Source organism: Plantibacter sp. Leaf1, assembly GCF_001421315.1.
Lineage (GTDB): Bacteria > Actinomycetota > Actinomycetes > Actinomycetales > Microbacteriaceae > Plantibacter.
On record NZ_LMJX01000002.1, the window covers coordinates 1,377,549 to 1,434,360 of the forward strand.

Sequence of the window (56,812 nt, forward strand, 5' to 3'; positions counted from 1 at the left end):
TGCGCCGCGGTCGGCCATGAACGGCTGGGCGTCGATCGCGTTGCCGTTGATGCGGACCTCGAAGTGCAGGTGGCAGCCGGTGGAGGCGCCGGTCGTGCCGACGTAGGCGATGACCTGCCCCGCGGAGACCTGGTAGCCGACACCGACCTGGATGCCGCCGTCCACGATGTGCGCGTAGCCGGTCGAGACACCCGATCCGTGGTCGATGAGGATGAAGTTGCCGTAGGTGCCGTACCACCCGGCATAGGTCACCGTGCCGGAGGTCGCCGCGTAGATCGGGATCCCGCACCCGCCCGCGATGTCCGTACCCCGGTGGAAACTGCCCGAGCTGCCACCGCCGGTGGAGATCGGGTCGCGATAGCCGTAGGTGCCGGAGATGCTGCCGGACGCCGGGATGGCCCAGCCCTGGCTGCTGAGCTGACCGCCATCGGCGCTCTGCCCTCGGGCCGCAGCCTCGGCTGCGGCCTTCGCCTTCGCCGCGGCCACGCCGGCCTCGTAGTCCTGGACCGTCTTGGCCGTGGTGTCCTGCAACGCCGTCAACTGCGCGTTGAGCGTGACGATCAGCTCCTGGTTCTGCTCCAGCTTCGCCGCCGCCGCGGACGCCGCCTCCTGCGCGGCCTGCATGGCGGCCTGCGCGGCCTGCCGCAGCGACTCGCGTTCGTCGCGGGCGACGCCTGCCTGCTCACCGAGCGCCGCTGCGGTGTTCCGCGCGGCGACGGCCTGCTCGTAGACACCGTTGCTGTGCTCGGCGACCTGGTTCATGTTGCCGAGCTTCGACAGGAGGTCGGTCGCGCCCTTGCTCTCCCCGTCGAGGAAGAGGCTCAGGCTGAGGTCGGCACCACCGGAGCGGTACAGCTGGGAGGCGACCCGACCGGCCTGCTTGGTGGCCGTGTCGGCTTCGGTGGTCTTCGCGTCGGCCTGGGCCTGGATCGCGGTCGCACGGGCGTCGGCCTCGAAGAACGCCTCTTCGGCCGCCTGGAACTCGGTTCCGCGCTTCTCGGCCTCGTCCTGGGCCACCTGCAGTTCGTCCTGCAACTGGACGATGAAGTTCTTGATGTTCGTGACCTCGGCGGCCTTCGCAGCCTCGTTGCCCTTCGCCGCCTGGACGTCGTCCCACGAGGGGTAGTCGGCTGCCGAGGCGGGTCCCGCGATGCCGAAGGATCCGACGATCGCGAGGGACATCACGACCGCGGCGGCGAGGCGTCCGCGCCAACGGGCGGAGGACACCGTCCCGGCGGTCGTCGTCCGGCCTCGGCGCGAGGCACCGGGAAGTCTCTTGCTCATGAAGTACGGCCCATCTCGGTTCGCTGCAGTCACATCGGTCACATCTGTACCACTGTCCACGGTACCCCCGGAGGGGTGGGGACAGCCCTCGGACACCCCGCGCGGCGCGGCCGGCCGGGCATGGTGCCACGCCCGAGGCTAACCCCGGCGATGTACGGCTCAGCGGTCATTCGGCGCCTGTCGCGAGATCCGCCGTCGAGCCACGCGCAGGGCCGCGGGAACCCGATTTTGGATTCCGGGGTTTCATCCGTATGCTTGTCGCTCGGTAGTCATGAAGCTTCAGGGCTTCGCGGCCCTATCGTTTAGCGGCCTAGGACACCGCCCTTTCACGGCGGCAGCACGGGTTCGAATCCCGTTGGGGTCACCACCGACTACTGGAAAAGCAGCCGCTCAGATTCAGGTATAGTGAGTCTGCGCGACTGCGAGAAGCACCGAGCAACACCAGCATCACCGCAGTTCGTATCATCACCAATTCAACATGTATGGCCCTGTAGCGCAGTTGGTTAGCGTGCCGCCCTGTCACGGCGGAGGTCGCGGGTTCAAGTCCCGTCAGGGTCGCAAAAGGTCGGAAGCCCTCTCGCAAGGGAGGGCTTCTGCTTTTGAGACATCGTCGCCGTTCGTGCAGCTGATGTACTCGGCTCTGTAGCTCAGTTGGTAGAGCGCACGACTGAAAATCGTGAGGTCACGGGATCGACGCCCGTCGGAGCCACGGAACCCCCACCTAGCTTCTACATGGTGGGGGTTCTTTTTTTGCCCGGCCGGCTGCCCGGCCCGCCGAGGCCCGACACGATTTGCCACGCCCGTCCACGGTGACCAGACTCGCAGCGTGGAATCGAGACCGTCACGCCGAGCAACCAGCCGCACGCGGCGACCGACCGTCCGCCGAGCACACCGGGTGGCCGTCTCCGTCCTCGGCGTGCTGCTGAGCGCCTCGCTCGTCTCCTGCTCCGATACGCAGTACGGACTGCCTGCCGAAGAAGCCGTCGGCACGTGGCGCAGCGGAGACACCCGGCTCGAGCTGGCCGACGACGGAACCTTCGACGCCACCGCCTGGCCCTCGGAGGTGCAGTGCAGCTTCGACGAAGACCCACGCGACAACGACGTGATCGACTTCTCCGGGACATGGGTCGTGGACAACGAGGGAACCAACCGGGACCTCGTTCTGCGGCCCGACGACGGCGCTTGCGAAACGTCATCGATCACCTCCAGCGTGCGGAGCGACGACGATCTCGCTCGCCTGTGCATCCACACCCGCGGGTCCCTGTCCGGCCCGGCCGAGAACTTCTTCACCCTCTATCAGGGTGATCCGCCGGAGATCGAGGATCCGGATCGCTGCCTGAACTACTAGCCGGCACGGGCTCAGTGGACCTGCGGGCAGACCTGTCTCGCTTCCCCGCTCCCTGAGCCTGCCGAAGGGACCTCCGAAGAACATCCACCACCGGTGCCACTCAGCATCTGGAATGTCAGTGGTCCATGGTGGACTTGATCCATGACCGAGAGCACCACTTCCGCAGTTCGAGCTGGCGACGAGTACGCCATGCAGCTCGCGGAGTTCTCGGACGCTTTCGCAGACATCCACCGCCGGCGCGCGGCCCTGGACGCCGAGGAGGCCCGCCTCCTGGCCCGCTCGGCGGCGTATGCCGATGCCCTCGCCGACTCCGTGGTCCCGGCCGTGTACCCGCCCGCGGAACGGCAGGCCCTCTCACGTCGCTCGACCTGTGCTGCCCTTGCGATGGCGGCGCGGACACCTGAGCAGACGGTCCAGCGGGCGACCAACGACGCGGAGCGCCTCGTGAACGAGGCACCTGCCGTGCTCGCTTCGCTCGAGGCCGGACGCATCTCCGCCCGACACGCGCAGACGATCACGGACCAACTCTGCGACGTGCCGACAGCGGGCCGGGCGGCGTTCCTGGAGGCGGTGTTGCCGGTCGCGGAGCAGTTGACCAACGCCAGCCTCCGCAAGCGCGCCCGTGTCCTCCGCGAACGACTCCACCCTGAGTCGATCACCGCCCGCACCATCCGCTCGGAGGCCGACCGCCGGGTGGAGTTCGAGCCCGCCGCGGACGGTATGGCGTGGGTGCACTTGTTCACGACCGCGCCGATCGCGCAGGGCATCGTCGAGCGCGTTGAAGCAGCGGCCGCGGAGTCACGCGCCGCCGGCGACACCCGCACCTGCGGACAACTGCAGGCCGACGCCCTCGCGGCACTGGCCCTCACCGGCGTGACCCCGCAAGATGTCATGTCGAGCCCGGTGCTCCCGCACCCGATCGAGGTCCAGGAGCACATCACGCCCACCGTGCAGATCACCGTCCCCGCGCTCAGCCTGGCCGGCGTCTCTGATGCGCCAGCGACCCTCGACGGATACGGCCCGATCGACCCGGAGACGGCCGCCCGGCTCGCGGTGAACGCGCCCAGCCTGACCCGGATCCTGGTCCAGCCGGAAACCGGCGCCGTCCTCTCAGTTGGGCGGAAGCAGTACCGCGTGCCGGCCGATCTCCAACGGGCGGTGCGCCTCCGGGACGGCACCTGTCGCGCACCCGGCTGCGGCAGGCGCGCGCGGGCCTGCGACTTGGATCACTCGCTCGCGTGGGAAGACGGCGGGGCGACGGACGTCGGGAATCTCGCGTGCTTGTGCCGACATCACCACCGGATGAAGCACCTTCCCGGATGGAACCTCGACCACGGGCCCGGTGGTGTCCTGGACTGGACGACACCCGACGGGAAACATCATCGGACGGAACCCGATCCCGCACCGTTCTGACCACCTCCGGTCCCCGAGCGTGTCGGAGGGTTCTTCGTGGGCACTTCGACAAGCTCAGTGATCGGAGGAGATTCACGGGGCGCGCTTCGGTCCCTGAGCTTGTCGAAGGGTTTCTCGTGCGCACTTCGACAAGCTCAGTGACCGGGGACGCACTCAGCGACCGGCAGCGGTTCACCGGACACACTCCGGTCCCTGAGCCTGTCGAAGGGCAGTCGGGGTGCGCCCGCTCGGTGCGCGCAAGGACCGTGCCCGGCTGACATCGTGCACCTCCATTCGCAAGCCCCAGACATCCAGCTTCGATCGAGACAGACTGGTGGCATGAGTTCTGCAGACGACCGCACCACCGACGGACCCGACGACGCCCACCAGATCCCGGACGGCGTCGACGACGCGACTGTGGAAGCGGTCGGCAAGGTGACCGAGGCGCTCGAGGTGGTGGAGCAGGCACGCGGCATGCTCTACGGCTTCCACCGTCTCACCGGCAAGGCGGACCTCGCGCTGGGCGAAGCAGCCGATGCCCTCCGCGACGCCGGGCACACCGAGCTCGCCGATCGCATCGATCGTGAGCTCGTCGGGCGGAACGTCATCGACGGACGCTGGACGTTCCAGATCGTCGAGGACTACGACGGCAACTACTGGGAGCCGTTCCGCACGCTCGAGGCACACGTGCGCGATGAACTCGCCGGCGGGCGCCGCCACCTCGCGGAAGCCGCCATGAAGGAGGACCGCCGCACCCACGGCGCTCCACACCACGAGGCGACGCCACCCACCGTCTGACGCCAGCCCGGAGGCGCCGGCGGCCGTCCCAGCACAGCCCCGGCAAGCGGTTAGGCTCGATCCGATGACCGACACACCTGTCTCCCGGACGAAGTTCTCCCGCCAGCTGGTGATCGTCGGAGCCGCCGAGTTCGCCGACGCGTACGGAGCCGACGCACTCACGCTCGCCGCCCTGGCCCGACACCTGGGCACCTCGGCGCCCGCGCTCCTCAAGCACGTGCGGAGCACCGAGGACCTGCGAGCCGCCGTCGCGTCCCTCGCACTGGCCCACCTCGCCAGCAGCATCGACATCGCGACGAGTGGCCTCGGCGGGACGCCGGCGCTCACCGCGCTGGCCGAGACCTACCGTCGCTTCGCCCTCGCCTACCCCGGCCGGTACACGCTCGCCTTCTCGACGACCGACGTCCGGACCGCCACCGGTGACCCCGCCGATCGGGAACTCGTCCTCCTCGTCGAACGGACCCTCGCCGGACGCGGGCTCGACAGCGTCGCGATGACCGACGCCGGGAGGATCGTCCGCGCGGCTCTCCACGGCTTCGTGTCCCTCGAGCTCGTCGGCGGCTTCACCCGCGGTGCCGAGCCCGGCGCGAGCTACGCTGTCCTCGTCGAGCTGCTCGACCGTTCGTCCGCGCTCGGATCACGCCACCTCCAGGAGACGCCATGACCATCGACCCGACCACCCCGACGACTCCGACTGTCCTCTTCGTCTGCGTGCACAACGCCGGACGCTCCCAGATGGCGGCCGGCTTCCTGGGCGCGCTCGCCGGCGACCGGGTCGAGGTGCTCTCGGCGGGCAGCGAACCCAAGGACCGCATCAACCAGGTCGCCGTCGAAGCGATGGCGGAGCACGGTATCGACATCACGGCCGCCGTCCCACACATCCTCACCACGGAAGCGGTGCGGGCGTCGGACGCGGTGATCACCATGGGCTGCGGCGACGCCTGCCCGATCTTCCCCGGCAAACGCTACGAGGACTGGGAACTCGAGGATCCGGCGGGGCAGGGCATCGACGCCGTCCGGCGCATCCGCGACGACATCGAGGAACGCATCGCGGCCCTGTTCGTCGAGCTGGTCCCCACCGAGACGTCCGAGTTCCCGACCTCGATCGGGTCGGTCGCAGGCAGGGCGCTGTCCGCTCACGGGTTCACCCGGTTCGAGCAACTCACCAGGGTCTCCGCCGCGGCGCTCGCCCGCATCCACGGCGTGGGTCCGACGGCCATCGACGTCCTGACCGCAGCACTCGAAGCCCGCTCGCTCGCCTTCGCCTCCTGAGCGCGATCGTCGGCAGCCGCCCGGCGTCGGCCCGCAACCCCATTGCTCAGCGCGACACCCGTCGTATCGTGGTCGTATGAGCAGGCACGCAGCGAACGACGACCGCATCCCCGAGGACACCGAGACCACCGAGGACTCCATCGAGCAGGAGGTCGACGGTGAGGACACGTTCCTCCCCGTCGCCGAGCCGACCTCAGGCCCCGCCCCCGCACCGTAACCCGAGGCACCGTCACCTGAGCCGCCGGTGGAACGTGCGGCTCAGGGGCGGACGAGCGCTCGGAGGTCTTCCAGGGAGCCGTCGAAGACGTTCACATCGATGAACTCCTCCTTGCCGACGTAACCGTCCAGGCGTTCCCGGCTGGTGTACTGCCACAGGTCCCACGCCCGCCCGTCCGACAGGACCGGTGGTGTGACGACCGAGCGGATCCAGAGCGGGTTCCGCTCGTACGCACCCGCGAGGAACGCGTCGGAGTACCGCATGGTCGCGTAGATGATCGGCGGTTGCCCGTAGTGCTCCTCGAGTGCCGCGAGGAGCGGGTCGAGGACGGCCGCGACCCGCTCAGCACTGGGAGGCGTCCGGCAGTAGTCGGCGTAGCACTCGAGATCGATGGTGATCGGCAGCGCCCCTGCGGTGACGGGGACGGTGTCGAAGATGTTCTGCGCCTGCGTCTCGGCCGGGCTGTCGAAGCTCAGGAAGTGGTACGCCCCGACGAGCAGGCCGGTCTTCTCGGCCCCCCGCTGCGCGCCCGCCCAGTTCGCGGCGAACCGTTCGTCCTGATCGCCTGATCCCTCGGTCGCCTTCATGATCGCGAACTCGATGCGCTGAGCCGCGAGGACATCCCAGTCGATCTCGCCCTGATACGAGGAGACGTCGACCCCTCGCACCGCGTACGAGGCGGCCAGGATGGCGTTCGGCCGCACGAGCCCCATGGCGATGAGCGCCACGCAGACCACGCCGATCGCGAGCGTGCCGGCCGCCCCGACGACGAGCGGCCACCAGCGTCTCCAGAATCGGTTCATCGACTCACTGTGTCACGTCTCGGCCGGTCACCTCGACGTCGTGCCCCGGCGCGTGATGGGTCACCGCGGATACAGGACGGCGGCCTGCGGGTCGACGACGAGGTCCACGGGATCACCGGTGGACCACCCGGCCGAGGCGAGCGCCGGCACCGTGACGTCGGCCGCGAGGAGTTCCGTGCGGATTCGGACGACGTCACCGCGCGGTTCGAGGTCGGTGATGACCGCCCGGACGGCGCCGCCACCGGGAGCCTCGTCGGCGTCGAACACCTCCACCCGCGACGGCCGGAACGCGCAGGCGACGGCGGCCCCGAGCGGCATGGGCTCCCCCTCGATGACCGGGCCGACCGCGACCTCCGTCCCGTCGACCAGCCGGAGCCCGCTCCGCGTCCGCACGCCCGTCAGGAGGTTCAGGCCGGCGAGGTCGGCGGTGAACGCACTCCGCGGCCGCTCCAACACCTCCGAGGTCGGCCCCTGCTCGACGATGTGCCCGGCGTCGAGCACGACGACCCGATCGGCGAGGGTGTACGCGTCCAGCACCTCGTGGGTCACGAGCAGGGTCGTGCGTCCGCGCAACTGTTCGCGGAGCATGCGACGCAGCTGCGGGGCGACCGAGGCGTCGAGCGCGGCCATCGGTTCGTCGAGGAGGAGCAGCGCGGGATCCGGCGCGAGCGCCCGGGCGAGCGCCACGCGTTGCGCCTGACCGCCGGACAGCTCGGCGGGTCGGCGGTCCTCGAGGTGGGACGCCTCCACCGAGGCCAACCGCCTCCGGGCGATGTCGCGCGCCTCGCCGCGCGACATCCCGGCGACGAGCGGCCCGTAGGCGACGTTGTCGAGCACGGTCCGGTGCGGGAAGAGCAGCGCCTCCTGGGCGAGCAGTGAGACACCTCGCCGGTGGGGCGGGAGCCAGCGCTCACGCCCGGCCTCACCCACCCGGAACAGTTCACGACCGCCGAGCGTCGCCAGCCCGGTGTCCGGCCGCAGGAGACCCGCGAGGACGGCGAGCAACGTGGACTTACCGGCGCCGTTCGGTCCGAGCACGGCGACGGTCTCACCGGGGGCGAGCTCGACGGCGACGTCCCAATCGCGGGCGCGCACGGTCGCCCGCAGGCTGAGCAGTGAACCGCCACGCTCCGCCGGGATCATCGATCGGCTCCGACGACGGGTCGCGGAGACGGGCGCCGCCCATGAACCGGACGTCGCGTCACCGCTCCACGGGCACCGGCGACCCCGACGACGAGGACGGCCACCACGACGAGGACGAGCGACAGGGCGACCGCGGCGTCCGGATCGGTCTCGCGCTGCAGGTAGATCTCGAGCGGGAGCGTGCGGGTCACGCCCTGCAGACTCCCCGCGAAGGTGAGCGTGGCGCCGAATTCGCCGAGCGCCCGCGCGAACGAGAGGATGGCGCCCGAGACGATGGCGGGCGCCAGGAGCGGCAGCGTGACCGTCCGGAAGACCGTGGTCGGCCGCGCACCGAGCGTCGCCGCGACCGCCTCGTAGCGGGCGCCGCTCGTGCGGATCGCACCCTCGAGACTCAGCACGAGGAACGGGAGCGCGACGAAGGTCTGGGCGAGGACCACGGCGGTCGTCGAGAACGCGATGCTGAGCCCGGCGTCGGCGAGCGCTGGGCCGAGCAGGCCGAGCCGGCCGAAGGTGTAAAGCAGGGCGATGCCGCCGACGACCGGGGGAAGCACGAGCGGGAGGAGGACGAGCGACCGCAGGAGCCGCTGGCCCGGGAACCGTGTGCGGGCGAGGACGAGCGCGAGCGGCACGCCGAACAGGACGCAGAGTGCCGTCGCGATGAGCGAGGTCCGCAGACTCAGGCCGAGCGCCGCGACCGAGGACTCCGAGGTCACGAGGGCGCCGAAGTCCGCCCAGTCGACCCGCAGCACGATCGCGACGAGCGGGAGCAGCACGAACGCCGCTCCGACCGCCGCGATGACGACAACCCAGCGGGGCACCCCCGAGCCCTGGTTCCTCATGCGGTCACGGCGCGCCGAAGCCGGCGTCGGCGAGCACACGCTGCCCGTCGGCGCTCACGACGAAGGCGGCGAAGGCTGCGGCGAGCGCGGGGTTCGCGCTGCCGGCGAGCGGCGCGATCGGATAGGTGTTGACGGCCTTCGAGGACTCGTCGAAGGCGATGCCGCGCACCGCGTCGCCGGCCGCGATGACGTCGGTCACGTAGACCAACCCGGCGTCGGCCTCCCCCGAGGTCACCTTGCCGAGGACGTCGGTGACCGACGACTCCTCACTGACCGGGCTCAGCGCGACACCCGTGGCCTCCTCGACGGCTACGGTGGCCGCGCCGCACGGCACCTGCGGCGCGCACACGACCGTCTTGACGCCGGGGCGGGCGAGGTCGGCGAAGGTCTGCACGTCGGCGGGGTTCGTCGGCGGGACGGCGATCTGCAGGACGTTGGTGGCGAAGTCGACCGGGTCGCCCTCGACGAGGTCGGCGTCGACCAGCTTCGACATGTTCTTCTCGTCCGCCGAGGCGAACACGTCGCCGGGGGCACCGTTCGTGAGTTGCGTGACGAGGTCGGACGATCCGGCGAAGGTGAGCTCGACGCTCGTGCCGGGGTGCGCCTGCTCGAAGTCCGCCGCGAGCGTCGTGAAGGTCGTCTTGAGGGACGCCGCGGCGTACACCGTGATGGAGCCGCTGAGCTCGTCCGCCGTAGCTGAGCCGCTCGGTGTCGGCGCCGTCGCTGGCGCAGCGCAGGCGGATGCGGTGAGCAGGATCCCGATGCCGAGGGCCACGGCGCTGAGCAGTCGGGTGGAGCGACGGGGTGCGGTGCGGTTCATGCCTGCGCCTTCGGGGTCTCGATGAGGACCGTCGTGGCTTTCACGACGGCGATGGCTGTGGAGCCGAGTTCGAGGCCGAGTTCGCGCACGGCCTCACTGCTCATGAGCGACACGACGCGGTGCGGTCCGCACTGCAGTTCCACCTGCGCCATGACCGTGTCCATCGTGATGTCCGTGACGATGCCGACGAAGCGGTTCCGTGCGGAGCGTCCGATCTCCGAGGGGTCGACGGGGAGGACGGCGTTCTGTCGGGCCAGCCGCGCGAGCGACAGCCCATCGACGACCGCGCGGCCGGCGTCGTCCTTCGCGCTCACGAGCGCGCCCTGGTCGATCCAGCGGCGGACGGTGTCGTCACTGACCCCGAGGAACAGGGCGGCGTCTCGGATACGGATCTGCGGCATGGAGTCAGGCTAGTGCACGCATCCACGCCTGATCGCCGTAGTCTCGTCCGCATCCGCGTTCCCGGCCGCCCGTCGCGTACCGATGCGGCGACCCTCCGCGACGACGACCGCTCCGAAGCACCCGCATGAGATCACGACTGCTCGCCGCCGCCGCGGTGCTCGCCCTGGCCGCCGGGCTCACCGGATGCGCCCAGTCCGACGACGACGGCCCGGTCGTCGCCTTCTATGGAGACTCCTACACGCTCGGCACCGGCGCGAGCGACCCGGCGAACCGGTGGTCGACGGTGATCAGCGAAGAACGAGGATGGCGAGAGTTCAACCCGAGCGTGAACGGCCTCGGCTTCATCAACCACCGCGACCGCTTCGGTGACGACAGCGGCGATCTGCCCTCGCTCATCATCGCCGAACGCCCCGAGATCGTCTTCGTGACGATGGGGCTCAACGACGCGTTCAGCTTCGACCAGTCGGCCGATCGGATCCACGAGCAGATCGACGCCGACCTGCACCGCTTGCGCGACGCCCTGCCGGACGCGCGCTTCATCGTCGTCGAGCCCTTCTGGTACACGGACGAGCGCCCGGCGGCGATCGAGACGATCATCGACTGGGTGGCCGAGGCCGCCGACGAGATCGACGCGGACACCGTTCCCGGAGCGTCGCACTGGATCGAGGGACACCCGGAGTGGATGGCCGCAGACGGACTGCACCCGAACGACGACGGTTACGCCGAGATGGCGCGCCGCATGGACGCGGAACTCGATCGCCTCGGCCTCTGAGGCGTCGCCCCGAGTGGTCTCGCCACTCAGCCCAGGCGGATGCCCCGGTCCGCCATGAACGGCACCGCGTCGACGCGGGAGCCGCCGATCCTGACCTCGAAGTGGACGTGGCAGCCGCTGGAGGCACCCGTCGATCCGACCAGGGAGATGTTCTGACCTGCGGACACCGACTGGCCTTCGCCGACGAGGATGCTGCTGTTGTGCGCGTAGCCGGTCATGACCCCGCCGCCGTGGTCGATGAGGACCCAGTTGCCGTAGGTCCCGAGCCACCCCGCGTAGACCACCTGGCCGGCGTTCGCGGCGTAGACCGCGCGACCGCACCCGGCTCCGATGTCGGTCCCGGAGTGGAACGCGTTGACGCCCGGCACGGGTCGCCCCGGTCGTGGTCCGTAGTTGTCGGTGATCCTGCCGGAGATCGGCAGCGCCCAGCCCTGACCGCCGACCGTACCTGAACTGGCACCGCCACCGCCGCCACCACCACCGCCGCCACCACCACCGGCGTTCGCTGCGGCGTTCGCGGCGGCTTCGGCAGCAACCCTCGCCGCTTCGGCTGCCGCGGCGGCCGCAGCTGCAGCAGCCGCTGCCGCCGCGCGCACCTCCTCGCCCTTGCGGTAGTCGGCTTCCGTGGCCGCGCGGTTCTCCTTGAGGACGATGAGCTGGGCCTCGAGCGTGGCGAGGTACTCCTGCTGATCCGCCACGGCGGTCTCGGCGTCCGCTCGGGCCGCGACCGCGTCACCGAGGGCGGTCTCGGCCGCCGCCGCGAGGTCGCCGAGCGCGGCTTCGGCGATGGTCGCCTGCTCGGTGAGGAGGGAGGCCGTGTTCGCGTCCGTCTTCGCGCGGTCGTAGGTCCCGTCGGTCGACTCGCTGAGCTTCGAGATCGTGCTCAGCCGGCCGAGGAGCGCCTCGGGTTCGTCGCCGTCCAGGAAGGCCGCGGTCGAGAGGTCCACGTTCCCGGACCGCAACCACGCGGCGACGAGCGCCCCTGCCTGCCGCTTGGACGTCTCGGCCACGGTCGTCGCGGCGACGGCCTGCTCACGGAGCGATACGGCACGGTAGCTGGCTTCGTCGACGGCGAGCTGCGCCGCCTCGTACTCGTCCGCGCGCAGCACCGCTTCCGCCTCGGCGAGCACTGCGGCGTTCTTGAGCTCCTGGACGAGGCCTTCGATCTGGACGATGGTCGACTGCTTCGACGTCTCGCTCGACCGGGCCGCCTCGACGTCCTCCCAGCTGGGGTACTCCGCAGCAGCGGCCGGTTGCGCGAGTCCCAGTGAGAGGACGATGACTCCGGCCAGGGTCGCGGCGATGGATGCGCGACGGCGCGCGGGACGGAGGCGTGGCATGGTGCCCATCGTGCCAGCGGTGAGCCCTGTTCGGGGGGAGGCTCGCCCAGCGGGCACGGCGGGTTCAGCGGCGGGCGAGCACGAGGTCGAGCACGCGGTCGGCGACGGCGCGCTTCGAGCCGGCCGCCTCACCGACGAGCTCGCCCTCCCGGTCGATCACGAGGACCTCGTTGTCGGGTGTGCCGAAGCCGTCGGTCCAACCGACGCGGTTGAGGACGAGGAGGTCGGCGCCCTTGCGGGCGATCTTGGCTCGACCGAGGGCCAGGAGCTCGTCGCGATCGGATGCGGTCTCGGCCGCGAAGCCGACGATGAGGCGGCCCGGCACGGCTGCCTCGGCGAGCCCCGCCAGGACGTCGGGGTTGCGCACGAGTCGCAGGGTCAGTTCGTCGCCGGTGTCGTCCTTCTTGATCTTGCGCTCGGCGATCTCGGCGGCCCGGTAGTCGGCGACGGCCGCCGCCATCACCACGACGCTCGCCTCCTTCGCCGCTGCGTCCATCGCGGTGGCGAGTTCCGCCGCGGTCCCGACGGGGACGACCCTGAGGCCGACGACACCGGCCGCCTCGGCCGCGACGTCCGCCTCGAGGTGCGCTGCGACGAGCACGACCTCGGCGCCGCGGGCGACGGCCGCCTGCGCGACCGCCAATCCCTGCCGGCCGCTCGAGCGGTTGCCGAGGAAGCGCACCGGGTCGAGCGGTTCGCGCGTGCCACCCGCGGAGACGACGACGCGATCGCCACGCAGGTCGCCGGCCGAGTCGCGGCCCTGCAGGAGCGCGAGTCCCGCCGCAACGATGTCCTCCGGCTCGCTCATCCGCCCCGGTCCCTCGTCGCCGCCGGTGAGTGCGCCGGTCTCCGGTCCGATGCAGGCGACGCCGCGCGAGCGCAGGAGGGCGACGTTCGCCGTCGTGGCCGGGTGCTGCCACATCTCGGTGTGCATCGCCGGGGCGAGAAGCACGGGTGCACGACTGGCGAGGATGGTGGTGCCGAGGAGGTCGTCGGACAACCCGGCCGCGAGCTTCGCCAGGGTGTTGGCCGTCGTGGGAGCGACGACGATGAGGTCCGCCCGCTGCCCGAGGGCGACGTGCCTGACCTCGGCGACGCCGTCGTACAGCGAGGTGGTGACGGGGTTCCGGCTGATCGCCTCGAGGGTGGGTAGCCCGACGAACCGCAGGGCGCTCTCGGTCGGGACCACGTGGACGTCGTGCCCGGCACGTACGAAGCCGCGCACCACGCCGACCGCCTTGTAGGCCGCGATCCCACCCGTGATGCCGACGACGACGGTGCGACGGTGCGCCCCGAGTGCTGCGTCCTGCGTGGTCATCTCGTCTCCTCGCCACCGGCGCTCCGGCGCGCGGTCCTCGTCTAGTCTGTCCTAGTCCGGCCGGCCGAGGAGGAACCCCCGTGTGCACCGTCATCATCGACTTCGAGCCGGGGCGCCCGTGGCCGATCGCTGTGCTCGGGCTCCGCGACGAGCAGCCGGGACGCGCCTGGGATCCACCCGGCTCCTGGTGGCCGGCGCTCGGTGACGGGGTCCGCGGCATCCACGACCGGGAGGCGGGTGGTGCCTGGTTGGCGACGAACCTCGACGCCGACGGCGGGCCGCGGGCGGCGGTCGTGCTGAACCGACGCGAGGACCTCCCGATGCCGGCGAGCGGGTGGGTCTCGCGCGGGGTACTCCCCCTGCAGGCCGTGACGACGGGGGTCGACGGCTCCGACGGCCGGATGGCCCGCTCGTGGAACCTCGTCGAGCTCCGCCCCGACCGCGTCGAGGTGACGAGCTGGGACGGCGCGTCGCTCCGCTCGGTCGAGGTGCCACCCGGTCTGCACGTCGTGACCCACGAGGGACCCGACCACCTCGACGTCCCCCGGGTGCGCCGGTGGCGGCCCGACTTCGTCGAGGCCCCGGCGCCGACCGGCCCGCTCGACGGCGCCACGGCCGCATCCTGGGAGCCCTGGTTGCAGACGCTGCGATCGACGACGCGCCTGCCGGCCGACGCGGACGAGGCCGTCGTGCGCATCGACGACCACGACGGCCTGCGACTCGCCTCGCTCTCCGTGACCGCCCTGTCCCTCGGCCCGCAGGGAGCGGTGCTGCGGAACGCCAGGCTCACCGAGCCGGGCCGACTCCCCGACACCTTCGTCTGGGAGTGACGCGGGGTCCTCGGACGAGCCACGGGCCCCCGATCGGACTGGCGGCCGTGTGGAGGGCGCCCAGGCCCGCTCGATACTGTTGCACCATGGCCCTGAACCCCGTGCGACTGCGACTGCTCGAGGCCTTCGACCGCCTCGGCACGATCCGTGCAGTCGGCCGCGAGCTCGACCTGAGCCCCTCGACGGTCTCCCAGCAGCTCTCCGTCCTCGAGTCGGAGACCGGCGCCGCCCTGCTGGAACGACGCGGCCGGACCCTCGCGCTGACACCGACCGGAGCACTGCTCGTGGAACGCGCCAGGGCGCTCCTCGCGCAGATGGACGCCATCGAGGTGGAACTGGCCGAGGTCGAGTCCGAGCCGTCCGGCCGCTTCCGCATCGCCGGCTTCGCGAGCGTCATCGCCCCGGTCCTCATCCCGGCCGCCCGCGCGCTCGCCCAGCAGTACCCGCGACTCGAGGTCGAACTCATCGAAGTCGAACCGCACGAGAGCACCACGGCCGTCCAACGCGGCACCTGCGACGTCGTCATCACGGTCGACCAGGAGGACGGCTTCCTCCTCGACCCCTCGGTGCACAGCGTTCCGCTCACCACGGACCCGCTCCTGCTCATCGCACCGCTCGACCACCCGCTCGCCGGGCGTGACATGGTGTCGTTCGCCGAGCTGCAGGCGGAGTCGTGGGCGCTCGACGCCCCGGGCACCTACCTCGGCGAACTCGTCCCGCTGCTGTGCCGACGCTCGGGCTTCGAACCCCGGGTGGTCGGACGGTTCACGAGCTACGAGGTCGTCATCGACCACGTCGCAGCAGGGCTGTCCGTCGCCGTCCTCCCCGACATCGCGATCGGCTCGCGCGCCGACGTCGTCCGCAAACCGATCTCGGGGATGAGCGAGCGGAAGATCATCGCGACGGCACGGAAGGGCTCACTGCAGCGTTCCGCCGTCGCCGCAGCGCTCGCAGCCATCCAGCGCGCGACGGACGAGGCCGTCGCGCGCTGAGCTCGACAGGCGAGCGGTCAGCCGTGGTAGCCCGACTTGGCCATCGCGACGAGCGCGCCGACCATGCCGATGCCGCCGAGGACGGTGATGAGGGCGATCACGCCGATGAGGATGTCGTTCACGGTCATGCACCCATCGTACTGAACCTCGCGGGAGCCACGACTAGGGTTGGTCCGTCCCCCGAACAGCACCCGGAGCACCCCCATGATCACCTCGTCGAGCGAATCGCAGGCCGCCGCCTTCCGTGAGGGACGGACGCCACCGACGGAACAGCTCGACGCGGACACGGTCGTCATCGCCGTTCCGACCACCGACCCCGGGAACCCCTTCACCCTCTGCTCGGTGCTCTTCGGCACGGACGGCCGCGCGATCGTCATCGACCCGGGAACCGACACCCCGGAGGGTCGGGAGCATCTCCTGCGTGAGCTCCGCGACGTCGGCGTCACCACCCTCACCGGCATCGTGGTGACCCACCTCCACCCCGACCACCTCGGCCTGGCCGGGGTCCTGCGGGAGGAACTGGCCGCGCCAGTCCTGATGCACCGGCTCGAAGACGAGGCGGCCGGTTCGACGCCGCCCGGCCCGGCCGAGCTGGCCGCGGCCCTGGACGCCTGGGGCGTCCCGGCCGACGACACGACCGTGCGCCCCTGGAGTGAGGGCGCCGCCGCGCCGGCAGGCCACCTCGGCGACACCCGTGCCGATCGGACGCTCGAGGACGGCGAGCTGCTGGCCCTCCCCGGTCGCACGGTCCGCGTCATCCACACGCCCGGGCACACCACGGGGCACCTCACGCTGCGCGACGAGGACCGCGGCTACCTGTTCACCGGCGACCACGTCCTCCCCACGATCTTCTCGGGCCTCGGGCTCGGTGCACGGACCGCCGAGAACCCCGTGACGGCCTATCTGTCCTCGCTCGACCGCGTCCGTGAGCACGACGGCGACCAGGTGATCCCGGGACACGGCTTCCGCTTCACCGGCCTCGCCGAGCGGTGCGACGAGTTGGCGGCCCATCACCTTCGTCGTGCGGACGAGGTGCGGTCGGTCCTTGCCGACGACCCCGATGCGGACGTCTGGACCATCGCCTCGCGCATCGGCTGGTCCGCCGGGTGGGACGCGCTGACGGGACTCCTGCGGGTGTCCGCGCTGACCCAGACCGACTGGCATCGGGCCCGCCTCCTGCAGCTCGCCGGCTGACGGCCACCCTCACCCGCCGGCGACACCTCGACGAGCCAGGGCACGCTCGAAGGCGTACAGGCCCCCGCCCGCTGCGCCGCCCGCGGCGAGGACGGCGAACGCGACGACCCCGATCGTCGAGCCGAGTCCGATGGGCGCCGCGATGAGGCCGCCGACGACCGAGACGAGCACGGCCGAACCCCCGCCGGCGATCCAGGCTCGACGGAGCGGAGCGCGTTCGCCCCAGTGGTCCAGCACGCCCAACGCGAGGAGCGCACCCACCGCCCCGACGGCGGCCAGCATGCCGCCGACGAGCCCACCGACGAGGACGGCGATGCCGCCGAGGTCGGCCGGGTGCGCGGAGACGGTCCCGACCGCCCCGAACAGTTGCGCGCCGGCGGCGATGACCGCGCCGACGACCGCACCACCACTCACGGCGAGTCCGAACAGTGGGACGACGCGCAGGAGGGACCACCCCGGGTCGACCGCTTCACCGAATGCGTCCATGGCCACGACCGCCTCCTGCACCCGAGCCTCGTCGTCGAGGCGTCCTGGCGCTCAGCGTGGCACGGGGTCGGCCCGCCACCCAGCCATTGCACGGCGGGTGGGACGGGTGTAGGAGCAGACGAGGCTGGCGTCCGAGGAGGAGGTGCTACCAGCCCATGGTGCCGGGGGCGCCCTTGAACGGTCCGATGATCCCCGGCGTGATCCACCCACCGTAGAAGTCGCCATCCTGGGCGTGCACCCGGACGCCGTCGACCTCGCAGGCCTCCATGCGCCCCGGGTAGACGGCGATCATGCCGAACAGGGGCGCGTAGCCCGAGCGCGGGTCCGGGTAGGTCCAGGCGGCCGCGGGCGCGACCTCGTCGCCCACCCGGACGTCGAGGTAATGGGCCTCACCCTTGAACTCGCACATGGTCGTGCCGTCGACCGGCACGAGGACGCCCGGCGTGAAGTCGGCGGCCGGCACGTAGTACACGGGCGGGTGACTCGTCTCGAGGACGCGGACCGCCGACGTCGACTCCGCGATGACGGTGCCGCCGAACCGGATGACCACGCGTTCGTCGCGGGGCTCGACCCGGGGCGGGCGCGGGTACTCCCAGACGGATTCCTCACCGGGTCCGGGCTGGACGGGGACGGGTCGGCGGGAGCGAGAGGAGTCGGGCATCGTCCCACTCTGCCCGGTCCACCTGAGCGCCGACCGCGAATCCGACGGCGCCGCTCAGCCCTGCGGTGCCGGTCGGCGCAGCACCGACCACAACAGCCACCCACCCGCCACGGCATACGACACCAGCAGGAGCACCACGGCCGTCCCACCGAGGTCGAGGACGACCGGGATCACCGGTGAGCCGCCGAGCCCGGCGTCGGTCGTACTCCAGTTCGCCGTCAGCAGGGCCAGCACGATGAGCACGACCCCGGTGGCGAGGAGCGGGCCGGCGGTCGCCCACACCTTCTGGCGCGTGGTCCAGGCGCGTGCGCGCCAGAGCATGACCATGCCGGCCACCCAGCCGACGAACGGGACGACGAGCCCGCCGAGCATGACGACGAGCGCGGTCGCGACGGCGAATCCTCGGCGTTCGAGCAGCTGCTCGGCGAACGGACGGTCGTCGGATGCGCTCATCGGTCCCCCTGCTCGTCGGGCGGCCCCTGTGGACCGTCGGCCTCAGCCTGCCATGTCCGGACGCTCCGTGCGCCGGACGCCGGCCGGCCGCGTCAGCGGGCCTCGGTCGACCTCGCCCGGACGTGCATGCGTTCGCCCTGCTTGCCGAACAGGCTGAGGAACTCGACCGCTCCGGCCTCCGCCCGCCCGAACCAGTGCGGCACTCGGGTGTCGAACTCGACGACCTCGCCCGCGGTGAGGACGAGGTCCTGATCGCCGAGCAACAGGCGGAGCCGGCCGTTCAAGACGTAGAGCCACTCGTACCCCTCGTGCACCTGCTGCGTCCCGGGGGTCTGCGGACCAGGTCCGCCGTGGATGATGCTCTTGAACGCGTGCAAGCCTCCCGGCCGGCGGGTGAGCGGCACGATCGTCTGGCCGTGGCGCTGGACGGGTTTCAGATGCACGCGGGGGTCACCGGTCTGCGGGGCGCCGACGAGGTCGTCCAGCGGGACCTGGTGCGCCTTCGCGAGCGGCAGGAGCAGTTCGAGGTTCGGTCGGCGCTGTCCGGACTCGAGCCGGGACAGGGTGGAGACCGAGATGCCGGTCTCGGCGGAGAGCGCCGCGAGGGTGGTGCCGCGGTGCTGCCGGATCGCGCGGAGACGCGGCCCGACCGCGTCCAGCACCCCGTCGATCGACCGCTGCTCCTCGTGTCCATGCGCCATGGCTCGATTCTCCGGGGCCGTTGCCGTTCCAGCAAGGTTTCTTGCCACTTCGGCACACTGCGACGCACGCTGGACCCCGCACCGCCCCTCGACCGAACGGAACGATCATGACCACGCCCGCCCACATCCCGTCCGCCGCCGCACCGGCCCCGACCGAGCTCGTCGACGCGATCATCGTCGGCGGCGGTGCGGCCGGACTCAGCGCCGCCCTCATGCTGGGCCGCTCGCGTCGCTCCGTCATCGTCGTGGACGGTGGCCAGCCCCGGAACGCCCCGGCCGACGGCGTCCACGGCTTCCTGTCGCGTGACGGCATCCCCCCTCGGGAGCTCGTCCGTCTCGGGCGCGCGGAGGTCGCCGCCTACGGGGTCCTGGTCGTCGACGCCCAGGTCGGCACGGCCGTCCGCGACGACGAGGGGTTCGTGCTGACGACGACGGACGGGGCGTCCCTCCGCGGTCGACGACTGCTCATCGCCACCGGCACGGCCGACGAACTCCCGGACATCCCCGGACTCCGCGAACGCTACGGGCGCGACGCCCTCCACTGCCCGTACTGCCACGGCTGGGAGGTGCAGGACCGGGTGATCGGCATCCTCGGGACGGACGCCCAGGCGGCGGCGCACCAGGCCCAGCTGTTCCGACAGCTGAGCGAACGGGTCATCGTGCTGCGCAACACCGCCGAGGCGTTCGGTGCCGAGCACCGGGCCGCGTTCGCCGCCCGCGGCATCGAGGTCGTCGACGGCCTCGTTGAGCGGCTCGAGGTCGAGGACGACCGACTCGTGGGCGTCCGCCTCGCCGACGGCCGGACCGTCCGCGTCGACGCGCTCGCGGTGGCACCGGTCGCCCGGGTGCACGCGGCGGCCTTCGCCGAGCTCGGTGTGCAGACGCAACCGCACCCGGCTGGTGCGCACTACGGCGATGCGATCGGGGTCGACGCGATGGGTGCCACCTCGGTCCCCGGCGTGTGGGCGGCCGGGGACGTCACCAGCCTGCGGCCGCAGGTCGTGCAGGCGGCGGCCGCCGGGGCGATGGCCGGCGCGGCGATGAACGCCGACCTCGTGCAGGACGACGTGCGTCGCGCCCTCGCGGAGCGGTAGAACCACCACTGTCGCACCGGCGGCGGACATGGGACGATGACGGCACGGGACGAGTGGTCCCGTGCCGTCCGAAACCTGGGGAGGACGCACATGCCTGGTACACCGAGCACCATCGACGACTACCTGGCCGCGCTGCCGACCGACCCCGCCGACGCCATCGAGGAGATCCGTCTCCGCGTGCACCGGATCGTCCCGGGGATCACCGAGGCGATCCGCTACGGCATGCCGACCTTCATGCTCGACGACCGCTACCTGCTCTACCTCGGCGCGTGGAAGCACCACATCGCGCTCTACTCGATCCCGCCGTTCGACGAACCCCTCCAGTCGGCCGTCGCCGACTACCGCGCGGCGAAGGACACGCTCCAGTTCCCGTTCAGCCGGCCGATCCCCTTCGAGCTCATCGATCAGATCGTCACCGAGCTGCTGGCCCGCCGCCGCGCCGCCGACGCCCGCCACGAGCACTGAGGACCCGGCCTCGGTCGAGCGCGTTCAGCCCTGCGCCACCCACAGCCCGACCGTCGCGAGGGCGACCGTCAGCGGCGCCACCACGAACCCGAGCGCGATGAAACGGCCCCAGCCGAACTCGACGTCCGCCGCCTGCAACCGGCTGTGCCAGAGCAGGGTCGCGAGGGCCGCCCACGGCGTGATCAGCGCCCCCGCGTTCACGCCGATGAGCAGCGCGGCGAACCGCACCGGGTCGCCGGCCACCGGCTCGAGCGCGAGGTAGGCCGGCAGGTTGTCGACGAGGTTCGCGCTGGCCATGCCGACTCCGGCCAGCTGCAGGAGCGCCGGAAGGGAGTCACCCGTGCCGGCGATCGATGCGAGCAGACGCGCCAGCCCCATCGCGTGGGCAGCCTCGACGACGAGGAAGAGCCCGGACGCGAGGAGGAGGAGCTGCCAGGGGACGAGTGCCGGGCGGAGCGCGCGCGGACGTCTGACGAGGAACACGACCACCAGCACCACGGCCGCTCCGAGCGCCGACATCCACACCGGGATCCCGGACACCAGCAGCGGCAGCAGCACGAGCACGACGAGCCCGGAGACCCACAGCAGCACGCGATCGTCGTCGCTCGGCTCGACGTCCACCGTGTACCGCCCGGCGAGCTGTCGCCGGTAGACGATCGCGAGGACGACGCACGGGACGACGACCGCGATGATCGCCGGCACGAGCAGGAGCGCGGCGAATCCTCCCGGCCCCAGCGGGCCGCCACCAGATGCCGCCGAGGCCTCGTCGATCGCGTGCTCGGCGAGGAGGTTCGTGAGGTTCGAGACCGGCAGCAGCAGTGACGCCGTGCACGCCAGCCACACGGTGGTGAGGGCGAAGGGCACCGGCGAGAGTCCCGCGTGCCGGGCGAGCGTGATCACGACCGGCGTCAACAGGACGGCCGTGGTGTCGAGCGAGAGGAACACGGTGCTGAGCGTCGCCAGCGCGACGACGAGCACCCACAGCAACCAGGTGCTCCCCCGGCCCCAGCGCACGAGCCGCGAGGCGACGAGGGTGAACAGTCCGGCGTCCGCAGCGAGTTCGGCCACGACGGTGATCGCCACGACGAACAGGAGGATCGGCCACACGCGATCCGCGATGCCGAGCGCCTCGCTCCCCGGGAGGATGCCGGTGAGGATCGCGATCGCGCCGATGACGAGCAGGACGACGCCGAGCACGGCACTGCGCACGGGCGCCTCCTTCAGGACGGGTGGGTCGGCGCGCTGTCGCTCGCTCGGCAGTCGATCATACGTCGGCGGATCCGGCGCACACCGAGGGCCGCGACACACCGCGCTCCGAGCCGCTCGGTGCTCACCGTCCGGCACCGCTCAGGCGCGCACCCATCGACCGATCAGCTCGAGGAGCGCGGCCTCGGCGTCGGCCGCGGCCTCGACACTCGCGAAGGTCACGACACCGCGATCGGGTGCCGCCCAGACGACGAGGCCGGACGGGTCCTCGAACCGGAACCCGTCGGCGTCGGCCCGACGCTGCACGCCCCGGTGCAGCACGATGCGGATCCGGTTCGCCGGGTGCAGCGCGAAGGTCACGCGGTCCTCGCCCGCGTAGACGAAGCTCGGTGCCTTCCACTTCAGGTGCTCCGAGAAGCCCTCGTCGGAGGCCATGATGGCCTCGCGCAGACGGACCACCGCCGGCTTCAGCTGGTGCGAGAGGGAGTCGAGATAGGCGTCGACCTCGGCGGAGGTCATGGGATCAACCCGTCGGGCGACCGACGTACGCTGCGACGTCGCCGGAGCCCCAGATCGAGCCGACGCGCGTGCCGGCCCGCTCGTTGGCCGCCTCGACAATCTGCCCGTTCCCGAGGTAGATCGCGACGTGGTAGTAGTCGGAGCCGCCCCACCAGAAGATGAGGTCGCCGCGCTGCTTCTGGCTGTAGGGCACGAGGCGTCCCTGCGACTGCATCGTGTAGTACTGGTTCGTCGCCGAGTGGGTACCGATGCCACTGCCGTATGCGGCCCGGGTGAGGCCCGAGCAGTCCCAGACGTCGGGGCCGGAGCCGCCGAGCTGGTAGCCCTTGCCGACCTGCGCGAGGGCGAAGGCGATCGCCGACTCGACGCCGGCGGAGTTCGGCGGTGCGACGGGGCTGCCGCCTCCACCACCGCTGGAGGCACCGCCACCGCCACCGCCGCCACTGCTCGAGCCGCCGCCGCCCGACGAACCGCCGTTCGACGCCGGGGGCGTGTTCGCCGCCGCGGCTGCCGCAGCTGCTGCGGCCTCCGCAGCCTGGCGAGCGGACTCGCCCGCGGCGTAACCGCGCTCGGTCTCGGCCGTGGTGTTCTTCAAGGAGGCGAGCTGCGCGTACAGCTGATCGGCCTGCTGCTCCTGCACGGCGACCGCGGCCGACGCGGCAGCCGAAGCGCTCTCCGCCTCGTCGTACTTCGTCTGCGCCTCGCCCTCGAGTCGCTCGCGCTCGGTCTTCGCGACCTCCGCTTGGTCGGTCAGCCCGGACGCCGCATTCCGGTCGGTGACCGCCTCGGCGTAGCTCGCGGCGTTGCGCTCGCCGAGCTTGTCCATGACGGACAGTCGCGAGAGGAGGTCGTCGGACTCGCCGGCGCCGAGGACGAGGTCGAGTGAGACGTCGCCGCCGCCCCCACGGGAGAGCTGCGCGATGAGTGCACCGGCGCGCTGCTTCGACACCTTCGCGGCGGCCGCAGCGGCGTCGGCCTGCGCCTGCAGGGCGGACTCGCGGGCGGTCGCCTCGGTCACCGCGTCCTGCGCCTGCCGGTAGGACTCCGCGGCGATCTGCGCCGTGCGGAACGCGGCGTCCGACTGCTCCTGGAGGGAGGTGATGAGCGCGGTGATGTTCGTGATCTCGGCGGCCTTCGCGGACTCGCTCGACTTCGCCGCCTCGACGTCCGCCCAGCTCGGGTAGTCGTCCGCGTGGGCCGGCAGCGCGCCGACGGTGAGCGACGCGGTGACGACGCCGACGGAGAGGGCCATCGCCAGCCAGGGACGGCGACGGCCGTACGGTGCTCCGGGCGTGCGTGCGGGGGTCATCATTCTCCAGTCCGACGACACGATCGCTCCGACATCGGCGGGTCGCGGTCGACATCGTGTCACAACAGTCACAATAGAAACTTTGATCACACTAGCCACTCTCGTCCCGCAGCACCAGCTCGAATACCCCCGGACTGGGGGCGCGGGTGTGCTGGCGCGCACGTCGACAGCGCTTGACGCCATCGCGTCACGAAGCTTCCTCGGGGCACTTCGACAAGCTCAGTGACCGGGGGAAGGAAGCTCAGTGACCGGGGAAGGAAGCTCAGTGACCAGAGCAGGCACGCCGGGCGAACCGATCAGGCGGGTTCGACGTCCTCGGGCGACCACCGGGAGGACTCGCCGGAGCGGATGATGGCCAGCAGCTGCGAGCGCAGCGCGGACTCGTCGGGGAGCTCGGGGAAGACGTCGGCTTCGAGTCGGTGGGCAGCCAGCCATGCCTCGTCACCCGCCGCGGTCCGGCTCACCACATGCCGTCGGCGGTCGTCTGCGGCCGCGATGCGCTCGATGAGCCCGGCGCGCTCCAGTCGGTCGAGCGTCCGCGACATCGTCTGGTTCTGCACGCGGGCCCGTCGGGCGAGGTCCTTCTGACTCGCCGGACCACTGTCCAGCAGGTGCAGCACGATGAGGCCGGCATGGGTGACACCGATGCCGTCCAGAGCCTGCTGCCAGGTGTGCTCGATGAGTCGCGAGGCGGTCGACAACAGGCGCCCGGTCGGCCAATCCGCCATCGGATCACGAGCGGCGTCGGCGACCACGCCATCGGTCGCGCGCGCTCCATCCATGGCACCAATGTAGCGCCCGAGCCTCGGAGGGGACTTCCACCGCTCCCTGCAGCGACCCGGCACACGGCTGCTGTCCCCCAATCCACCGCGTCGGCGTCGAGCGACGAAGTCCGTCGCCGAGCGACCGATCAACGACGGAATCGCGCGTGGCACCCGTGCCTCACCCCCAGAATTGGGGGCCGTCGACCCCCTGGAGTGGGGGATCCGCCGATGACCCCCGCTTCCTACAGTTGAGGGATATCCAAGGGGGACGGTCATCCCGATCGACATCGTCGATCGGTCGTGGGGACACGAACGACGTCGCGTTCTCCGCGGGCGGCCCGAACCGCCCGTGCGCACCGCGCACCCGAACCACACCCGAACCCACAAGTGGATAGCAGCCCCCATGACGACGTACCCGAACCGCCGTCGGTCCTTCCGACAGACCCGCCCGCGCGCACAGCGACGGAACCACGCATGAGCGCCGAACTCTCCGAGAGCCCGTTCCCGATGACCGGCCCGATCGCGACGCCGGTCACGCTGGGCCGACGCCGTGCGTCCGCGATCCGCGCCGGGTCCTCGCCCGCCGCCGTCACCTCGCTGACCCAGCGGGAGTGGTCCAAGCGCTACCGGCGCTGGCTCGTCCTCACCGACAGCGCCATCGCCCTCTTCGCCGTCTCCGCGGCCTTCGTCGTGCGGTTCGGCGACGAGCCCGTCGGCCCGGAGGCCCACCAACTCTACGTCCTGCTGTCCGGACTCATCGTGGTCGTCTGGCTCGCCTTCCTCGGGTTCACGAGGACCCGCGACAGCCGCATCATCGGCTCCGGCGTCATCGAGTACAAGCGCGTGGTCAACGCCAGCGCGTTCGCCTTCGGCATCCTCGCGATCGCGTTCCTCATCGCGAAGGTCGACATCGCGCGCGGCTACTTCATCCTCGCCCTCCCAGCTGGAACCCTCGCCCTCCTCGCCTCCCGATGGATGTGGCGTCGGTGGCTGCTCAGCCGTCGCCGCGTCGGCGAGTACACGGCACGGACGGTCGTCGTCGGGCGGCGTGACGACGTCGACTACGTCCTCCAGCAGGTCGCCAAGCAGCACAGCATGAGCTACACCGTCGTCGGCGCGGCCATCACCGACGAGGAGACCGCAGAACCGTTCTCGAGCCGAGGCCGGTCCGTCCCCGTCATCGCCCACGTCGACGGCGTCGCCCAGGCCGCAGCGAACCTCACCGCCGACGCCGTCATCATCGCCGGGCCGGTCGACGGCGGCAGCGACTACATCCGCCGCCTCGGTTGGGACCTCGAGGGCACCGCGACCGAGCTCGTCCTCGCCGCGCGCCTCACCGACGTCGCCGGCCCCCGCATCCACTTCCGTCCCGTCGAGGAGCTGCCGCTCATCCACGTGGAGATCCCGCAGTTCGAGGGCGGCCACCACATCATGAAGCGCGCCCTCGACGTCGGCCTCACGAGCCTCGGCCTGCTGCTCATCTCCCCCGTGCTGGCCCTCCTCGCGCTCGCGATCAAGCTCGACAGCCCGGGCCCGGTCCTCTTCCGTCAGGAGCGCGTGGGGCGCAACGGTGAGCGGTTCACGATGTTCAAGTTCCGGTCGATGATCACCGACGCCGAAGCCGCGCTGCCCGCCCTGATGGCGCAGAGCGAGGGCAACGGTGTGCTGTTCAAGATGAAGAACGACCCGCGGGTGACGCGGGTGGGTCGCATCCTGCGCAAGTACTCGCTCGACGAGTTCCCGCAGCTCTGGAACATCCTCACGGGTGACATGAGCCTCGTGGGCCCGCGCCCGCCGCTCGCGAGCGAGGTGGCCGAGTACGAGAAGGACGTCCACCGTCGCCTCCACATCAAGCCAGGGCTCACCGGCATGTGGCAGGTCTCCGGACGCTCCGACCTGAGCTGGGACGAGAGCGTCCGACTGGACCTCTACTACGTCGAGAACTGGTCGATCACCGGCGACCTCATGATCATGTGGCAGACCGTCAAGGTGGTCCTGAAACCGGTCGGCGCGTACTGATGCGAGGACTTCTGTCGGTGATGCCCCCAAAGCGAGGGGTGTCCCGCAAAAAGAGGACAAAACTCCTATCGGAGGGGACAACACTTCGCTACAGTCGTCACCACTACCGCGAACCGGTGAGCCGCTCGGCACCCGAAACACCCGAACCCGTCGAGACGATTCACCAGGTCAATGACGCCGCTCGCGCGCACGAACCCGATCGTGCTTCGAGATCCGTGACGCTTACCCGAGCGACGCGAGCTTCGACGCCGTCCGCCCCCGAAGGCGGACGAATCCGGGTCAGGTGCGCGAGCCGCGACATCGTCGTCGTGCACCGGTACCCGACCGAGCACCCGATACCCGAACACCGGCGTCCGAGACGCCGGACAGCAGCAGCGGCGCACACCCGAACCCCGTGGGCCGGCAGCGACATCATGAGAGACCCGAACTCAGCCATGAACACCACCCTGCAGTCCGCCGCGCGATCCGCCGCGGCGACCACCCGATGAGGGCCCCGAAGCGCAGGAGCGTCGCCCACGGTCGCCAGGCCGACGGCACGCTCCGGATCGCGATGGTGGGCACCCGTGGCGTCCCCGCCGCCTACGGCGGGTTCGAGACGGCCGTCGAGGAGATCGGCAGCCGGCTCGCCGCCCGCGGCCACGACGTCACCGTCTTCTGCCGTCGCACCGCCGCTGACCAGCCGGACGAGCACCTGGGGATGCGCCTCGTGCACCTGCCCGCCGTCCGCAAGAAGGTCCTGGAGACCCTCAGCCACACGGCGCTGTCGGTGCTGAACATGGCCGTCACGAAGCGCCACGACGTCGCCTTCGTCTTCAACGCCGCGAACGCCCCCTTCGTCCCCGTCATCCGCGCCAAGGGCGTCCCGACCGCCGTGCACGTGGACGGGCTCGAATGGAAGCGCGCGAAGTGGAGCGGTTCCGGCAAGCGGTACTACCGCTGGGCCGAGGAGCGTTCCGTCCGCACCGCCGACGCGCTCATCGCCGACGCTGCGGGGATCGCCGACTACTACGAGCAGCAGTTCGGCGTCCCGACCGAACTCCTCACCTACGGCGCGAAGATCCTCGAGCAGCCCCGCACCGACCTGCTCGGTTCAGGAGCCGGCGTCGAGGCCGGCGCCTTCCACCTCGTGGTCGCCCGGTTCGAACCGGAGAACCACGTCGACCTGATCGTCGAGGGCTACCTCGCGAGCAGCGCCCGCCACCCCCTCGTCGTCGTGGGCTCGGCACCGTACGGCGCCGAGCACAGCGAACGCATCGCCACGCTCGCGGCGAGCGACCCGCGCGTGCACCTGCTCGGTGGCGTCTGGGACCAGGAACTCCTCGACCAGCTCTACGCCGGTGCCCTCACCTACGTCCACGGCCACTCCGTCGGCGGGACGAACCCGTCGCTGCTGCGCGCCATGGGGGCCGGCACGGCCGTGATCGGTTTCGACTCCGTGTTCAACCACGAGGTCGTCGGCGGCTCCGGCACCTTCTTCGCGACGACCGACGAGGTCGCGCGATGCATCGAACGTGCCGAACAGGACGAGGCCGCCACCGCGGCCGTCGGAGCAGCCCTCCAGGCGCGAGCCGCCGAGGTCTACCGCTGGGACGACATCGCCGACGGTTACGAGGCGCTCGCCATGCGGCTCGCCGACGGCGCGACGATCCACGGCACCGGACGCTTCGCCCGCCTCCCCATCGACTGGAACCCGAAACCGGTCGTACACACCACACCGACACGCATCACCGAGACCACCGGAGGCTTGGCATGACCCGAATCACTGCCGACACCCGTTCGATCCCCGAGTCCTACGCCGACATCGTCGCCCGCCTCGCCGGCGCCCAGAAGAAGCGTGCGGCGGGAGCTCCCGCCTACTCGATCTACGTGAACCGCAAGGCCGGCCGCTACCTCGCCGCCGGTGCCTACAAGGTGGGGCTCACCCCGAACCTCGTCACGGCCATCAGCGCCGTGTTCACCTTCTCCGGCATCGCGATGCTGTTGCTCCTCCCCCTGGAGTGGTGGTCCGGTGTCGCCGTGTGGCTCGCGCTCGCGATCGGCTACGCCTTCGACTCCGCGGACGGCCAGGTCGCCAGGCTGCGCGGCGGCGGCTCGGCCAGCGGGGAGTGGCTCGACCACGTCGTCGACGCTACGAAGATCTCCACCCTGCACCTCGCCGTGCTCATCACCGCCTACCGCGGCTTCGACCTGCCGAGCCCCGAGCTCCTGCTCATCCCGATCGGCTACTGCATCGTCGGCGCCGTGTCGTTCTTCGCGATGATCCTCAACGACCAGCTCAAGCAGGCCTACGGGTACCCGACCTCGACCGCCGAGGGCAAGAGCACGCCCCTGCGCTCGCTCCTCGTCATCCCGACCGACTACGGCTTCCTCTGCATGATCTTCCTGCTGCTGGGTGCGCCGTACCTCTTCTTCGCCGCCTACACCCTCATGTTCGTCGCGAACGCCGGGCACCTGCTCCTCGCGTCGATCAAGTGGTTCCGCGACATGACGCGACTGGACGCCGCCCGCGTCGACGCGTGACCAGCCCCCGAACAGGCGGCACCCGAAGGTGGACTCTCGCTGGAGACCACCCGTCCCTAGGCTCACAACAGGCTCATCGTGGCGCCGCACATCGCCGTCCGATCGAGGAGAGGAACACCCGACATGCATGAACGAGGCACTGGACGTGTCGGCTACGCCGCCGGAGCATTCGACCTGTTCCACGTCGGCCACCTGAACATCCTCCGGCACGCGAAGAGCGCCTGCGACTACCTCATCGCCGGGGTCGTCTCGGACGAGCTGCTCCGCACTAGGAAGCGCATCGAGCCCATCGTGCCGCTGACGGAGCGACTCGAGATCGTCCGCCACATCGGCTTCGTCGACGAGGCGGTCGAGGAGACCTGGGACGACAAGTTGCAGGCGTGGGACGCGCTGCGCTTCGACATCTTCTTCAAGGGCGACGACTGGCGCGGCACCGCCGAGGGCCTCCGGCTCGAAGCGGAGTTCGCGAAGGTGGGTGTCGAGGTCGTCTACTTCCCGTACACGATGAGCACCTCGAGCACCGCACTCCGACGCGCACTCGCCCAGCTCGACGAGCAGCGCGAGCTCGACGCGACGCTCGTCCAGGCCTGATTCCTCCGGCACGACCGCCGGTTCCCGCCCCGCAGCCCCACGCTCCCCATCCGCAGCGCATCGAGGTACTGTTGGACGGATCGACACACGGGGCGGTGGACACATGACGAAGGCTCGGCAGGCACTGCTGGCACGCCTCACCGGCTCACTGCCCGTCCACGGTTCCATCGTCGGCGTCGCCACCGAGGAGCGCACGGTCGTCATGACCTACGGCGACGGCCCGAGCCCCGACGGCACGCCTGGCGTGTTGGACGCCCTCGCAGCGGCCGGCGCCACCGCGACCTTCTTCGTCCTCGTCGGACGGGCCAGGAAGCACCCCGAACTGCTCCACCGCATCGTGGCCGAGGGGCATGAACTCGCCCTCCACGGTGACGACCACGTCCGCCTCACCGACTTCCCCGAGGAGGTCGCCTACCGGCGGACCCTCGCCGCGAAGCAGGAGCTGGAGCAGCTGAGCGGGCAGCGGATCGAATGGTTCCGCCCGCCGTACGGCGCGCAGAGCATCGAGACCTGGCAGGCGGTCAAGCGGGCCGGCCTCCAGACGGTGCTGTGGACCGCGACCGCGTGGGACGTCAAGGACGTCGGCGAACACGAGCGCGTCGCCCACGCCGTCCGGCACTGCCACCAGGGGTCGATCCTGCTCGCGCACGACGGCTTCGCCGGCCCTGCCGACGGCGTCGACGACGGCCCGGAGCCAGACGTCGACCGCGGTGCGCTCGCCGAGGAGCTCCTCAGCGGATTCGCCCGCGAGGGGCTCGTGGGACGCTCGCTCGGTGAGGCCCTCCGCGGCGGCAAGGCCGTGCGCCGCGCCCGCTTCACGGAATAGCGGCACACTGGCCCCGACCCCGGTCCCTGAGCCGGTCGAAGGGCGGCCCTGGTCCGGCTAGCCGCCCCCGGTTCCCTGAGCTTGTCGAAGGGCTTCGCCGGGAGCCGCTCAGTCCTTCGCGAAGCGGTCGGTCGCGTCGATGAGCGCCGAGAGGATGCCCGGCTCGTCGAACGCGTGTCCGGCGTCGGGGACGATCGTGAACTCGGCCTCGGGCCAGGCCCGGTGCAGGTCCCAGGCGGTGAAGACCGGGGTGCACATGTCGTAGCGGCCCTGGACGATCACGCCGGGAACACCGGCGAGCTTGTCGGCGTCGCGGATGAGCTGGCCCGGTTCGAACCAGCCGCGGTTGGTGAAGAAGTGGTTCTCGATGCGCGCGAACGCGACGGCGAACCGCGGGTCCGTGAAGCGGGCGACGGTCTCGGCCTGCGGGAGCAGCGTGATCGTCGAGGACTCCCAGCGCGACCAGGCGACCGCCGCCGGACCGTGCACGGCCGGGTCCTCGTCGAACAGGCGCCGGTGGTAGGCCTCGATGAGCCGACGGCGCTCCTCCACGGGGATCGGTTCGAGGTAGCCCTCCCACAGGTCGGGGAAGACGGCTGCCGCACCGCCCTCGTAGAACCAGTCGAGTTCCTCGTCGCGCAGGGTGAAGATGCCGCGGAGGACGAGCTCCGTCACGCGCTTCGTGTGCTTCTGGGCGTACGCCAGCGCGAGCGTCGAGCCCCAGGACCCGCCGAACACCATCCAGCGCTTGATCTTCAGCGCCTTCCGCAGCGTCTCGAGGTCGGCGACGAGGTGCCAGGTGGTGTTGGTCGACAGGTCGGCTGCGGGGTCGCTCGCGTGCGGGGTGCTGCGGCCGCAGCCGCGCTGGTCGACGAGGACGATCCGGTACCGCTTCGGGTCGAAGAGGCGCCGGTGGACGGGACTCGTGCCGCCGCCGGGGCCGCCGTGGAGGAACACGACGGGTTTGCCGTCGGGGTTGCCGGAGGTCTCCCAGTACAGCGATTGTCCGTCGCCGACGTCGAGCATGCCGGTCTCGTACGGCTCGATCTCGGGATACGGCTCGCCCATGGTCCTGTCCTTCCTCGGTGCGCGCTCGACGCGTCGCACTGGTCGTTCTAGCATGGCGTGGATCGTCCGGCTGGCGGTGCCACCACACCGTTCCCCCAGGTGTGTCAGAGCTGGTCGGCCGACACCGAGAACGTGTCGCAGGCGGCCGGACCACCGTTGTACCCGGTCATGAACCAGCGCTGGCGTTGCTCGGCCGAACCGTGCGTCCACGCCTCGGGGTTCACCTGGCCGGTCGCCGCCTCCTGGATGCGATCGTCGCCCACCGCTGCCGCGGCGCTCAGCGCGTCGTCGATCTCCTGCTGCGTCACGGGCTTCAGGAAGGCGACGCCCTTCGCGTCCTCGGTGTCGGACGCCGCCGCCACCCAGGCACCGGCGAAGCAGTCGGCCTGGACCTCGATGCGCACGGAGTCGGACGCCGGCCCCGTGCCGCTGCGGTCGGCGCGGTCCATGACGCCGGTGAGCGCCTGGATGTGGTGGCCCCACTCGTGGGCGACGACGTACATCTCCGCGAGCGGGCCACCCGAGGCGCCGAAGCGGTCGCGCAGCTCGCCGTAGAAGCTCGTGTCGATGTAGATGGTCTGGTCCGGCGGGCAGTAGAACGGGCCGGTGGCACTCGAGGCCGCACCGCATCCGGTGTTCGTCTGCTGGTCGAAGATGATGAAGTCCGCCGGCGAGGTGTAGTCGACGCCGAGCGCGGGGAGCTCCTCAGACCAGTAGTCGTCGAGCGAGGAGTAGGCGCCGCCCATCCGGCAGTCGACGTTCGCGTTCGCGTCGGCACCGGTCTGGCACTCCTCGGAGAGGAGGGTCTCCTCCTGTGATCCGCCGCCGACTCCCCCACCGCCGAGGAGGCCCGAGACGTCGACGCCGAGGAACTGGGAGATGAGTGCGATGACGATGACCCCCACTGCGCCGCCACCGACGGCGATGCCGGTGGTCTTGCCCCGGCGCTTGACCTTGTTCCCGCTGATGTCGGCGTTGTCGTTGAACGTCATGTCCGCACCCTACAACGCGGCGCGTCGTGGCAGCCACGGCTTGCGCAGCCGCCGCCGGGGGTCAGTCGGGGTGACGCCCCCCGCTTGTTGTCCCCCCTGATCTGGGGCTACAAGGCGCTTGCCCCGGCCCATACGCTGAACATGTTCAACAGCCGCTGTCCCGCCCACCCGACCCGAATCCGGTGGGCGCGACAGGGCGGAACCACCACCCGACGCCGATCTGACGGCCTGATCTCCGGAACGAGCGGACGCAGTGAACACCAAGCCCTCACCGGACGCCGTCACCCTCGTGACGGTCGTCTTCGAGCCGGAGTTCGACCTGCTGCGCCTCCAGGCCCGATCCCTCGCACGCTACGTCGACCAGGCGCTCGTCGCGCGGATCCTCGTCATCGACAACTCCGCCGCCGGCCTCCGCGCCGGAGCCCGCCGCCGACTGGCCACGGCCTACGGCCCCCTCGCCTCGAAGCTCGAGATCGTCCGCCCGGACGACCTCCTCACGGGGCCGACTGCGACGAACGGCTGGCGGGCGCAGCAGGCCCTGAAGCTCCTCATCGCAGACCGCGTCGAGACCGACTGGTACCTCGTCCTCGACGCCAAGACCGTGTTCATCCGCCCCACGACCACCGGTGACCTCTTCGCCTCGGACGGCCGGCCCAACGGCGGCGTGCACTCCTACGCGCAGCACCCGCTGCAGCCGCAGCTACGCACCGTCCTCGCCTACAGCGGACTCGACGCCGAGACCCTCGTCGCCGGCTTCACCTCGACCGCCACTCCCTTCCTCCTGTCGACCTCGGCCGTCAGGACCCTCGTCGCCGATCTCGGCTCACGCCACCCGCAGGGCTTCTCCGCCGAGTTCGAACGCGCCGGACTCACGGAGTTCTTCATGTACACCGCAGCTCGGCTCACCGATGGCGAGACCCTGCACGACATCACCTCCGGCGAACCGCTCGAGAGCCCGACCGTCTGGCCGCGGCACCGCTCCGGCGCACAGGTCCGCGCGGTCCTCGACGACGCGATGGCGTCCTCCACGACCACGGTCGCCGTCCACCGCACCGCCCTCGCCCGCATGGACCGCGACGGCGTCCTCGCCGTCGCCCGGTTCTGGGTCGCCCGTGGACTCTTCCCGAGCACGGCCGCGGCGCTACGGTTCATCGCGGTCTACCGCGCCCGGTACTACCCGGCGATGGTCCTCCGCCGGCTCCGCGCCCGCCGAGGACGGGCATCGTGACCGCGTCAGCGCGGCGTGAGCGCCGTGAGCACCCCGATGTCGCGCACCAGGACGGCCGTGAGCTCGTCGACGGCCTGCAGCACGTCACCGTGCCGGGCTCCCCGATCGGTGTGCGCGTCGAGGACGTCGAGACCGTCGGTCACCCGACGCGTCGACCGGCTGAACTTCGGCCCGTCGCCGAGCAGGCCACGGCGGCCGTTCAACACGGCGGCGACCGCGGCGACCGGGTCCGAGGTGGCGGCGAGGACGTCGAGTTCCGCGACGGAGGGCTCGAGCGAGAGCAGTCCGACCGCTTCGACGAGGGTGAACGTCTTCGCGCGGGCGGACGGCGTGATGGCGCCGACGGAACCGCGCGCAGCCGTGGTCATCGTCAGGATCAGTCCCGCGTCATCGATGCGCTGCGCATCCAGTTGCGCCGCGACGTGCTTCGCGGCGAACGCGGCTCCGTCCGCGGGCATGAGCCGGCGGTACACCTCGGCGCAGATCTTCGCCCCGGACACCGTCTCGGTGCCGGCACTGTCCACGCGCAGACCTTCGACGCCGAACGCGGCCGGGAGTTCGTGCTGCAGACGGAACTCGGCCAGCGGCGACCGGCACACGTTCGCACGGCAGACGGCGAGAACGCCGGTTGAGACAATCGACAATCCAGCCTCCTGAGAACCGCACCGAGTATACCAATGCGGCGGTCGGAGCCCATCGACACGACCATTCATCCTTGACCACGGGGGACCCGAAATGACCTTGCACGAGTACGTCCAGACCCTTCGCAAGTACTGGGTCCTCATCGCCGTCCTGGTGGTCGTCGGGTGCGCGACGGGCTACGTCGTCGCGAAGACCCAGGTGCCGATGTTCCGATCGACGAGCAGCGTGCTGCTCTCGGCCGAGCGCGGCGAGAGCACCTCGGAGCTCGCCCAGGGCTCGAACTACGTGCAGAGCCTCGTCCAGACCTACGCACTGCTCGCCGAGTCGAACCTCGTCCTGCAGCCCGTCGTCGACGAGCTCGACCTGGACACCACCGTCGCACGGCTCAGCAAGTCCGTCTCGGCCGACTCACCACTGAACACCGCGATCATCGAGATCTCCGTCGTCGACTCCGACCCGAGCCGCGCCAAGCAGATCAACGACTCCGTCGTCGCGTCGCTGTCGAGCGCGGTCGCGGACGTCTCCCCCCAGGACGACCAGGACCAGCCGACGGTACGCCTCACGAGCATCAACTCCGCGACGCTCCCCAACGCGCAGTTCTCGCCGAGCTCGACCCTGTACGCCGCCGTCGGCGGGGCCATCGCCCTGCTCCTCGGGATCGTGTTCGCGTTCGTCCGACGCGCGCTGTCCACCCGCATCACCGACGGAGCGGACGTCGCCCACGACACCGCGGCGCCCATCCTCGGCGAGATCTCCGAAGCACGCCGAGGAGCACCGGTCCTGGTGTCGCTGCGCACGAACCCGCAGGGGCTCGTCGCGGAGTCGTTCCGCACCTTGTCCGCCAACCTCCGGTTCGCGAGCATCGACCGTCCCATCCGGTCCGTCGTCGTGACCTCAGCGCAGCCCGACGAGGGCAAGAGCTCGGTCGCGATCGGCCTCGCCCAGCAGCACGCCGAGTCCGGCCAGCGGGTGCTGCTCATCGACGCCGACCTCCGCCACCCCACCGTCGCGACGTACACGCAGCTCGACGGCACGGTCGGTCTGACGTCCGTCCTCCTCGGCCAGCACGATCTGCAGGACGCCGTGCAGTCGTGGGGCTCCGACACCCTCGACGTCCTCACCGCCGGCACGACGCCCCCGAACCCGAGCCAGCTGCTCAGCTCGTCGAGCATGCGCCTGCTGCTCGAGCAGGCGTCCTCCGACTACGACCTCGTCGTCATCGACTCGGCGCCCATCATCACCGTGACCGACTCGCTGTGGCTCGGCAACATGGCCGACGGCATGCTCATCGTCGTGCGCGAACGGTTCACCCGGCACCGCCACCTCGCGAAGGCCGTGTCCGCGGTGGAGGGCGCACGGGCCGAGCTCGTCGGCGTCGTGCTCAACCGCGTCAAGCGCGGGGACCGCAACAGCAAGTACTACACCTCGGAGGTCGAGTCGGTCTCGAACATCCGTCACGCCGTCGCCGAGCGCCTCGGTCGCTGAGCCGTGACGACCATCCCAGCGGCGCTGCGCGGCGGACCCGGGCCGGGGCTCACGCCCCGCCGGGCCGACCCCGACCGTGGCCGCCGGGCGCTCGAGTTCGCGGTCGCCGCCGCCCTGTGCGTCGCGATCGGCATGCGATACCCGCGCTACGACGACATCCTCTTCGCCGCCGCCGCGAGCGCGATCATCGCCCCGCTCTGGCTGAGCACCCTCCGCCGGTACCAGGGCGCCGCGACCATGCTGCTCCTCGGGCTCCTGGCGATCGTGTCCGGTCTGCTCATCACCGGGTTCGCCGCCGGCGACCACGTCGTCTCGAGCTACCTCGCCACCATGAACTCCGCGCGCATCGCCGGCGTCCTTCTGTCCGTCGGCGCGCTGCTCTGGGCTCGGAGCATCATCGGAACGCCTCGCATGGCCTCGCTGTACGGGCTGGGAATGGTGTTCGGCCTGCCGTTCGGTGCGTCGTTCGAGACGAACCCATGGAAGTTCGGGCTGTCCGTCCCGATCGCGATCCTGCTCCTCGGCCTGTCCTGGTGGGCCGGTCGCCGGTGGCTGGACATCGTGCTCCTGATCGCCCTCAGCCTCATCAGCGCCGCCAACGACTCGCGGTCGGCGGCGGCGATGTTCCTCATGGCGGCGGCGATCATCACCATGCAGCGCATCCCGGTCGCCCGTGGCCGTGCGCACGCCTGGTGGGCGCTCGGCCGGATGGCGATCGTCGGCTACCTCGTGTTCCTCCTCGCGCAGGCCGCGATCCTCGAGGGCTACCTCGGGACGAGTACGGAACAGCGCTCGGAGGCCCAGATCGAGGCCTCCGGCTCGCTCATCCTCGGAGGTCGACCGGAACTCGGCGCGACGGTGTCGCTCCTCTTCCACCAACCGGGCGGCTACGGCTCCGGTAGCTCACCGTCGATGACGGACGTGCTGGTCGCGAAGTCGGGCATGAGCTCCCTCGGCTACGACCCGAACAACGGGTATGTCGAGCGGTACATGTTCTCCCCGGGCTTCGAGGTGCACTCGATCGTCGGCGACGTCTGGATCCTGTTCGGCGTCGTCGGACTGGTGTGGCTCCTCGTCACCGTCGGCTTCGCCCTGTTCGGCGTCTCCTCCCGACTGACCGACCGCCGGATCAGCGGCCTCGAACTCTTCCTCGGCATCCGCACCGTCTGGGACCTCTTCTTCAGTCCGTTGCCGAGCTCCCTGGTGACGATGACCCTCTTCTTCGCCGTCGTCCTGGTGAACCGCGCCAGGACGACGCCGCCCGCATCCCGCCCGGCCGGTGACCGGCCTGCCGGCCCACCGCTCCCCCACACCCCGCTTGGATCCCCGTCGTGAACACCGTCAAATCGGTCGGCGCAAAAGCCGTCACCATGCTCATCGCGCTCATCTGCGGCCTCACGACGACCCGGCTCATCATCGCCGACGCCGGCGTCCACGAATACGCGCTCTACACCCTCGTCGTCGCCCTCCCCGGCCTGGTGTCGTTCGCCGACCTCGGCTCAGGCGCCGTGCTCGTGAACCGCATCGCCACGACCGACCACCCGCGCGACGACCCGACCCTCACGGCGCAGGTGACGACGGTCGGGCGGATCATGCTCACCTTCGCCGCGGTGCTGATGGCGGTGAACACCGTTTTCCTCCTCGCCGGTGTGTGGCCGGCGTTCCTCGGTGACGCCGGCGACATCCCCGGCTCCTCGCTCGCGGCGTTCCTGGCGATCACCGTCTTCTGCTGCAGCATCCCGCTGGGCATCTGGACGCGCATCCTCCTCGGCCTGCAGCGGAACCACATCATCATCATGATCCAGGGCGTGCAGTCCCCCCTGACGCTCCTCCTCATCTGGCTCGCGCTCACGGTCGGCCCCGAGACCCTGCATCCGTACCTGGCGCTCGGGTCACTCCTGGCCGCCGGCGGCGTCGCCCTCACCGGCTTCCTCCTCGCGCGTCGGTTCACGAGCCCGCTCATCGGCACCGCCGCCCGGCGTATCCCCTTCGTCAAGCGGCACCCGGGCGTCCGCGTCATGGACATGGGCTGGCCCATGCTCGCCCAGCTCCTCGCCACGCCCCTCTCGATGCAGTCCCAGCGCTTCGTGCTCGCGCAGTTCGTGTCCGCCGCCGCGCTCGCGCAGTACGCGATGGCCGGCCAGTTCTTCTTCGCCCTGCAGGGACTCGTCAGCGCCGCCGGCCTGACCCTCTGGCCGCGCTACGCGAAGGCACGGGCGAGCGGCAACCCGACGACCGGACCGTTCCTCCTGGCCGCGTGCTTCGCGGGCGGCGTGCTCCTCTTCACGGGTGCCATGGTCATCGCCGGCCCGTGGGTGTTCGGCTTCATCTCCGGCGGCAAGGTGGAGGTCCCGGTCGAGATCGTGCTCGCCTTCGGCGTGATGGTCGCCGCCCAGGCGGCGCTCTACCCGCTCGGCATGTTCATGATGGACACCGCCGGCGTCCGGTTCCAGGTCGCACCGACCCTGCTCATGGCCGCCGTGTCGGTGGCCCTCGCCTTCGCGCTGACCCCGACCCTCGGCGCCGTCGGCCCGATGCTCGGCAACGCGCTGGCCGTGACGCTCGGGCAGATCCTGCCCTACGCGCTGCGGATCAGGCGCCTCGGACGCGCGACGGAAGCTCCGCCAGCGCCTCGGTGACCCGGCGCCAGTAGGCGGCGGTCGTGTACTGACGCTCCTGGAACGCGGCGGCGAGGCGCTCGGACCGACGTCGGCGTTCCTCGGGGTCGTCGAGCAGCGAGGAGATCGCCGTGGCGAGGGCCCCGGGGTCCGCTGCGGGGACGAAGAGCACCTCGTCGTCGGAGAAGTAGGCGTCCAATCCACCGGCCCGTGTGGCGACGGCGGCACCACCGGCAGCCGCGAGCTCGAGCAGCGTGGTGATGCCGCTCGCGTGCAGGTTGGGGGTGACGCTCACGACGGTGACCTCGGCCGAGCGGTAGAGCGACACGAGCTCCGCGACGGTCGTGGTCGCGCGCGTCTCGACGGCGTCGTGGTCCGCGAGGATCTTCTTGTTGGACGCGATCCGCAGCGACGGGGCACCGAGGAGCCGGTGCGCCTGCTCGAGCGTGCGCCAGTCCCTGGCGCGATCGTTGCCGACGGACAGGAGCCGGGGTGCCGGCTCGACGTCGTCCGTCGGCGAGGTGGCCGCGAAGACCGAGGAGACGCCGAAGGGGACGTAGCGGTGGCGACCGGACGGGACGAGCGCCCGCCCCGCCTCCGCGTTCGGTTCGGCGTTCGCGACGAAGAGGTCGACCCTGTCGAGGGCGAACCGCATGATGCGCTGCAGCCACTTGGGGTGCTTCGACCACTCCGCGAACAGCCAGATGGTCTGCCCGACGAGCACGGGACGCCTGATCCCGAGGAGCCGGAACACCAGGCCGACACCGAGGTATTCGACCTCGCTGTGGCAGTACACGTACTCGGACCGCCGCAGGTCGCGGAGGTGCGAGAGCGCCTGGCCGACGTCGAACACCAGGAGGCGCTTCGACAGTCTCGAGAGCCGAGCCGCGAACCCGTTCGGGTCGCCACCGCCCAGGACGCTAAAGTGCCAGCCGCCCGGGACGTGGTTGGCCCCGTACGGCGCCCGGTCCGGTGCCGCTCCGGCCTCGTACCGGGACGCGTAGTCCTCGGTACGAAGCTCGGAGGCGACGAGGATGCTCAGGTGTGGAAGGGTCACCCTGCCTATTCTCCCGTGACCTTGAAGGAGTCCACGGAGAGCGTGGTGGTGCCGTTGGTGTTGGCGCCCGTGACGTAGGTGATGACACCGACGGCTCCCGGAGCCTGCATCGCCGTGGTGGCGTCGGTCGCGCTCAGCTGCCACGCGGCCGGTTCCGTCTCCGCGTCACGCCACACCTTCGCCTGCACCGTGGTCGGTCCAGCACCGGTGACGGAGAGCGTCACGTGGAGCTTCTGACCGGCGACGTACGCGCCGCCCGGGAGGACGTAGCTGTCGGCCAGCGGCGTCTCGTCCCGGAGGATGTAGACGCGGATGAGGCCGGCGGCGTCGAGGCGGACGCGGGTGGAGTAGACCGAGTTGCCGATCTTCCGTCCGGCGATCGTCACCGTGTGCGCGCCGCCTGCAGGGGCCTTGTCGACGGAGAACGTCGTCTCGACGAGGGCGTCGCGGATCGACACCCCGGCCAGGACCGCGCTGCGCGTCTCGGTGGCGTTCGCGGTGATCTTGCCGACGCCGTTCGCGACGCTGTAGCTCGTCGCCGGTCCGGTGGTGCTCCACGCGCCACCCTCCTCGGCGGCTCCCCAGCCGTTCGCGGCCTGGCGGTTGTCGAAGTCGTCGAGGGCGACGGGCTCCTCCGCTGCCGGCGGGTCGACCGGCGGCTCAACGGGCGGGTCGACCGGCGGGTCGACGGGCGGCAGGACCGGCGGCACCGGTGCCGAGACCGTCGCGGTCTGCTGACTCGTGTGGGTCCCACCACGGTTGTCGGTGACGGTGAGGGTCACCGGGTAGGCACCGGCTGCGGCGTAGGCGTGCGTCGCCGTGGCGCCGGTCGCCGTGGCACCGTCCCCGAAGGTCCAGGCGTAGGAGGCGATGGAGCCGTCGCTGTCGGAACTCGTCGAGCCGTTGAAGGTCACCGACAGGTCGGTGGCCGCCATCGTGAACGCGGAGACCGGGTTCACGTTCGCCGGCGGTGCCGGGGGCGTGACCGGGGTGGCCGCGGCCGAGGCGACGGAGGTGAACTGCTCGATGCGGAGCTTCGCCGTCGCCGACGCCGAGGAGTTCGACAGGTAGGAGATGAGTCCGATCTGACCGGTCGCCTGCATCGTGGCATCCGTGTCGGTGCCGCTCAGCTGCCAGGCGGTGGGCTCGGTCGTGCCGGTCTTCCAGACCTTCGCACCGAGGGTGGTCGGGCTCGTGCCGGACGCCTTGACGGAGATCGTCAGACGGTCACCCGGTGCGTACACGATGTCGAGCAGCTTCGAGTCGACGATCTGGGTCTCGTTCTTCAAGAGGTAGAGACGGACCTGACCGTTGGCCTCCCAGCGGACCCGGGCGGTGTACGCGTTGGCTCCGACCTGTCGGCCGATCACCGCCACGTAGTACCCGGGACCCGTGCGGTCGACGGAGAACGAGACGGTCGTGACCGCGTCGTCGAACTTCGCACCGAGGCGGGCGGCACGGGTGTCGAGCTTCGCGAGGTTCACGATGCCCGAGCCGTCGCCGACGCTGTAGGTGGTCGCCGCTCCCTGGAGCGACCAGGCACCGCCGACCGGAGCCGAGCCCCAGCCGCTCGCGCTGGTGCGCTCGAAGTCGTCCTGGGCGAGCACGGTCGCCGTCGGGGCCGCTGCGACGGTCACCGATCGGGTCGCCGTCGCCGTCCCGCCGCGGTTGTCGGTCACGGTCAGGACGACCGAGTAGGTCCCCGCCGCCGCGTAGCTGTGCTGGGCCGTCGCGCCGGTTCCGGTGGTCCCGTCACCGAACGCCCAGGCGTAGGAGGCGATCGAACCGTCGGTGTCGGTCGACGCGGATCCGTCGAAGGAGGCGACGAGCAGGTTCGCCGAGGAGGTGAACGACGCCGTCGGTGCCACGTTGGGTGCCGGGGCGACGGTGACGGTCTGCGAGGTGATCGCGGTACCGGCGCGGTCGTCGGTCACCGTGAGCGTGATCGTGTAGGTGCCGGCGGCCGCGTAGCTGTGGCTCGCGGTCTTGCCGGTCGCCGTCGTGGTGTCTCCGAAGTCCCAGGCGTAGCCCGTGATGGACCCGTCGGTGTCGGTGGAGGTCGCGGCGTCGACCGACACGGTCAGCAGGTTCTTCGACTGCGTGAAGGCCGCGGTCGGCAGCTGGTTCGGCGGCAGGGCCGTCGCCACCTGCTGCGTGGACGTGGCCGACGCGCCCCGGTTGTCGGTGACCGTGAGCGTCACCGTGAAGGAACCGGCGGTCGCGTAGGTGTGGGACGCGGTCGCGCCGACACCGCTCGTGCCGTCGCCGAAGTTCCAGGCGTAGGAGGCGATGGTGCCGTCCGGGTCGGCCGAGGAGGAGGCGTCGACGGAGAGCGCCAGGTTCGCGACCGAAGCGGCGAAGATCGCGGTGGGCGCCACGTTGGGCGCGACGACCGTCACCTGTTCGGTTCGCGTCGTGGACGCGCCGAGGTCGTCCGTCACCGTGAGCTTCACGGCGTAGCTGCCGGCGGCGCCGTACGTGTGCGTCGCGGTCACCCCGCTGCCCGTCGAGCCGTCGCCGAAGTCCCAGGCGTAGGAGGCGATCGTCCCGTCGGAGTCCGTCGAGCCGGCGGCGTCGAAGGTCGCGCCGAGGTCGCTCGGCGTCGCGGTGAACGCCGCGGTCGGCAGGGCGTTGACCCGGCCGATCTTCCCGAGCGAGTAGTGGTCGCTGATCTGCGCGGCCGTCAACGTCTTGCCGTACACGGCGAACTCGTCGAGCGAACCGCGGAACCAGTTGTCACCGCCCCACGTGCTGTCACCACCGATGCGCCAGTAGCCGGTGTAGTCCTGCGCGTTCGTCTCCGTGCCGGAGGCGACGAGCGAACCGTCGACGTACAGCTGCATGCCGGTGCTCGACTGCTCGGCGACCACGTGGTGCCAGGTGTTGTCGTTGTAGGAGGACGGCGACGACACGATGACCGTGTTGCCGGTGTAGACACCGAAGTTCAGTCGTCCGTCCGGCGTCATGTAGACGTGGCGGTCGTAGTTGTTCGACGTGCCGTCGGTCGAGCGGTTGCCGAAGCCGATGAGCTTGCCGCCGCTCGTCGTGTCCGTCTTGAACCAGGTCTCGACCGCGTAGTTGCGCGGGTTCGAGAAGGTCTTGTCGCTACCGACGCCGGAGTTGCCGCTCGGTGAGAACGTCGCCGCGGTGTTGGTGACGCCGGAGAGCGCGCCTGGTGCCTGCTTCGAGACGTCACCCCAGTAGGTGCCGGTGTTCCCGAGGGGTCCCGAGTCGGCAGCCTTCGGACCGGTCGACTCGTTCAGCCGCCAGTAGAGGTCGGGGTCGAGAGCGAAGACCGCTTGACCGTAGGTGTCCGCCGGGGCGGCCGGCACCGTGGAGGTGCGGCCCGAGGCGACCCAGTGCGCATCGATCGTCGCCCGGTTGAGCACCGTCGGGTAGACCGCGACGTCGGAGATGCTGCCGTCGAGGTAGGAGGAACCGACACCCGGCCATCCGCCGATGTTGTCGCCGCCGACACGCCAGTAGCCGGAGTAGTCCTGCCCGGTCGTGGTGTCGGCACGGCTCGCGACCTTCTTGCCGTCGAGCGAGAGGGTCATGCCGTCGGCGCCCATGGAGGCGACCACGTGGTGCCACTGGCCGTCGTTGAAGCCGGCCGCCGACTGCACGGTCCGCACCGATCCCGGGTACACACCGAAGACGACGCTTCCGGAGGTGTCGAGGTAGACCTGGCGGTCGTAGCTCCCGGAGTTGCCGGTCTTGGCATTGCCGTAGCCGACGATCTTGCCGCCCTGCGTGCTGCTGGACTGGAACCATGCCTCGACGCTGAAGGTGTTCGGGGCCGGCTGCGCGATGCTCGAGACGCCGAAGGAGGAGGAGGTGCCCCCGAAGGACGTCGCCGTGTTGGCCTGGGCGAGGTTCGGACCGGAGACGGCACGCGCCGAGGGCGACGCCAGCGTCAGGTCGTTCCCGGACGCCCAGTCGTAGGCGCTCGTCCCGGAGGACTCACCGAGCGGCCAGTAGTTCGACGGGGCCGCGTCGAGCACAGCACCGTTGTAGGAGCTGAAGGAGTTGCCGCCGGTGGCGGTCGCCGGAACCCAGGTGCTCGTCTGCGTGGAGTTGCCCCACGGGTCGATCGCCTTGACGCGGTAGTTGTAGGTCTGGCCGGCCGTCACGTTCGTGTCGGTGAAGAGCATCGCCGGCTGGGTCCAGAAGTTCGAGGTCTCGGTCGTCGTGTAGATCGGGACCGAGGTGCCCTTGTCCTGACGGAAGATCTGGTAGGTCAGCGTCGCGTCGTCGGGGTCGTAGTTGGCGGGCCAGCTGAGGCGGACCTGCCCGGCGCGGAAGGACAGTGCGGTGAGCTTCCAGTTGTCGCCCCACACCTCAGGCGCACGCTTGTTGGGGGCCTTGTCACGCGTCGCGAAGCGGACGAGTCCCTGCTGCTTCGCGCCGGAGACGCCGAGGAACTCACCGGCGTAGAGGACGTAGTCACCAGCGCCGACGACGCTCCAACCGGCCTGGTACAGCTTCGTCTTGGTGCCGGTCTGCCACGTCGGGTACCACTGCAGGAGCGACGGCGAGGGGTTGCCGGTGAAGTTGCGGTAGCCGTGGACGTCCGGCGTGATCGTGCCGGTGGCGTTGGGGCTGAAGGCGAGCGAGTGGTGGAACACCCACGGGTCGGGCTGTGGGAAGCCGCCGATGTTGCCGCAGTAGTGCGCGTGGCTGGCGGTGTAGACGATGTCCTTGACGACGTCGACCGAGTACGTGTCACCGTGGCAGTCGGCCATCCACTGCATCGTGCCGTCCGACCAGGAGGCCTTGAAGGTGCCCTCGAAGTCGTCGAGCGTGGAGTCACCGTAGAAGTCGTAGCCGGTGCCGTAGACGGAGGTGCCGTCGGACGCGAGCGAGTAGATCGCCGAGTTCTCGCCACCGTTGTGGATGACGCTGTTCACGCCGAACGGCATGGTCGCTCCGGTGACGGCGTCGACCGCGGAGAGGCCGCGGCCGGGGCTCGTGGAGCCGTTGGTCGAGGTGAACGAGCCACCGATGATGAGCTTGCCGCCGTCGGGCGAGACGACGAGGGCGCGGACGCCCCAGCCACCCTGGAGGTCGACGGTGAAGGGCAGCAGGGCGCCGGTGGAGGCGCTGACCGCGGCCACCTTCGTGCGGGTGGCGCCGCCGACGCTCGTGAACTCACCACCGATGTAGACGGTGGAGTTGGTCGCCTTGACGGACATGACCTTGCCGTTGACGACCGGGGCGAAGCTTGCGATCAGGGCGCCGGTCGCGGTGTCGAACGCAGCGACGCGGTTCCGGGTCACGCCGTTGATCGTCGTGAACGTGCCGCCGACGTAGAGCCGGGAGCCGTCGGGCGACACGGCGAGGCTGTTCACCACGCCGTTGGCGCTCGGGTTCCAGGAGGTCATGACGCCGGTCGAGATCGTGTAGGCCATGAGGTTCTTGCGGTCGACGGTGTTGACCCCCGCCGCCGCGCCTGCCGGGCGGGCCTTCGCGAAGTCGCCGCCGACGAAGACCGTGTTGCCGGCGACGGCCTGGCCCCAGGCGACCCCGTCCATCTGCGCGGTCGGCAGGGCGTCCGCGGCGACGGTGGTCGGCAGCGGAGTGGCAGGGGCGGCCGCGGGTTCGGCCGCGACGGCCGCCGTCGGCATCGAGACCAGGGTGCCGCCGACGACGGCGGCGGTCGCGAGCGCGGTCAGGACGACGCGACCGAGTCGTCGGAGAGCGGGGGCGACAGCGTCATCGGACGCACCGCGGGCTGCAGGCAGGCTGGACAATGTGGTTCCTCGTAATCCGTAACAAAGCACGATTCGTTAGCGGAAACACGACAACCCGAACTGCGTGTACCCAGGGTGGATACTATGGCTCAGCTCACGGCCCGGCCAAGGGCCTGAGCACCCCCAAAGGTGGTGCCACACGGGCGGGGGTCACCACCCGTGGGCGCTGACACCCGTCATTGTGACCCGTGCGTGCTCGCGGACTCTGCGGCTCAGAAGCCCGTCGAGGCGTCGCCCTGGAACACGAACGCGGGCTGTCCGGCCGCGTAGTCGACGGTGATCGTCACGTCTCCCCGAGCATCCTCCGGGATGGTGAAGAGGAAGACCGCGTCCTGCGAGTCACCGGGCCCGACGGTGCCGCTGAACGGCTTGCCACCCGGCTTGACGAGTGTGCCCGCGGGCTCGCGGTCGGCACCGGAGTATCCGTTGACCACGGTGAGGGCGGTGTCGAGCGGCGACGTGGACCCGTTGGTCAGGCGGACGGTGACCCGGATCGCCGGACCGCCGACATCACCGGCTCCGACGGCCTCGCCGTCGACGGACTCGATCGAGACGATCGACGCCGAGAGCCCGCTGGGGGCCGAGACGGGCTCGTCGAGCGGTGCCGGTGGGAACTCGGGCAGCACCTCGGCTGCCCCGCCGTCCGTCGGGCTCGCGCTCGGCGTCGAGGCGGCGCTCGGGGTCAGCGTCGTGGTGGGGCTGTCGCCGGAGCCGGGCGCGGCTGCCGGGCGGACGACGACGAGCACGATGACGACGACCACGATGACCGCGACGGCCACGATGCCTCCGATGATCCATCCACGGCGGACGACGGGGCTCATGCGGTCTCCTCTTCGGGCAGGGCGACCGGCGTTCCGGTGCTGACCCCACCATAGGGCCCGGCGGCCGCGCGCTTCACGAGGGCGCGACCGTCGCGGTGCCCGCGCCAGGCCGAGCCGAGCGGGGCGACCGGGTGCAGGAACTGGCGACGACCGCCCCGCAACAGGATCTGCCACGACGCTCGCGGCGAGCCGCGCAACCAGCGCCGACGCAGCTCCTCGTCCAGATGGACGGCGGCGAACCGCAGGCGGTTGACGACGTTGTAGTAGTAGTACGTCGGCGACTTCGCGCGGCTGCCGCCGGTGCCGTCGTCATGGGTGCCGCCCTCGTCGTGGAGCGCGACGGCCTCCGGCAGGAAGACGATCGAACCGCCGGCGTCCAGCACACGCTTACTGAGGTCGACGTCCTCCCAGTACAGGAAGTAGTCCTCGTCGAACCCGCCGACGGTCCGCCAGAGCGTCGCGCTCAGCACGAGGCACGCACCGCTCAGCCACGGCATCCACGGTCCGGGGTCGTCGGACGGCGCGGTGCTGGCGAGGGAACGCATCGCCCCGGAGTGCATCGACAGGAGGTGACCGCTCGACCACGGTCGGCCGTCAGGGCGGCGCACGGTCGGGCCGACGAGCGCGAGCGGGTCCTGGCGGGCACGGTCGACGAGCAACGCGGTCGCCTCCGCACCGATGCTCGCGTCGGGGTTGAGGAGCATGAGGGTCGTCGTCGTCTCGTCCTCGAGCGCGGCGGCGACACCGGCGTTGACCCCACCACCGAAGCCGAGGTTGCTCGCCGGGTAGACCGCCGTCCAACCGCGCTCGGCGACGAGCCGCTCGACCGCCTGGCGTTCCGCGGCCGAGGTGGGGTTGTGGACGACGACGATGAGCGCCTCGGGCAGTTCGTGCTCCACGGCGACCAGGTGCTCGGCGAGCAGAGCGGACGAACCGTAGTCGACGACCACGATCGCCAGGCCGTCACCGCGATACATCGGGTCCACCGCACACCTCCGCGCCGGCGACTCGGGACGTCTGCCGACTGGCGGTAGTATATGGCGACCGACGGGAAGGCGATGCTGTGAGAGTCCTTTTCGACGGCTACTGGTGGGTGCACGGTCCCGGCGCGAACCGGACGGTGCAACGGGAGTTCATCCTCGCGTGGAGCGAGGCATTCCCGGCCGACGAACTCGTCGTCGCCCTGCGTCGCAAGCACGCCGGCGACCGCGTCGACGACCTGCCGGAGGGCGTCGAGACGGTCGAGACGCGGCTCTGGCCCCAGGCGGTGTCGAACGCCGTCGAACTCCCCCGCCTCGCCCGACGCGTCGGTGCGGACGCGATCCTCGCCCACAACTACGCACCGGCCAGCGGTCGCAACCTGACCTTCATCCACGACGTGATGTTCCAGGAGCACCCGGAGTGGTTCAGCCGGGCGGAACGCGCCTACTTCTCGCTCATGCCCGTGCTCGCCAGGCGCGCCACGCTGCTCGCCACCTCGACGGACACCGAGGCCGCCCGGATCCGGCGCCTCAACCCGCGCCTCCCCCAGGCGACGGCGGTCGGCCTCGCCGTGGGCAACGACCTCGAATCGCTCGAGCAGCAGGCCCCCGCGGGTGCTGCCGATCTCGCGGCCTTCGCGGTCACCGTCGGACGCCTGAACATCCGCAAGAACCTGGCCGCCTCCATCGAGGCCGCCGCGTCCGCCGAGGTCATCACCCCCGAGCAGCCGCTGCTCATCGTGGGCGGCTCCCTGCACTCCGGGGTCGAGACCGCCCTGACCCCCGCCTCGAGCGCAGCGGTCGAGCGCGGTGAAGCCCGCTTCCTCGGGCACGTGACCGATGCGGAACTCGCCTGGTTGTACGCGCACGCAGCGCTCGTCACGAACCTCTCCCTCGACGAGGGCTTCGGTCTCCCGCCGATCGAAGCCGCGCGGTTCGGCGCACCGCTGCTCGTGAGCGACATCCCGGTCTTCCGCGAGACGGTGGGCTCCGTCGCGCATCTCGTCGATCCGCTGGCGACACCGCAGGCACTCGGCTCGGCGATCGACGCCGCCTGGGGTCGTCCTGGAACGACCGAGGCGTACGAGACGCTCCGCGAACGGTACGACTGGGCGGAGGTCGTGGCCGGGCTCCGCGCCGCGCTCGCACCCGCGTCGCACACCGACCGAGGTGCGGCCCGCTAGGCTTACCCAGCAGCGCACTGGCCGACCCGAATCCGGCCGTGAGCGCGCACCCGACCGCCCCTTCTCCCGGCAGGAGATGCCGTTGTCCCGTCGACTCCGCGTCATGCAGGCGTACCAGCGCCTGCGTCCGACGACCAATCCGTACATCGTGCAGCTCGACCGCGCCCTCGGGTCCACGGCCGGGATGGAGCATCTGCGGTTCACCTGGCGGCGAGCGCTGCTCGGACGCTACGACGTGTTGCACCTGCACTGGCCGGAGACCCGCCTCGGCGGGTCGAACCGGGTCAAGGCGATCGGGAACCAGGTGCGCTTCGCCCTCCTGCTGGCGCGACTCCGCCTGTCACGGATCGCGGTGGTGCGGACCGTCCACAACGTCGAACTGCCGCAGGACATCACCCGGGTGCAGCGGGCGCTCCTCGTCGCCCTCGAGCGGGCGACGACCCTCCGCATCGTCATCAACGAGACGACCACGCTCCCGGCCGACCAGCCCGTCGAGACCATCCTCCACGGCCACTACCGCGATTGGTTCGCCGAGTTCCCAGCCTCGGAGGCGACGCCGGGCCGGTTCGGGTACGCGGGCTTGATCCGCCGGTACAAGGGCGTCGAACACCTCGTCACGACCTTCCGCGAACTCGCCGAACGCGGCCGTGCGGTGAGCCTGACCGTCGGCGGGCGTCCCTCGACGACCGAGCTGGCCGAGACGATCACCGGGCTCGCGGCCGACGATGACCGCATCCGACTCGAGCTGCACTTCCTGAGCGACGCCGAACTCGTGACGATCATGACGAGCGCCGAGCTGGTCGTGCTGCCGTACCGGTTCATGCACAACTCGGGCGGCACCCTCGCGGCCCTCTCCCTCGACCGGCCGGTACTCATCCCGGCGAACGAGACCAACGCCGCCCTCGCCGCCGAGGTGGGGCCGGGCTGGATTCACACCTACGAGGGCGAACTGACCGCCGACGACCTCGACCGGACGCTGACGCTGGTGCAGGCAGGCGATCGCTCCGCACAGCCGGACCTGTCCGCCCGCGACTGGGCCGATGCCGGGACGCGCCACCTCGCCGCGTTCGGCCGTGCCGCGGCGCTGCGCCGTGCGACAGGACGGAACCGTCGTGGTCGCTGAGCATCCTTCGGCGCGGCGGGTGACCGTCGCCGTCCCGACCTTCCACCGGAACGCCGAGCTCCGCCGGCTGCTCACCCCGCTGCTGCCGCAGCTCGCCGAAACGGCGGCGGGCGGGGAGTGGGACGCCGAGGTGCTCGTGATCGACAACGACCCGGCCGGCGGTGGACACGTGGTCGCCGATGAGCTGTCGCCGTCCGCGGACGGCCGGCTGCGTTACGTCCTGGAGGGCACCCCCGGCCTCGCCGCGGTGCGGAACCGTGCCCTCGACGAAGCGGACGGACGATTGCTCGTCTTCCTCGACGACGACGAGGAGCCGGCACCGGACTGGCTGGCGACGATGCTCGCGATGTGGACGCATCACGGATCGGCGGCGGTGTTCGGCCGCGTCGTCTCCGTCTTCGAGGTGGAGCGGGACGCCTGGCTCGTGGCCGGGCGGGCGTTCATCCGCCCCGCGCACCGCACCGGGGACCGCCTCCCCGCCGTCGCGACCAACAACCTCCTGCTCGACCTCGACGTCGTCCGACGGCTCAGCCTGCGCTTCGACACCCGACTCGCCTTCAGCGGCGGCGAGGACTCGCTCTTCACCACCCAGCTCACGCGCGGCGGTGGCACGATCCTCTGGTGCGACGAGGCCGTCGTCTACGAACACGTGCCGCAGGATCGGCTCAACCGTCGCTGGATCCTCACCCGCGCGTACCGCAACGGCACCGTCGAGGAGACCGTCGCGCGGCTCGCAGGATCAGGGCCCGCCCACGCGATCCGGGTGCGCTTGCAGTACCTCCTGGGCGGGGTCGTCCGTGTCGTCGGCGGCAGTGGACGGGTCCTGCTCGGGCGTGTCACGGGCAAGCTCACCCACGTCGCGCGTGGCGAGCGGGCGGTCGCCAGGGGCGCCGGCATGATCGCGGGCGCGGCCGGCTTCGTCTACCAGGAGTACGCGAAACGCACCGCGGCCCGACGCGCCGCTTGACCCGCTCCGACCGACCGGACCACGCCGGTCGTCGGACGGGTTCGGCCGCTCGGACTACTCCGCGAGCTCCCGCAGTCGCGGCGCGAGCTGGTTGTCGAACATCGTGAGCGCCGAGGCGATCGCCATGTGCATGTCGAGGTACTTGTAGGTGCCCAGCCGGCCACCGAAGAACACGTCCGGTTCGAACGCCTGCGCCTCGCGGTATCGGGCCAGCTGCTCCCGGTCGGTCGGCGTGTTCACCGGGTAGTACGGCTCGTCCTCGGCGGTGGCCATGCGTGAGAACTCCCGCACGATGACCGTCTTGTCATCCGGGTAGCTGTCGCGCTCGGGGTGGAAGTGCCGGAACTCGAGGATGCGGGTGAACTCGTCCTCCGCGTCGGCGTAGTTCATCACCGAGGTGCCCTGATAGTCGCCCACCGGGTGGACCTCCTGCTCGAAGTCGAGCGTGCGCCAGCCGAGCCGCCCGTGGAGGTAGTCGAAGTAGCGGTCGATCGGCCCGGTGTAGACGACAGGCACGCCCTCCGGCGTGTTCCCGCGGTGGATCGGCTGGCTCTCGTCGAAGAAGTCGGTGTCGAGACGCACCTCGATGTTCGGGTGGTCCACCATCTTGGTCAACCACGCCGTGTAGCCGTCGGTCGGCAGGCCCTCGTAGGTGTCGTTGAAGTACCGGTTGTCGTAGCTGTACCGGACGGGCAGGCGCGAGATGATGTCCGCCGGCAGCTCGCGTGGATCGGTCTGCCACTGCTTCTGCGTGTACCCCGCGATGAACGCCTCGTAGAGGGGGCGGCCGATGAGCGAGACGCCGCGCTCCTCGAGGTTCGTCGCCTCGGTGCCGGCGGCGGCATCGGCCTGGCTGCGGATGAGTTCCCGCGCCTCGGTGGGCGAGTACGCCGCCTGGAAGAACTGGTTGATCGTGCCCAGGTTGATCGGCATCGGGAAGACGACGCCCTGGTGCTTCGTGTACACGCGGTGCACGTAGGGCGTGAACGTCGTGAACCGGTTCACGTACTCCCACACCCGCTCGTTCGAGGTGTGGAACAGGTGCGCGCCGTAGCGGTGCACCTCGATGCCGGTCTCGGGCTCCGTCTCGCTGTAGGCGTTGCCACCGATGTGCGAGCGGCGATCGATGATGAGGACCTGCAGCCCGAGCTCGTTCGCAGCGCGTTCCGCGATCGTCAAGCCGAACAGTCCGGCCCCAACCACGATCAGATCAGCCGTCATGCCACTGCCCTCCACTCGGCACACCGTCGGGTCGATGAGCACTCCGCACAGCGTATCGGAAGCCCCTATCCCCGCTTCGGGGGATACCGCTGATCAGCGCTGCTTCTTGGAGAGCGTCTTCTCATCGACCGGTGCCTCGCCCGAAGCACGACGCTCGGCGAAGTAGTCGGCGGCCTCCTGCTGGCGCTGCGCCTCCTGGCCGGTCGCGATGGGCGCCCGCACATGCTCCGGCGCGAACCCGAAGGCCTCGACCAGGTCGAGGGCGTGCGGACGGAGCCGCGCGATGAGGCGGTCGACGTAGGCGCTGACGGCCTGACCACGCTGCGGCGAGAGCCGACCGTGGATGAGGTACCAGGCCAGGTGCTTCTCGATGAGCGAGAGCCCGAAGAGGTCGTGCACCCAGGTCATGACGTGCTTCGTGCCCGGGTCCTCGATCTGCTCGACACCCTCGGTGAACGCCTCCCACTGCAGGAGTTCGCCATGCGCCCGTGCCGCCTCGATGAGCTCGTTCTGGTGCGCGTTGAAGAGGTCGGACGCGGCCTGCTTCGACAGCTTGTTGGCACCGCGCAGCTTGGTCGCGACCTCGGCGATCATCGACTCGACCCGCTCCGTGAGCAGCTCGCGCTGCACGTTCGTGTCGCGGAGCTGGCTCACCGAACGCGCGGTGGACCCGAAGTCCTTCACCGTCTGTGCGAGGCTCCGCAGGCCACTGTTGTGCACGGCGCGGTCGGTCGCCTGCTCGACCACGTAGCGCGCGAGCGCCCCGGCGTCGACCTTCGCGAACTTGCGGCTGTAGTCGGTGAGGAGACGCTTGGCGACGAGCTGCAGGAGCACGTTGTTGTCGCCCTCGAAGGTCGCGTAGACGTCGAGGTCGGCGCGCAGACCCGTGAGGCGGTTCTCGGCGAGGAAACCGTTGCCGCCGCACGCCTCGCGTGCCTCCTGGAGGGTGTCGAGCGCGTGCCAGGTCGACAGGGGCTTGAGCGCCGCCGCGAGCGTCTCGAGGTCCTGACGGTCCTCGTCGGAGTCGGCCTTCCCGCTGAAGACCTCGTCGAACTTCACGAGCAGCCGGTCGTGGGCGAAGATCTGCGCGTACGTCGTCGCGAGGCGGGGCAGGAGCCGGCGCTGGTGGCGCTGGTAGTCGAGGATGACCTCCTCCTGCGTGTCGCTGCCCGCGTTGAACTGGCGGCGCTCGCTGCCGTAGGTGATCGCGATCTGCAGCGCGAGGGCGGAGGCGGACGTGGCGGCGCCGTCGAGCGACACCCGGCCCTGGACGAGCGTGCCGAGCATGGTGAAGAACCGACGCCCGGGGCTCGCGATCGGCGAGGAGTACGTGCCGTCCTCGGCGACGTCCCCGTAGCGGTTGAGCAGGTTGGTCCGCGGGACACGAACCCCGGTGAAGTGCAGTCGACCGTTGTCGATGCCGTTCAGGCCACCCTTCAGCCCGTCGTCCTCGCCGCCGATCCCGGGCAGGAAGGCACCCTCGTCGTCGCGGATGGGGACGTAGAAGCAGTGGACACCGTGGTTCACGCCGTTCGTGATGAGCTGGGCGAACAGCGTCGCCGCCTTCCCGTGGACGGCCGCGTTGCCGAGGTAGTCCTTCCACGCCGCCCGGAACGGGGTGTCGATGACGAACTCGTGCGTCTCGGGGTCGTACGTCGCCGTCGTGGCGATCGACGCCACGTCGGAGCCGTGGCCGGACTCGGTCATCGCGAAGGCGCCGGGGACGTCGAGGTTCATTGCCCCTGGCAGGAACGCGTCGTGGTGCCGCTCGGTGCCGAGGTGCAGGATCGCGGCGCCGAAGAGTCCCCACTGCACGCCGGACTTGATCTGGAGCGACGGGTCGGCGAGCACGAGCTCCTCGAACCCGGCGATGTTCCCGCCGTGGTCGTCGGCACCGCCGAGGCGCGTCGGGAAGGCCTTGAGCACCTGACCGTTCTCGACGAGCAGCTTGAGCTGGTGGAACACGCGGTCGCGGTGGTCGTCCATCGACTGCCCCTCGATGCGCTGCATCTCCGGGCGGGCGGCGAGCGCGCGGGAGGCGAGACGTGCCTCCGGCCAGGATCCGAGGAGCTGGCGGGCGAGCGCCGGGACGTCGAGCCGCGCATCCGACGGCGCCACCTCGACCGTCGCTGCCGTCGTACCGCTGACGCTCGTCCGGATCGCTGTGTCGACCATCCCTGTGCCCTGCCTTTCACCCATGAAAACCTCCCACAATGGTAGGACTGTCATAACGAAGCCCGAAAGCACCTGTGGGATGTGGACAAGGGGCCGCCCGATCGTGGCGAACCGGGTTGGTCATGCCCCACAGCTGTCGCAGGAAGCTCCCAGGCCGTGGCTCAGCTGTTCGCGGACACGACCTCGACGAGCGCCGCACCGTAGGCGTCGAGCTTCTTCGCACCGATGCCGCTGATGCCGTCGAGCTCGCCGAGTGAGGTGGGTTTGGCCGTCGCGACCGCCCGCAGGGTGGCGTCGCCGAAGACGATGTACGCCGGGACGCCCTGCTCCTTCGCGACGCTGGCCCGCCAGGCGCGGAGTGCCTGGAAGAGCTCGGCGGCGGCCGGTTCCAGCTCCGCGTTCGCGCCAGCCGACCGGGAGGACGACCGCGAGGAGGACCTGGCGGCGCGTTCCGGCTCGCGGCGCATGGCGACCGGGCGACTCCCGGCGAGCACCTCGGCGCTCCCCTCGGTGAGGCCGAGCGTGCCGTACTCGCCGACGGTGGCCAGGAGGTCGCGTGCGAGGAGTTGGCGGACGACCCCACGCCACTCCTGGTCGCTGAGGTCTTCGCCGATGCCGAAGGTCGCGAGCTCGTCGTGCCGCTGCTGGGCGACCCGGTCGGTCCGCTTGCCCCGGAGGATGTCGATGATCTGGCCGGCACCGAACGACTGGTTCCGTTCGCGCTTCAGGCGCACGATCGTGGAGAGGAGCTTCTGCGCCGGGACGGTGCCGTCCCAGGTGACCGGCGGTTCGAGGCAGGTGTCGCAATTGCCACACGGGGTCGACGGCTGGCCGAAGTACCGCAGCAGGTTGACCCTGCGGCAGTCGACCGTCTCGCAGAGCGCGAGCATGGCGTCGAGGTGCGCGCTCAGGTTGCGCTGGTGGGCGAGGTCGCCCGGCGACTCCGCGATCATGCGGCGCTGCTGCACGACGTCCTGGAGGCCGTACGCGAGCCAGGCGATGGACGGCTCGCCGTCGCGGCCCGCGCGCCCCGTCTCCTGGTAGTACCCCTCGACGCTCTTCGGGAGGTCGACGTGGGCGACGAACCGGACGTCCGGCTTGTCGATGCCCATGCCGAACGCGATGGTCGCGACGACGACGACCCCGTCCTCGCGGAGGAAGCGGGACTGCGCGGCCGCGCGGACCGAGGCGTCGAGGCCGGCGTGGTAGGCGACGGCGTCCACCCCGTTGTCGCGCAGGAGCTGGGCCGTCTGCTCGACCGTCTTGCGGCTCAGGCAGTACACGATCCCGGCGGTGCCGGCCGGCTGCTCCTTCACGAACGCGACGAGCTGCTTGCGGACCTCGTTCTTGCCCACGATGCGGTACTGGATGTTCGGGCGATCGAAGCTCGAGACGAAGTGCTTCGCCTCGCCCAGGTGGAGGCGCTGGGTGATCTCCTGGTGCGTCGCGTCGGTGGCGGTCGCGGTGAGGGCGATCCGCGGGACGTCGGGCCAGCGTTCGGCCAGCTCGCCGAGCATGAGGTAGTCGGGGCGGAAGTCGTGCCCCCACTGCGACACACAGTGCGCTTCGTCGATGGCGAGGAGCGCGATGGTGCCCTGCCCGAGGAAGCGGCGGGTGGCCTCGGAGCTCAGCCGCTCCGGCGCGACGTACAGGAGGTCGAGCTCGCCCGCGAGATACGCCTGCTCGACCCGGGACCGCTCCGCGGGATCCTGCGTGGAGTTGAGGAAGGCGGCACGGACACCGACCGCGAGGAGCGCGTCGACCTGGTCCTGCATGAGCGCGATGAGCGGCGACACGACGATGCCCGTGCCCGGCCGGAGCAGCGCGGGGATCTGGTAACAGAGGCTCTTGCCGCCACCCGTCGGCATCAGCACGACCGCGTCGCCACCGCCGGCCACCTGCTCGATGATCTGCTGCTGTTCTCCGCGGAACGCGTCGTACCCGAAGACGGTGTGCAGGGCCTCCTGCGCTGTGGCGAACTTCTGGCCTGCGGCGCGCGTGACGGCCGGGGTCGCCGTGCGCGGGGCAGCCGGAGCGGCCGTGGACGGCGCCGCGCCCCAGCTGACTCCGCCGCCGAGGTAGGCGTCGTCGGGCGGCGGTGCGTCGAAGTCGTCGGGAGCGTCCGCGTCGTCCGGGATCCAGTCGGGTTCGGTGCTCCAGCTCATCCGTCGATCGTAGCCGCCACAGCCGACATCGCCGCGCGAGCCTCCACCGCGGTCCGGACGGAAAGTTCGTTCCTCTTAATGCCGGAGGGTCGTCGAGGCCGGATCCGAAGATTTTCCAAACCACCCCTGTGGGGGCTCCGAAGTGTCATCGAGGGCCGGTTCTGAGAGGCACTCGAACAGCCGGTCCAAACCTCATCAAAGGAGAATCACATGCGTACCATCAAGCGGAACCACATGGCAGTGCTCGCACTCGCCGCCGTCGCAACCTTCGGCCTCGCAGCCTGTTCCAGCGGCTCCAGCTCGGACAGCGGCTCCTCCATGGAGCCCAGCTCCGCACCCACCGAGTCCATGGCTGCCGACCCGGCAGCGGACCTCGTCGGCTCGGGCTGCGCCGCCTACGCTGACGCCGTCCCGGACGGTGCAGGATCCGTCGCCGGCATGTCGGCCGACCCGGTCGCCGTCGCCGCATCGAACAACCCGCTGCTGACCACGCTCACCGCTGCGGTCTCCGGCCAGCTGAACCCCGACGTCAACCTCGTCGACACCCTGAACGGCTCCGAGTTCACCGTCTTCGCTCCGGTCGACGACGCGTTCAAGAAGATCGACGCCGCCACGATCGACAGCCTCAAGACGCCTGAGGGCGCTGCGACGCTGACGTCGATCCTCACCTACCACGTGATCCCCGGCCAGATCGCGCCGTCGGACATCGATGGCGACCAGACCACCGTCGAGGGTGGAACCGTCAAGGTCGAGGGCTCGGGTGACAACATCACCGTCAACGGTGCCAAGGTCATCTGCGGTGGCGTCAAGACCGCCAACGCGACCGTGTACCTCATCGACTCGGTCCTGATGCCGCCGGCCAAGTAGCCGACCGCGGGTTCACCCGCACGCATCACCAGCGACACCCGCAGCCCCGTCATCCGCACCGGATGGCGGGGCTGCTTCGTCGTGTCCG

At 70.7% G+C, this 56,812-nt stretch carries 50 protein-coding genes, 3 tRNA genes and 1 pseudogene; 28 read left to right on the forward strand and 26 right to left on the reverse strand.

Going from position 1 to position 56,812, the window contains the following annotated elements:
* Positions 1 to 1,284, reverse strand: a 1,284-nt coding sequence (locus ASE44_RS08665) for a M23 family metallopeptidase (protein WP_082456066.1), incomplete at its 3' end; no start/stop codon positions are given.
* 291 nt (positions 1,285 to 1,575) lie between these two features.
* On the opposite strand from ASE44_RS08665, the gene ASE44_RS08670 reads away from it, so the two are divergent.
* From ASE44_RS08670 to ASE44_RS18460, 9 genes and pseudogenes are all read left to right on the forward strand, one after another.
* Positions 1,576 to 1,651, forward strand: a tRNA-Glu gene (locus tag ASE44_RS08670).
* A 117-nt stretch (positions 1,652 to 1,768) separates the two neighbouring features.
* Positions 1,769 to 1,842: transfer RNA gene (locus ASE44_RS08675), tRNA-Asp, on the forward strand.
* Positions 1,843 to 1,920: 78 nt separating this feature from the next.
* Positions 1,921 to 1,993: transfer RNA gene (locus ASE44_RS08680), tRNA-Phe, on the forward strand.
* A 186-nt stretch (positions 1,994 to 2,179) separates the two neighbouring features.
* Positions 2,180 to 2,632 carry a hypothetical protein gene (locus ASE44_RS08685; RefSeq protein ID WP_056778960.1) on the forward strand — a complete coding sequence of 151 codons (453 nt, stop codon included), beginning with the start codon at positions 2,180 to 2,182 and terminating at the stop codon, positions 2,630 to 2,632.
* Between the two features lie 141 nt (positions 2,633 to 2,773).
* Entirely contained in the window at positions 2,774 to 4,045 is a 1,272-nt protein-coding gene (locus ASE44_RS08690; RefSeq protein ID WP_082455913.1) for an HNH endonuclease signature motif containing protein, read from the forward strand.
* A gap of 318 nt (positions 4,046 to 4,363) precedes the next feature.
* Entirely contained in the window at positions 4,364 to 4,822 is a 459-nt protein-coding gene (locus ASE44_RS08695) for a hypothetical protein (protein WP_056778966.1), read from the forward strand.
* 64 nt (positions 4,823 to 4,886) lie between these two features.
* The gene (locus tag ASE44_RS08700) at positions 4,887 to 5,486 is read left to right on the forward strand and encodes a TetR-like C-terminal domain-containing protein (protein ID WP_056778970.1); all 600 of its coding nucleotides are present in this window, start codon (positions 4,887 to 4,889) and stop codon (positions 5,484 to 5,486) included.
* A pseudogene (locus ASE44_RS08705) lies at positions 5,483 to 5,896 on the forward strand (arsenate reductase ArsC); the annotation flags it as partial. The gene ASE44_RS08700 and the pseudogene ASE44_RS08705, both read left to right, overlap by 4 nt.
* Positions 5,897 to 6,170: 274 nt before the next feature.
* On the forward strand, positions 6,171 to 6,311 hold the full coding sequence (locus tag ASE44_RS18460) for a hypothetical protein (RefSeq protein WP_157579830.1): 141 nt from the start codon (positions 6,171 to 6,173) through the stop codon (positions 6,309 to 6,311).
* Between the two features lie 41 nt (positions 6,312 to 6,352).
* Here ASE44_RS18460 and ASE44_RS08710 read toward each other — a convergent pair whose 3' ends face one another.
* From ASE44_RS08710 to ASE44_RS08730, 5 genes are read right to left on the reverse strand one after another with little or no spacing between them, the layout of a single operon-like run.
* Positions 6,353 to 7,114, reverse strand: a complete 762-nt coding sequence (locus tag ASE44_RS08710) for a GH25 family lysozyme (RefSeq protein WP_056778972.1) — start codon at positions 7,112 to 7,114, stop codon at positions 6,353 to 6,355.
* 60 nt (positions 7,115 to 7,174) lie between these two features.
* Positions 7,175 to 8,257: a sulfate/molybdate ABC transporter ATP-binding protein gene (locus ASE44_RS08715; RefSeq protein ID WP_056778977.1), complete on the reverse strand. Its 1,083-nt coding sequence runs from the start codon at positions 8,255 to 8,257 to the stop codon at positions 7,175 to 7,177.
* Positions 8,254 to 9,096, reverse strand: a complete 843-nt coding sequence (locus ASE44_RS08720) for an ABC transporter permease (protein WP_056780984.1) — start codon at positions 9,094 to 9,096, stop codon at positions 8,254 to 8,256. Before ASE44_RS08720 ends, ASE44_RS08715 begins: the two co-directional genes overlap by 4 nt.
* A gap of 4 nt (positions 9,097 to 9,100) precedes the next feature.
* Positions 9,101 to 9,916 carry a molybdate ABC transporter substrate-binding protein gene (gene modA, locus ASE44_RS08725; protein WP_056008461.1) on the reverse strand — a complete coding sequence of 272 codons (816 nt, stop codon included), beginning with the start codon at positions 9,914 to 9,916 and terminating at the stop codon, positions 9,101 to 9,103.
* Entirely contained in the window at positions 9,913 to 10,317 is a 405-nt protein-coding gene (locus ASE44_RS08730; protein ID WP_056008464.1) for a molybdopterin-binding protein, read from the reverse strand. Before ASE44_RS08730 ends, modA begins: the two co-directional genes overlap by 4 nt.
* 125 nt (positions 10,318 to 10,442) lie before the next feature.
* Between ASE44_RS08730 and ASE44_RS08735 the strand changes: the two genes are divergently transcribed.
* Positions 10,443 to 11,090 carry an SGNH/GDSL hydrolase family protein gene (locus tag ASE44_RS08735; RefSeq protein WP_056778979.1) on the forward strand — a complete coding sequence of 216 codons (648 nt, stop codon included), beginning with the start codon at positions 10,443 to 10,445 and terminating at the stop codon, positions 11,088 to 11,090.
* A 26-nt stretch (positions 11,091 to 11,116) separates the two neighbouring features.
* On the opposite strand, the gene ASE44_RS08740 is transcribed toward ASE44_RS08735, so the two are convergent.
* Both ASE44_RS08740 and coaBC read right to left on the reverse strand, forming a co-directional pair.
* Complete coding sequence (locus ASE44_RS08740; protein WP_056778982.1) at positions 11,117 to 12,430, reverse strand: M23 family metallopeptidase; 1,314 nt, start codon at positions 12,428 to 12,430, stop codon at positions 11,117 to 11,119.
* Between the two features lie 64 nt (positions 12,431 to 12,494).
* Entirely contained in the window at positions 12,495 to 13,748 is a 1,254-nt protein-coding gene (gene coaBC / locus ASE44_RS08745; protein ID WP_056778984.1) for a bifunctional phosphopantothenoylcysteine decarboxylase/phosphopantothenate--cysteine ligase CoaBC, read from the reverse strand.
* An 80-nt stretch (positions 13,749 to 13,828) separates the two neighbouring features.
* Here coaBC and ASE44_RS08750 point away from each other — a divergent pair, with 80 nt between their 5' ends.
* The 3 genes from ASE44_RS08750 to ASE44_RS08760 all read left to right on the forward strand — a co-directional run bounded on the left by ASE44_RS08750 (position 13,829) and on the right by ASE44_RS08760 (position 16,764).
* Positions 13,829 to 14,578, forward strand: coding sequence for an NRDE family protein (locus ASE44_RS08750; protein ID WP_056778986.1), 750 nt, complete (start codon positions 13,829 to 13,831; stop codon positions 14,576 to 14,578).
* 86 nt (positions 14,579 to 14,664) lie between these two features.
* Complete coding sequence (locus tag ASE44_RS08755; RefSeq protein WP_056778989.1) at positions 14,665 to 15,570, forward strand: LysR family transcriptional regulator; 906 nt, start codon at positions 14,665 to 14,667, stop codon at positions 15,568 to 15,570.
* A 204-nt stretch (positions 15,571 to 15,774) separates the two neighbouring features.
* Positions 15,775 to 16,764, forward strand: coding sequence for an MBL fold metallo-hydrolase (locus ASE44_RS08760; RefSeq protein ID WP_056778992.1), 990 nt, complete (start codon positions 15,775 to 15,777; stop codon positions 16,762 to 16,764).
* Between the two features lie 9 nt (positions 16,765 to 16,773).
* Here ASE44_RS08760 and ASE44_RS08765 read toward each other — a convergent pair whose 3' ends face one another.
* From ASE44_RS08765 to ASE44_RS08780, 4 genes are all read right to left on the reverse strand, one after another.
* Positions 16,774 to 17,256 carry a hypothetical protein gene (locus ASE44_RS08765; RefSeq protein WP_157579832.1) on the reverse strand — a complete coding sequence of 161 codons (483 nt, stop codon included), beginning with the start codon at positions 17,254 to 17,256 and terminating at the stop codon, positions 16,774 to 16,776.
* A 139-nt stretch (positions 17,257 to 17,395) separates the two neighbouring features.
* Positions 17,396 to 17,911, reverse strand: coding sequence for a DUF427 domain-containing protein (locus tag ASE44_RS08770; protein ID WP_056008488.1), 516 nt, complete (start codon positions 17,909 to 17,911; stop codon positions 17,396 to 17,398).
* 54 nt (positions 17,912 to 17,965) lie between these two features.
* Complete coding sequence (locus tag ASE44_RS08775; RefSeq protein WP_056008491.1) at positions 17,966 to 18,364, reverse strand: hypothetical protein; 399 nt, start codon at positions 18,362 to 18,364, stop codon at positions 17,966 to 17,968.
* Between the two features lie 92 nt (positions 18,365 to 18,456).
* Entirely contained in the window at positions 18,457 to 19,065 is a 609-nt protein-coding gene (locus ASE44_RS08780) for a helix-turn-helix transcriptional regulator (RefSeq protein ID WP_056008494.1), read from the reverse strand.
* Positions 19,066 to 19,172: 107 nt separating this feature from the next.
* Between ASE44_RS08780 and ASE44_RS08785 the strand changes: the two genes are divergently transcribed.
* Together ASE44_RS08785 and ASE44_RS08790 are read left to right on the forward strand one after the other, a co-directional pair.
* Positions 19,173 to 20,159, forward strand: a complete 987-nt coding sequence (locus ASE44_RS08785; RefSeq protein ID WP_056778996.1) for an NAD(P)/FAD-dependent oxidoreductase — start codon at positions 19,173 to 19,175, stop codon at positions 20,157 to 20,159.
* Between the two features lie 90 nt (positions 20,160 to 20,249).
* Positions 20,250 to 20,624: an iron chaperone gene (locus tag ASE44_RS08790; protein WP_056008500.1), complete on the forward strand. Its 375-nt coding sequence runs from the start codon at positions 20,250 to 20,252 to the stop codon at positions 20,622 to 20,624.
* A 24-nt stretch (positions 20,625 to 20,648) separates the two neighbouring features.
* Here ASE44_RS08790 and ASE44_RS08795 read toward each other — a convergent pair whose 3' ends face one another.
* The 4 genes from ASE44_RS08795 to ASE44_RS08810 form a co-directional block, all read right to left on the reverse strand.
* Positions 20,649 to 21,833: an SLC13 family permease gene (locus ASE44_RS08795; protein ID WP_056008504.1), complete on the reverse strand. Its 1,185-nt coding sequence runs from the start codon at positions 21,831 to 21,833 to the stop codon at positions 20,649 to 20,651.
* 138 nt (positions 21,834 to 21,971) lie between these two features.
* Positions 21,972 to 22,349 carry a DUF1801 domain-containing protein gene (locus ASE44_RS08800; protein WP_056778998.1) on the reverse strand — a complete coding sequence of 126 codons (378 nt, stop codon included), beginning with the start codon at positions 22,347 to 22,349 and terminating at the stop codon, positions 21,972 to 21,974.
* Positions 22,350 to 22,353: 4 nt separating this feature from the next.
* Positions 22,354 to 23,658 carry a C40 family peptidase gene (locus ASE44_RS08805; RefSeq protein ID WP_056780987.1) on the reverse strand — a complete coding sequence of 435 codons (1,305 nt, stop codon included), beginning with the start codon at positions 23,656 to 23,658 and terminating at the stop codon, positions 22,354 to 22,356.
* A 296-nt stretch (positions 23,659 to 23,954) separates the two neighbouring features.
* Complete coding sequence (locus ASE44_RS08810) at positions 23,955 to 24,440, reverse strand: MarR family winged helix-turn-helix transcriptional regulator (protein WP_235522573.1); 486 nt, start codon at positions 24,438 to 24,440, stop codon at positions 23,955 to 23,957.
* A 456-nt stretch (positions 24,441 to 24,896) separates the two neighbouring features.
* Here ASE44_RS08810 and ASE44_RS08815 point away from each other — a divergent pair, with 456 nt between their 5' ends.
* From ASE44_RS08815 to ASE44_RS08835, 5 genes are all read left to right on the forward strand, one after another.
* Positions 24,897 to 26,441 carry a sugar transferase gene (locus tag ASE44_RS08815; protein ID WP_082455916.1) on the forward strand — a complete coding sequence of 515 codons (1,545 nt, stop codon included), beginning with the start codon at positions 24,897 to 24,899 and terminating at the stop codon, positions 26,439 to 26,441.
* A gap of 484 nt (positions 26,442 to 26,925) precedes the next feature.
* Entirely contained in the window at positions 26,926 to 28,194 is a 1,269-nt protein-coding gene (locus ASE44_RS08820) for a glycosyltransferase (RefSeq protein WP_056779001.1), read from the forward strand.
* Positions 28,191 to 28,961, forward strand: coding sequence for a CDP-alcohol phosphatidyltransferase family protein (locus ASE44_RS08825; protein WP_056008513.1), 771 nt, complete (start codon positions 28,191 to 28,193; stop codon positions 28,959 to 28,961). Before ASE44_RS08820 ends, ASE44_RS08825 begins: the two co-directional genes overlap by 4 nt.
* A gap of 123 nt (positions 28,962 to 29,084) precedes the next feature.
* Positions 29,085 to 29,552: an adenylyltransferase/cytidyltransferase family protein gene (locus ASE44_RS08830; protein ID WP_056008516.1), complete on the forward strand. Its 468-nt coding sequence runs from the start codon at positions 29,085 to 29,087 to the stop codon at positions 29,550 to 29,552.
* Between the two features lie 103 nt (positions 29,553 to 29,655).
* The gene (locus ASE44_RS08835) at positions 29,656 to 30,378 is read left to right on the forward strand and encodes a polysaccharide deacetylase family protein (protein ID WP_056008519.1); all 723 of its coding nucleotides are present in this window, start codon (positions 29,656 to 29,658) and stop codon (positions 30,376 to 30,378) included.
* Between the two features lie 108 nt (positions 30,379 to 30,486).
* Here ASE44_RS08835 and pip read toward each other — a convergent pair whose 3' ends face one another.
* Both pip and ASE44_RS08845 read right to left on the reverse strand, forming a co-directional pair.
* Positions 30,487 to 31,446: a prolyl aminopeptidase gene (gene pip / locus ASE44_RS08840; protein WP_056008522.1), complete on the reverse strand. Its 960-nt coding sequence runs from the start codon at positions 31,444 to 31,446 to the stop codon at positions 30,487 to 30,489.
* Positions 31,447 to 31,550: 104 nt separating this feature from the next.
* Positions 31,551 to 32,438, reverse strand: coding sequence for a neutral zinc metallopeptidase (locus ASE44_RS08845; RefSeq protein ID WP_056779002.1), 888 nt, complete (start codon positions 32,436 to 32,438; stop codon positions 31,551 to 31,553).
* 253 nt (positions 32,439 to 32,691) lie between these two features.
* Between ASE44_RS08845 and ASE44_RS08850 the strand changes: the two genes are divergently transcribed.
* Entirely contained in the window at positions 32,692 to 33,666 is a 975-nt protein-coding gene (locus ASE44_RS08850) for a DUF6492 family protein (RefSeq protein WP_056779005.1), read from the forward strand.
* A 5-nt stretch (positions 33,667 to 33,671) separates the two neighbouring features.
* Here the strand turns inward: ASE44_RS08850 and ASE44_RS08855 are convergent, their stop codons facing one another.
* Positions 33,672 to 34,310 (reverse strand): hypothetical protein, encoded by a 639-nt coding sequence (locus ASE44_RS08855; RefSeq protein ID WP_162235742.1) that lies wholly within the window; start codon positions 34,308 to 34,310, stop codon positions 33,672 to 33,674.
* 91 nt (positions 34,311 to 34,401) lie between these two features.
* Between ASE44_RS08855 and ASE44_RS08860 the strand changes: the two genes are divergently transcribed.
* From ASE44_RS08860 to ASE44_RS08870, 3 genes are read left to right on the forward strand one after another with little or no spacing between them, the layout of a single operon-like run.
* Complete coding sequence (locus ASE44_RS08860; RefSeq protein ID WP_056779010.1) at positions 34,402 to 35,793, forward strand: polysaccharide biosynthesis tyrosine autokinase; 1,392 nt, start codon at positions 34,402 to 34,404, stop codon at positions 35,791 to 35,793.
* A gap of 3 nt (positions 35,794 to 35,796) precedes the next feature.
* Positions 35,797 to 37,128 (forward strand): hypothetical protein, encoded by a 1,332-nt coding sequence (locus ASE44_RS08865; RefSeq protein WP_056779012.1) that lies wholly within the window; start codon positions 35,797 to 35,799, stop codon positions 37,126 to 37,128.
* A complete protein-coding gene (locus ASE44_RS08870; protein ID WP_056779015.1) occupies positions 37,125 to 38,432 on the forward strand; it encodes a lipopolysaccharide biosynthesis protein in 1,308 nt (435 codons plus the stop codon). Before ASE44_RS08865 ends, ASE44_RS08870 begins: the two co-directional genes overlap by 4 nt.
* On the opposite strand, the gene ASE44_RS08875 is transcribed toward ASE44_RS08870, so the two are convergent.
* The 4 genes from ASE44_RS08875 to ASE44_RS08890 all read right to left on the reverse strand — a co-directional run bounded on the left by ASE44_RS08875 (position 38,386) and on the right by ASE44_RS08890 (position 47,019).
* On the reverse strand, positions 38,386 to 39,468 hold the full coding sequence (locus ASE44_RS08875; RefSeq protein WP_056779018.1) for a glycosyltransferase: 1,083 nt from the start codon (positions 39,466 to 39,468) through the stop codon (positions 38,386 to 38,388). The two genes, ASE44_RS08870 and ASE44_RS08875, sit on opposite strands and share 47 nt — an antisense overlap.
* A gap of 5 nt (positions 39,469 to 39,473) precedes the next feature.
* Entirely contained in the window at positions 39,474 to 45,221 is a 5,748-nt protein-coding gene (locus tag ASE44_RS08880; RefSeq protein WP_082455917.1) for a LamG domain-containing protein, read from the reverse strand.
* A gap of 212 nt (positions 45,222 to 45,433) precedes the next feature.
* The gene (locus ASE44_RS08885; RefSeq protein WP_056779021.1) at positions 45,434 to 46,042 is read right to left on the reverse strand and encodes a hypothetical protein; all 609 of its coding nucleotides are present in this window, start codon (positions 46,040 to 46,042) and stop codon (positions 45,434 to 45,436) included.
* On the reverse strand, positions 46,039 to 47,019 hold the full coding sequence (locus ASE44_RS08890) for a glycosyltransferase (protein WP_056779024.1): 981 nt from the start codon (positions 47,017 to 47,019) through the stop codon (positions 46,039 to 46,041). Before ASE44_RS08890 ends, ASE44_RS08885 begins: the two co-directional genes overlap by 4 nt.
* 86 nt (positions 47,020 to 47,105) lie before the next feature.
* On the opposite strand from ASE44_RS08890, the gene ASE44_RS08895 reads away from it, so the two are divergent.
* The 3 genes from ASE44_RS08895 (at position 47,106) to ASE44_RS08905 (ending at position 50,296) form a co-directional block, all read left to right on the forward strand.
* Entirely contained in the window at positions 47,106 to 48,206 is a 1,101-nt protein-coding gene (locus ASE44_RS08895) for a glycosyltransferase (RefSeq protein WP_157579834.1), read from the forward strand.
* A 76-nt stretch (positions 48,207 to 48,282) separates the two neighbouring features.
* On the forward strand, positions 48,283 to 49,329 hold the full coding sequence (locus tag ASE44_RS08900) for a glycosyl transferase (RefSeq protein WP_056779028.1): 1,047 nt from the start codon (positions 48,283 to 48,285) through the stop codon (positions 49,327 to 49,329).
* A 19-nt stretch (positions 49,330 to 49,348) separates the two neighbouring features.
* Positions 49,349 to 50,296, forward strand: coding sequence for a glycosyltransferase family 2 protein (locus ASE44_RS08905; protein ID WP_162235743.1), 948 nt, complete (start codon positions 49,349 to 49,351; stop codon positions 50,294 to 50,296).
* A gap of 54 nt (positions 50,297 to 50,350) precedes the next feature.
* Here ASE44_RS08905 and glf read toward each other — a convergent pair whose 3' ends face one another.
* The 3 genes from glf to recQ form a co-directional block, all read right to left on the reverse strand.
* Positions 50,351 to 51,517 (reverse strand): UDP-galactopyranose mutase, encoded by a 1,167-nt coding sequence (gene glf / locus ASE44_RS08910; RefSeq protein WP_056779033.1) that lies wholly within the window; start codon positions 51,515 to 51,517, stop codon positions 50,351 to 50,353.
* Positions 51,518 to 51,610: 93 nt separating this feature from the next.
* Positions 51,611 to 53,692, reverse strand: a complete 2,082-nt coding sequence (locus ASE44_RS08915) for an acyl-CoA dehydrogenase (protein WP_056779037.1) — start codon at positions 53,690 to 53,692, stop codon at positions 51,611 to 51,613.
* Between the two features lie 161 nt (positions 53,693 to 53,853).
* Entirely contained in the window at positions 53,854 to 55,857 is a 2,004-nt protein-coding gene (gene recQ, locus ASE44_RS08920) for a DNA helicase RecQ (RefSeq protein ID WP_056779040.1), read from the reverse strand.
* 210 nt (positions 55,858 to 56,067) lie between these two features.
* Between recQ and ASE44_RS08925 the strand changes: the two genes are divergently transcribed.
* Entirely contained in the window at positions 56,068 to 56,724 is a 657-nt protein-coding gene (locus tag ASE44_RS08925; protein ID WP_056008590.1) for a fasciclin domain-containing protein, read from the forward strand.
* Positions 56,725 to 56,812: the final 88 nt, after the last annotated feature.

Excerpts from the sequence above, each read along its gene's own strand:
- ASE44_RS08690 (WP_082455913.1), top strand. The coding sequence starts at position 2,774 with ATGACCGAGAGCACCACTTCCGCAGTTCGAGCTGGCGACGAGTACGCC.
- ASE44_RS08695 (WP_056778966.1), top strand. The coding sequence starts at position 4,364 with ATGAGTTCTGCAGACGACCGCACCACCGACGGACCCGACGACGCCCAC.
- ASE44_RS08700 (WP_056778970.1), top strand. The coding sequence starts at position 4,887 with ATGACCGACACACCTGTCTCCCGGACGAAGTTCTCCCGCCAGCTGGTG.
- ASE44_RS18460 (WP_157579830.1), top strand. The coding sequence starts at position 6,171 with ATGAGCAGGCACGCAGCGAACGACGACCGCATCCCCGAGGACACCGAG.
- ASE44_RS08710 (WP_056778972.1), bottom strand. The coding sequence starts at position 7,114 with ATGAACCGATTCTGGAGACGCTGGTGGCCGCTCGTCGTCGGGGCGGCC.
- ASE44_RS08715 (WP_056778977.1), bottom strand. The coding sequence starts at position 8,257 with ATGATCCCGGCGGAGCGTGGCGGTTCACTGCTCAGCCTGCGGGCGACC.
- ASE44_RS08720 (WP_056780984.1), bottom strand. The coding sequence starts at position 9,096 with ATGAGGAACCAGGGCTCGGGGGTGCCCCGCTGGGTTGTCGTCATCGCG.
- modA (WP_056008461.1), bottom strand. The coding sequence starts at position 9,916 with ATGAACCGCACCGCACCCCGTCGCTCCACCCGACTGCTCAGCGCCGTG.
- ASE44_RS08730 (WP_056008464.1), bottom strand. The coding sequence starts at position 10,317 with ATGCCGCAGATCCGTATCCGAGACGCCGCCCTGTTCCTCGGGGTCAGT.
- ASE44_RS08735 (WP_056778979.1), top strand. The coding sequence starts at position 10,443 with ATGAGATCACGACTGCTCGCCGCCGCCGCGGTGCTCGCCCTGGCCGCC.
- ASE44_RS08740 (WP_056778982.1), bottom strand. The coding sequence starts at position 12,430 with ATGCCACGCCTCCGTCCCGCGCGCCGTCGCGCATCCATCGCCGCGACC.
- coaBC (WP_056778984.1), bottom strand. The coding sequence starts at position 13,748 with ATGACCACGCAGGACGCAGCACTCGGGGCGCACCGTCGCACCGTCGTC.
- ASE44_RS08755 (WP_056778989.1), top strand. The coding sequence starts at position 14,665 with ATGGCCCTGAACCCCGTGCGACTGCGACTGCTCGAGGCCTTCGACCGC.
- ASE44_RS08760 (WP_056778992.1), top strand. The coding sequence starts at position 15,775 with ATGATCACCTCGTCGAGCGAATCGCAGGCCGCCGCCTTCCGTGAGGGA.
- ASE44_RS08770 (WP_056008488.1), bottom strand. The coding sequence starts at position 17,911 with ATGCCCGACTCCTCTCGCTCCCGCCGACCCGTCCCCGTCCAGCCCGGA.
- ASE44_RS08775 (WP_056008491.1), bottom strand. The coding sequence starts at position 18,364 with ATGAGCGCATCCGACGACCGTCCGTTCGCCGAGCAGCTGCTCGAACGC.
- ASE44_RS08780 (WP_056008494.1), bottom strand. The coding sequence starts at position 19,065 with ATGGCGCATGGACACGAGGAGCAGCGGTCGATCGACGGGGTGCTGGAC.
- ASE44_RS08785 (WP_056778996.1), top strand. The coding sequence starts at position 19,173 with ATGACCACGCCCGCCCACATCCCGTCCGCCGCCGCACCGGCCCCGACC.
- ASE44_RS08790 (WP_056008500.1), top strand. The coding sequence starts at position 20,250 with ATGCCTGGTACACCGAGCACCATCGACGACTACCTGGCCGCGCTGCCG.
- ASE44_RS08800 (WP_056778998.1), bottom strand. The coding sequence starts at position 22,349 with ATGACCTCCGCCGAGGTCGACGCCTATCTCGACTCCCTCTCGCACCAG.
- ASE44_RS08805 (WP_056780987.1), bottom strand. The coding sequence starts at position 23,658 with ATGACCCCCGCACGCACGCCCGGAGCACCGTACGGCCGTCGCCGTCCC.
- ASE44_RS08810 (WP_235522573.1), bottom strand. The coding sequence starts at position 24,440 with ATGGATGGAGCGCGCGCGACCGATGGCGTGGTCGCCGACGCCGCTCGT.
- ASE44_RS08815 (WP_082455916.1), top strand. The coding sequence starts at position 24,897 with ATGAGCGCCGAACTCTCCGAGAGCCCGTTCCCGATGACCGGCCCGATC.
- ASE44_RS08820 (WP_056779001.1), top strand. The coding sequence starts at position 26,926 with ATGAGGGCCCCGAAGCGCAGGAGCGTCGCCCACGGTCGCCAGGCCGAC.
- ASE44_RS08825 (WP_056008513.1), top strand. The coding sequence starts at position 28,191 with ATGACCCGAATCACTGCCGACACCCGTTCGATCCCCGAGTCCTACGCC.
- ASE44_RS08830 (WP_056008516.1), top strand. The coding sequence starts at position 29,085 with ATGCATGAACGAGGCACTGGACGTGTCGGCTACGCCGCCGGAGCATTC.
- ASE44_RS08835 (WP_056008519.1), top strand. The coding sequence starts at position 29,656 with ATGACGAAGGCTCGGCAGGCACTGCTGGCACGCCTCACCGGCTCACTG.
- pip (WP_056008522.1), bottom strand. The coding sequence starts at position 31,446 with ATGGGCGAGCCGTATCCCGAGATCGAGCCGTACGAGACCGGCATGCTC.
- ASE44_RS08845 (WP_056779002.1), bottom strand. The coding sequence starts at position 32,438 with ATGACGTTCAACGACAACGCCGACATCAGCGGGAACAAGGTCAAGCGC.
- ASE44_RS08860 (WP_056779010.1), top strand. The coding sequence starts at position 34,402 with ATGACCTTGCACGAGTACGTCCAGACCCTTCGCAAGTACTGGGTCCTC.
- ASE44_RS08885 (WP_056779021.1), bottom strand. The coding sequence starts at position 46,042 with ATGAGCCCCGTCGTCCGCCGTGGATGGATCATCGGAGGCATCGTGGCC.
- ASE44_RS08890 (WP_056779024.1), bottom strand. The coding sequence starts at position 47,019 with ATGTATCGCGGTGACGGCCTGGCGATCGTGGTCGTCGACTACGGTTCG.
- ASE44_RS08900 (WP_056779028.1), top strand. The coding sequence starts at position 48,283 with ATGCCGTTGTCCCGTCGACTCCGCGTCATGCAGGCGTACCAGCGCCTG.
- glf (WP_056779033.1), bottom strand. The coding sequence starts at position 51,517 with ATGACGGCTGATCTGATCGTGGTTGGGGCCGGACTGTTCGGCTTGACG.
- ASE44_RS08915 (WP_056779037.1), bottom strand. The coding sequence starts at position 53,692 with ATGGTCGACACAGCGATCCGGACGAGCGTCAGCGGTACGACGGCAGCG.
- recQ (WP_056779040.1), bottom strand. The coding sequence starts at position 55,857 with ATGAGCTGGAGCACCGAACCCGACTGGATCCCGGACGACGCGGACGCT.
- ASE44_RS08925 (WP_056008590.1), top strand. The coding sequence starts at position 56,068 with ATGCGTACCATCAAGCGGAACCACATGGCAGTGCTCGCACTCGCCGCC.